Origin of the sequence: Rheinheimera sp. SA_1 (assembly GCF_001669775.1) — a bacterium.
In the GTDB taxonomy this organism is placed as follows: Bacteria; Pseudomonadota; Gammaproteobacteria; order Enterobacterales; family Alteromonadaceae; genus Pararheinheimera.
In genome coordinates this window covers 1,441,788-1,499,271 of record NZ_LXWK01000011.1, presented here as the reverse complement: position 1 = coordinate 1,499,271, position 57,484 = coordinate 1,441,788, and the positions used below count along the sequence as shown (strand labels likewise).

54 protein-coding genes (2 of these 54 only partly in view) are annotated in these 57,484 nt (G+C 50.4%); 32 read left to right on the top strand and 22 right to left on the bottom strand.

Annotation, left to right across the window (positions count from 1 at the left end; translation table 11 throughout):
- The 5 genes from A5320_RS07240 to cysW form a co-directional block, all read left to right on the top strand.
- Positions 1-847: the 3' end of a TonB-dependent receptor gene (locus tag A5320_RS07240; RefSeq protein ID WP_068063101.1), read on the top strand. The gene continues 2,129 nt to the left of window position 1, outside the view; the window shows 847 of its 2,976 coding nt (coding positions 2,130-2,976); its start codon lies beyond the left edge, outside the window; the stop codon is at positions 845-847.
- 71 nt (positions 848-918) lie between these two features.
- A complete protein-coding gene (locus A5320_RS07235) occupies positions 919-2,727 on the top strand; it encodes a cyanophycinase (RefSeq protein ID WP_068062790.1) in 1,809 nt (602 codons plus the stop codon).
- A 12-nt stretch (positions 2,728-2,739) separates the two neighbouring features.
- Complete coding sequence (gene iadA / locus A5320_RS07230) at positions 2,740-3,927, top strand: beta-aspartyl-peptidase (protein WP_068062787.1); 1,188 nt, start codon at positions 2,740-2,742, stop codon at positions 3,925-3,927.
- 364 nt (positions 3,928-4,291) lie between these two features.
- Positions 4,292-5,134, top strand: coding sequence for a sulfate ABC transporter permease subunit CysT (gene cysT / locus A5320_RS07225; RefSeq protein ID WP_231916666.1), 843 nt, complete (start codon positions 4,292-4,294; stop codon positions 5,132-5,134).
- Positions 5,131-6,036 carry a sulfate ABC transporter permease subunit CysW gene (gene cysW / locus A5320_RS07220; protein WP_082971586.1) on the top strand — a complete coding sequence of 302 codons (906 nt, stop codon included), beginning with the start codon at positions 5,131-5,133 and terminating at the stop codon, positions 6,034-6,036. The genes cysT and cysW overlap by 4 nt, the downstream gene beginning before the upstream one ends.
- Positions 6,037-6,103: 67 nt before the next feature.
- Here the strand turns inward: cysW and A5320_RS07215 are convergent, their stop codons facing one another.
- Positions 6,104-6,463: a hypothetical protein gene (locus A5320_RS07215; protein WP_068062782.1), complete on the bottom strand. Its 360-nt coding sequence runs from the start codon at positions 6,461-6,463 to the stop codon at positions 6,104-6,106.
- A 198-nt stretch (positions 6,464-6,661) separates the two neighbouring features.
- Here A5320_RS07215 and A5320_RS07210 point away from each other — a divergent pair, with 198 nt between their 5' ends.
- Together A5320_RS07210 and A5320_RS07205 are read left to right on the top strand one after the other, a co-directional pair.
- A complete protein-coding gene (locus A5320_RS07210) occupies positions 6,662-6,949 on the top strand; it encodes a hypothetical protein (protein ID WP_068062779.1) in 288 nt (95 codons plus the stop codon).
- Between the two features lie 81 nt (positions 6,950-7,030).
- Entirely contained in the window at positions 7,031-7,315 is a 285-nt protein-coding gene (locus A5320_RS07205; RefSeq protein ID WP_068062776.1) for a hypothetical protein, read from the top strand.
- A gap of 45 nt (positions 7,316-7,360) precedes the next feature.
- Here A5320_RS07205 and A5320_RS07200 read toward each other — a convergent pair whose 3' ends face one another.
- Entirely contained in the window at positions 7,361-8,275 is a 915-nt protein-coding gene (locus A5320_RS07200) for a sensor domain-containing diguanylate cyclase (RefSeq protein WP_068062775.1), read from the bottom strand.
- Between the two features lie 453 nt (positions 8,276-8,728).
- Between A5320_RS07200 and A5320_RS07195 the strand changes: the two genes are divergently transcribed.
- From A5320_RS07195 to A5320_RS07180, 4 genes are all read left to right on the top strand, one after another.
- The gene (locus tag A5320_RS07195) at positions 8,729-11,428 is read left to right on the top strand and encodes an ATP-binding protein (RefSeq protein ID WP_157605687.1); all 2,700 of its coding nucleotides are present in this window, start codon (positions 8,729-8,731) and stop codon (positions 11,426-11,428) included.
- A 181-nt stretch (positions 11,429-11,609) separates the two neighbouring features.
- Complete coding sequence (locus A5320_RS07190) at positions 11,610-12,047, top strand: putative quinol monooxygenase (RefSeq protein WP_068062769.1); 438 nt, start codon at positions 11,610-11,612, stop codon at positions 12,045-12,047.
- A gap of 31 nt (positions 12,048-12,078) precedes the next feature.
- Positions 12,079-12,846, top strand: a complete 768-nt coding sequence (locus A5320_RS07185; RefSeq protein WP_068062767.1) for a VOC family protein — start codon at positions 12,079-12,081, stop codon at positions 12,844-12,846.
- Between the two features lie 90 nt (positions 12,847-12,936).
- Positions 12,937-13,350 carry an SRPBCC family protein gene (locus A5320_RS07180; RefSeq protein ID WP_068062764.1) on the top strand — a complete coding sequence of 138 codons (414 nt, stop codon included), beginning with the start codon at positions 12,937-12,939 and terminating at the stop codon, positions 13,348-13,350.
- Between the two features lie 47 nt (positions 13,351-13,397).
- On the opposite strand, the gene A5320_RS07175 is transcribed toward A5320_RS07180, so the two are convergent.
- Entirely contained in the window at positions 13,398-14,315 is a 918-nt protein-coding gene (locus A5320_RS07175; protein ID WP_068062761.1) for a LysR substrate-binding domain-containing protein, read from the bottom strand.
- 163 nt (positions 14,316-14,478) lie between these two features.
- Here A5320_RS07175 and A5320_RS07170 point away from each other — a divergent pair, with 163 nt between their 5' ends.
- Together A5320_RS07170 and A5320_RS07165 are read left to right on the top strand one after the other, a co-directional pair.
- Positions 14,479-15,624 carry an alkene reductase gene (locus tag A5320_RS07170; RefSeq protein WP_068062755.1) on the top strand — a complete coding sequence of 382 codons (1,146 nt, stop codon included), beginning with the start codon at positions 14,479-14,481 and terminating at the stop codon, positions 15,622-15,624.
- Positions 15,625-15,704: 80 nt separating this feature from the next.
- A complete protein-coding gene (locus A5320_RS07165; protein WP_068062753.1) occupies positions 15,705-16,721 on the top strand; it encodes an aldo/keto reductase in 1,017 nt (338 codons plus the stop codon).
- A 96-nt stretch (positions 16,722-16,817) separates the two neighbouring features.
- On the opposite strand, the gene fusA is transcribed toward A5320_RS07165, so the two are convergent.
- On the bottom strand, positions 16,818-18,917 hold the full coding sequence (gene fusA, locus A5320_RS07160; RefSeq protein ID WP_068063098.1) for an elongation factor G: 2,100 nt from the start codon (positions 18,915-18,917) through the stop codon (positions 16,818-16,820).
- A 313-nt stretch (positions 18,918-19,230) separates the two neighbouring features.
- Here fusA and A5320_RS07155 point away from each other — a divergent pair, with 313 nt between their 5' ends.
- Positions 19,231-21,000, top strand: coding sequence for a GGDEF domain-containing protein (locus A5320_RS07155; RefSeq protein WP_068062751.1), 1,770 nt, complete (start codon positions 19,231-19,233; stop codon positions 20,998-21,000).
- A 74-nt stretch (positions 21,001-21,074) separates the two neighbouring features.
- On the opposite strand, the gene A5320_RS07150 is transcribed toward A5320_RS07155, so the two are convergent.
- The gene (locus A5320_RS07150) at positions 21,075-22,097 is read right to left on the bottom strand and encodes a helix-turn-helix domain-containing protein (RefSeq protein WP_231916665.1); all 1,023 of its coding nucleotides are present in this window, start codon (positions 22,095-22,097) and stop codon (positions 21,075-21,077) included.
- Complete coding sequence (locus tag A5320_RS07145) at positions 22,094-23,008, bottom strand: GGDEF domain-containing protein (RefSeq protein WP_068062748.1); 915 nt, start codon at positions 23,006-23,008, stop codon at positions 22,094-22,096. The genes A5320_RS07150 and A5320_RS07145 overlap by 4 nt, the downstream gene beginning before the upstream one ends.
- Before the next feature lie 216 nt (positions 23,009-23,224).
- Between A5320_RS07145 and A5320_RS07140 the strand changes: the two genes are divergently transcribed.
- The 4 genes from A5320_RS07140 to A5320_RS07125 all read left to right on the top strand — a co-directional run bounded on the left by A5320_RS07140 (position 23,225) and on the right by A5320_RS07125 (position 30,931).
- The gene (locus A5320_RS07140) at positions 23,225-26,062 is read left to right on the top strand and encodes a TonB-dependent receptor (RefSeq protein ID WP_082971585.1); all 2,838 of its coding nucleotides are present in this window, start codon (positions 23,225-23,227) and stop codon (positions 26,060-26,062) included.
- 9 nt (positions 26,063-26,071) lie between these two features.
- Positions 26,072-27,532, top strand: a complete 1,461-nt coding sequence (locus A5320_RS07135; RefSeq protein ID WP_082971584.1) for a purple acid phosphatase family protein — start codon at positions 26,072-26,074, stop codon at positions 27,530-27,532.
- Between the two features lie 52 nt (positions 27,533-27,584).
- The gene (locus A5320_RS07130; protein ID WP_068062745.1) at positions 27,585-29,549 is read left to right on the top strand and encodes a phytase; all 1,965 of its coding nucleotides are present in this window, start codon (positions 27,585-27,587) and stop codon (positions 29,547-29,549) included.
- A 656-nt stretch (positions 29,550-30,205) separates the two neighbouring features.
- Positions 30,206-30,931 (top strand): Crp/Fnr family transcriptional regulator, encoded by a 726-nt coding sequence (locus tag A5320_RS07125; RefSeq protein WP_068062742.1) that lies wholly within the window; start codon positions 30,206-30,208, stop codon positions 30,929-30,931.
- Positions 30,932-31,138: 207 nt separating this feature from the next.
- Here A5320_RS07125 and A5320_RS07120 read toward each other — a convergent pair whose 3' ends face one another.
- Together A5320_RS07120 and A5320_RS07115 are read right to left on the bottom strand one after the other, a co-directional pair.
- The gene (locus tag A5320_RS07120) at positions 31,139-31,507 is read right to left on the bottom strand and encodes a termination factor Rho (protein WP_068062739.1); all 369 of its coding nucleotides are present in this window, start codon (positions 31,505-31,507) and stop codon (positions 31,139-31,141) included.
- Positions 31,508-31,613: 106 nt separating this feature from the next.
- On the bottom strand, positions 31,614-32,123 hold the full coding sequence (locus A5320_RS07115; RefSeq protein WP_231916664.1) for a DUF4142 domain-containing protein: 510 nt from the start codon (positions 32,121-32,123) through the stop codon (positions 31,614-31,616).
- Positions 32,124-32,860: 737 nt separating this feature from the next.
- On the opposite strand from A5320_RS07115, the gene A5320_RS21670 reads away from it, so the two are divergent.
- Positions 32,861-33,013: a YezD family protein gene (locus tag A5320_RS21670; RefSeq protein ID WP_082971583.1), complete on the top strand. Its 153-nt coding sequence runs from the start codon at positions 32,861-32,863 to the stop codon at positions 33,011-33,013.
- A 223-nt stretch (positions 33,014-33,236) separates the two neighbouring features.
- On the opposite strand, the gene A5320_RS07110 is transcribed toward A5320_RS21670, so the two are convergent.
- Positions 33,237-34,052: a class I SAM-dependent methyltransferase gene (locus A5320_RS07110; protein WP_068062732.1), complete on the bottom strand. Its 816-nt coding sequence runs from the start codon at positions 34,050-34,052 to the stop codon at positions 33,237-33,239.
- A 426-nt stretch (positions 34,053-34,478) separates the two neighbouring features.
- On the opposite strand from A5320_RS07110, the gene A5320_RS07105 reads away from it, so the two are divergent.
- The 6 genes from A5320_RS07105 (at position 34,479) to A5320_RS07080 (ending at position 42,936) form a co-directional block, all read left to right on the top strand.
- Positions 34,479-35,798: an amino acid deaminase gene (locus tag A5320_RS07105; protein ID WP_082971582.1), complete on the top strand. Its 1,320-nt coding sequence runs from the start codon at positions 34,479-34,481 to the stop codon at positions 35,796-35,798.
- An 84-nt stretch (positions 35,799-35,882) separates the two neighbouring features.
- Complete coding sequence (locus A5320_RS07100; RefSeq protein ID WP_068062729.1) at positions 35,883-36,734, top strand: MurR/RpiR family transcriptional regulator; 852 nt, start codon at positions 35,883-35,885, stop codon at positions 36,732-36,734.
- A 5-nt stretch (positions 36,735-36,739) separates the two neighbouring features.
- Positions 36,740-38,242, top strand: coding sequence for an N-acyl-D-amino-acid deacylase family protein (locus tag A5320_RS07095; protein ID WP_197490012.1), 1,503 nt, complete (start codon positions 36,740-36,742; stop codon positions 38,240-38,242).
- Positions 38,243-38,267: 25 nt separating this feature from the next.
- Positions 38,268-38,651 carry a RidA family protein gene (locus A5320_RS07090; RefSeq protein ID WP_068062726.1) on the top strand — a complete coding sequence of 128 codons (384 nt, stop codon included), beginning with the start codon at positions 38,268-38,270 and terminating at the stop codon, positions 38,649-38,651.
- Positions 38,652-38,893: 242 nt separating this feature from the next.
- Positions 38,894-40,432, top strand: a complete 1,539-nt coding sequence (locus tag A5320_RS07085) for a sodium:solute symporter family protein (RefSeq protein WP_068062724.1) — start codon at positions 38,894-38,896, stop codon at positions 40,430-40,432.
- 71 nt (positions 40,433-40,503) lie between these two features.
- Complete coding sequence (locus A5320_RS07080; RefSeq protein ID WP_197490011.1) at positions 40,504-42,936, top strand: beta-N-acetylhexosaminidase; 2,433 nt, start codon at positions 40,504-40,506, stop codon at positions 42,934-42,936.
- 20 nt (positions 42,937-42,956) lie between these two features.
- On the opposite strand, the gene A5320_RS07075 is transcribed toward A5320_RS07080, so the two are convergent.
- Complete coding sequence (locus tag A5320_RS07075) at positions 42,957-43,499, bottom strand: cysteine hydrolase family protein (protein ID WP_068062718.1); 543 nt, start codon at positions 43,497-43,499, stop codon at positions 42,957-42,959.
- Positions 43,500-43,653: 154 nt separating this feature from the next.
- Here A5320_RS07075 and A5320_RS07070 point away from each other — a divergent pair, with 154 nt between their 5' ends.
- From A5320_RS07070 to A5320_RS07055, 4 genes are all read left to right on the top strand, one after another.
- Complete coding sequence (locus tag A5320_RS07070; RefSeq protein ID WP_068062715.1) at positions 43,654-44,088, top strand: DUF3703 domain-containing protein; 435 nt, start codon at positions 43,654-43,656, stop codon at positions 44,086-44,088.
- Entirely contained in the window at positions 44,085-44,489 is a 405-nt protein-coding gene (locus A5320_RS07065; RefSeq protein WP_082971581.1) for a DoxX family protein, read from the top strand. The genes A5320_RS07070 and A5320_RS07065 overlap by 4 nt, the downstream gene beginning before the upstream one ends.
- Positions 44,490-44,523: 34 nt before the next feature.
- The gene (locus tag A5320_RS07060) at positions 44,524-45,174 is read left to right on the top strand and encodes a flavin reductase family protein (protein WP_068062711.1); all 651 of its coding nucleotides are present in this window, start codon (positions 44,524-44,526) and stop codon (positions 45,172-45,174) included.
- A 121-nt stretch (positions 45,175-45,295) separates the two neighbouring features.
- Positions 45,296-46,075, top strand: coding sequence for a substrate-binding periplasmic protein (locus A5320_RS07055; protein ID WP_068062708.1), 780 nt, complete (start codon positions 45,296-45,298; stop codon positions 46,073-46,075).
- 472 nt (positions 46,076-46,547) lie between these two features.
- Here A5320_RS07055 and A5320_RS07045 read toward each other — a convergent pair whose 3' ends face one another.
- The 6 genes from A5320_RS07045 to A5320_RS07025 all read right to left on the bottom strand — a co-directional run bounded on the left by A5320_RS07045 (position 46,548) and on the right by A5320_RS07025 (position 50,928).
- A complete protein-coding gene (locus A5320_RS07045) occupies positions 46,548-47,465 on the bottom strand; it encodes an AraC family transcriptional regulator (protein WP_197490010.1) in 918 nt (305 codons plus the stop codon).
- 70 nt (positions 47,466-47,535) lie between these two features.
- Positions 47,536-48,411, bottom strand: a complete 876-nt coding sequence (locus tag A5320_RS07040; RefSeq protein ID WP_068062702.1) for an SDR family oxidoreductase — start codon at positions 48,409-48,411, stop codon at positions 47,536-47,538.
- A 153-nt stretch (positions 48,412-48,564) separates the two neighbouring features.
- Positions 48,565-49,629, bottom strand: a complete 1,065-nt coding sequence (locus A5320_RS07035; RefSeq protein ID WP_068062699.1) for a sulfate/molybdate ABC transporter ATP-binding protein — start codon at positions 49,627-49,629, stop codon at positions 48,565-48,567.
- Between the two features lie 47 nt (positions 49,630-49,676).
- Positions 49,677-49,817, bottom strand: a complete 141-nt coding sequence (locus A5320_RS21910; RefSeq protein ID WP_157605683.1) for a hypothetical protein — start codon at positions 49,815-49,817, stop codon at positions 49,677-49,679.
- A 137-nt stretch (positions 49,818-49,954) separates the two neighbouring features.
- Positions 49,955-50,374 carry an alternative ribosome rescue aminoacyl-tRNA hydrolase ArfB gene (gene arfB / locus A5320_RS07030; protein WP_068062696.1) on the bottom strand — a complete coding sequence of 140 codons (420 nt, stop codon included), beginning with the start codon at positions 50,372-50,374 and terminating at the stop codon, positions 49,955-49,957.
- Entirely contained in the window at positions 50,371-50,928 is a 558-nt protein-coding gene (locus A5320_RS07025) for a serine O-acetyltransferase (protein ID WP_068063085.1), read from the bottom strand. Before A5320_RS07025 ends, arfB begins: the two co-directional genes overlap by 4 nt.
- 188 nt (positions 50,929-51,116) lie before the next feature.
- Between A5320_RS07025 and A5320_RS07020 the strand changes: the two genes are divergently transcribed.
- A complete protein-coding gene (locus A5320_RS07020) occupies positions 51,117-51,458 on the top strand; it encodes a zinc ribbon domain-containing protein YjdM (RefSeq protein WP_068062693.1) in 342 nt (113 codons plus the stop codon).
- Between the two features lie 90 nt (positions 51,459-51,548).
- Here the strand turns inward: A5320_RS07020 and A5320_RS07015 are convergent, their stop codons facing one another.
- The gene (locus tag A5320_RS07015) at positions 51,549-51,776 is read right to left on the bottom strand and encodes a hypothetical protein (RefSeq protein WP_068062691.1); all 228 of its coding nucleotides are present in this window, start codon (positions 51,774-51,776) and stop codon (positions 51,549-51,551) included.
- Between the two features lie 274 nt (positions 51,777-52,050).
- On the opposite strand from A5320_RS07015, the gene A5320_RS07010 reads away from it, so the two are divergent.
- Positions 52,051-52,713 carry a hypothetical protein gene (locus A5320_RS07010; protein WP_068062688.1) on the top strand — a complete coding sequence of 221 codons (663 nt, stop codon included), beginning with the start codon at positions 52,051-52,053 and terminating at the stop codon, positions 52,711-52,713.
- A gap of 18 nt (positions 52,714-52,731) precedes the next feature.
- On the opposite strand, the gene A5320_RS07005 is transcribed toward A5320_RS07010, so the two are convergent.
- The 5 genes from A5320_RS07005 to pdxR form a co-directional block, all read right to left on the bottom strand.
- Positions 52,732-53,145 (bottom strand): ExbD/TolR family protein, encoded by a 414-nt coding sequence (locus A5320_RS07005; protein ID WP_068062685.1) that lies wholly within the window; start codon positions 53,143-53,145, stop codon positions 52,732-52,734.
- A 1-nt stretch (position 53,146) separates the two neighbouring features.
- Positions 53,147-53,875: a MotA/TolQ/ExbB proton channel family protein gene (locus A5320_RS07000; RefSeq protein WP_068062682.1), complete on the bottom strand. Its 729-nt coding sequence runs from the start codon at positions 53,873-53,875 to the stop codon at positions 53,147-53,149.
- A 79-nt stretch (positions 53,876-53,954) separates the two neighbouring features.
- Positions 53,955-54,614 (bottom strand): energy transducer TonB, encoded by a 660-nt coding sequence (locus A5320_RS06995; protein ID WP_068062680.1) that lies wholly within the window; start codon positions 54,612-54,614, stop codon positions 53,955-53,957.
- 206 nt (positions 54,615-54,820) lie between these two features.
- Positions 54,821-55,777: a hypothetical protein gene (locus A5320_RS06990; protein ID WP_068062677.1), complete on the bottom strand. Its 957-nt coding sequence runs from the start codon at positions 55,775-55,777 to the stop codon at positions 54,821-54,823.
- Between the two features lie 103 nt (positions 55,778-55,880).
- Complete coding sequence (gene pdxR, locus A5320_RS06985; protein ID WP_082971578.1) at positions 55,881-57,353, bottom strand: MocR-like pyridoxine biosynthesis transcription factor PdxR; 1,473 nt, start codon at positions 57,351-57,353, stop codon at positions 55,881-55,883.
- A 116-nt stretch (positions 57,354-57,469) separates the two neighbouring features.
- Here pdxR and A5320_RS06980 point away from each other — a divergent pair, with 116 nt between their 5' ends.
- On the top strand, positions 57,470-57,484 hold the 5' portion of the coding sequence (locus tag A5320_RS06980) for a GNAT family N-acetyltransferase (RefSeq protein WP_231916663.1). It continues 462 nt past the right edge of the window; the window shows 15 of its 477 coding nt (coding positions 1-15); its start codon is at positions 57,470-57,472; the stop codon falls past the right edge of the window.

Below are 57,484 nucleotides of genomic sequence, written 5' to 3'. Positions count from 1 at the left end.
CCGCCAGGCCTTTATCGAATTTGCCGAAGATCAGGGTTACAACGATTTTGACCCGGATACGCTGGCCAGCTGCATTATTTTAAACCCAGGCCGCGACTTACAAATGGATATGGACGTGGCCGCCGATGGCGTGCTGAAACGCGTGACAGTGCCGAACAGCTATCTGCAACTGGATGAATACAAACGGACTTATCAGGCACTGGAGTTTTTCTGGGAAAGGTCACGTCAGGATGGTTGGTTTGTACAGGGCAGTTATGTCTATGCCAAAAGCAAAGGCAACAGCGAAGGCCTGGTGAACAGCTGGCTGGAAGCAGAATCGCCTGGTTTAACCAACGATTTTGACCATAAGGTGTTTGTCGATGGCACTGACGGATATCTGTCGAATGACCGGCGTCATACGCTGAAATTGTTTGGTGGTTATGAAGTGACGGACGAACTGGAACTGTCGGCGAATTTCCTGCTGCAATCGGGCCGGCCATTGAACTGTTTTGGTTATACACCGTTTGATGTTGACGATCCGGAGTATGAAGTGTTTGAACGTTACGCCGCATCCAGCCTGTATTGCCGCAATGAAGCCGGTGAGCAAGTGTTGACGCACCGTGGCCAGTTTGGCCGTACGCCATGGACCTACAGTGTAGATGCCGGGGTGTCGTATAACCCGCAGTGGGCGCAAGGTCTGTTGCTGCAACTAAAAGTGTTCAACCTGCTCAATACGCAGCGTGTCACAGAATTTGACGAACAAGGTGATTTGTCGCTGGAAGATGAAGGTCAGAACCCGAATTTCCTGCACGACCTGAATTACCAGACCGGTCGTTCAGTGCGGTTGACGGCGCGTTATTCGTTCTAAAATTTCTGCCTGCCGGTGGTTCGATGCTTGTCCTAGTGTCGTTCTACCGGCTTTTTTTCAGGATGTTTCTGATGAAATTGCGATATGTAACCTGCGTGCTGCTGGTGGTGGCGACTGGTCCTTTGCTCGTGGCAAACAACTTGCGCGCGGCCGATGATGCAGTGCCTAAAGCGCCAATTGCAGCCAATAACCCTTCACCTGCAAAAAATATCGGCGTTGGCAAAGAGCTTTGGTTGTTTGGTGGCGGCGAACCGATTTGTTCCAGCGTGGAGCCGCAATATTGTGAGGCGTCACAGCGAGCGGCTGCGGAGCGTCATTTTAAAGTGACTCAGGCCTTTCGCGAAAAAAGCTTTTTGTTAACTGCTTCAACCATCGAAGCGCTGCAGGCATTGCCCGGCTGGCCAGCTGCGGTTGAGCGTAAAGCTGCGGTAATGGATAAACTTCACCAGTTGCTCGCGGCGACCCCTGAGAAAAGCTGGCCGGAAGCGGCCTGGCTCATCGAATTTGCAGTGCTGGATTTAGCCGACGACGAACAAAATCTGCTGGATGACTGGTTTGAACAACGACCCACCCTTGCCGATGGCAGCACAGCGCCGATGCAGCTGTTTTACCCGGGCATAGCGCCTTATGTGCGTGAGATGTTTGAAGCTTTTGTCGCTTCAGCAAAAAGCCGCGGCGTGGCGCAAGGCAAATTTAGCGCAGACGGTAAACCAAAGCTGGTGTTGCTTACGGCTTCGTCCAATGATCCGCTGCAGTGGGTTGATTACTATCTACAGCTATTTACAGCTGCGGGCGCTGATGCGGTGTGGCTGCCACTTGAACCTGCGTTCACCGAAATCTCCGCCCAGGCAGATCCAACAATGCGGCAACAGCAATGCGCCGACATCAATCAGCAGCGGTTTATTCATAATGGCCAATACAACCGCAACGCCCGTTATCCGGAGCTGGCGGCTTATCAGCTGCAGTTGTGTCTGGCTCCGGAAAAAATGGCCGCTATGCTGCAAAACGCTGATGCGGTCTTTATTAACGGTGGCGATCAGTCGCTGACGATGCGCAGTCTGCAATTTTCCGCAGGTTCTCAAGCCGGTGAATTCACCGCGCTTGGCAAATTGTTACAGCAAAAAATTGCTGCAGGCATGCCGCTGGCGGGTTCCAGCGCCGGTACTGCGGTGCAGTCTGGCCGCATAACAGCAATCCCAGGCAAACCGGCGATTCCGATGCTCAGTGGCGGCCGTACCAGCAAAGCCCTGCAATTTGGCGCTATTGCCGACGTGCCGGATGCGCCATTGTGCCAGTTGCTTCAACGTTGTACCGCCAAAGCCGCTGCCGGCTACCTCACCTATAAAGCGGATGGTGGACTGCGCAGTTTCAGCCTCGGCGTGGCAGACACCCATTTTCGCGAGCGGGAACGCGAAGGGCGGTTAAGCCGATTATTACTGGACACTGATACCGATTTTGGTTTTGGTGTCGATGAAGCAACCGTGCTACGGGCCAATTTTTTTGCCGACGATGGCGCGGAGTTGCAGGTGATGGGTCAGGGCGGGGTGTGGATTTTAGATGCCAGTAAAGCCAGCGCTGTTGCAAAACCAAATCCAGCCTTGCACTGGCAGGCGACAGGTTTAGTCGCCAGCCGGTTGTTAGCTGGCGACACTATGAGTTTTTCGCAAGGCGTAACACAGGCGCGGCTGCGCTGTGTTCCAGAGCAACCAAAGCTGCCCGGCACGCAGGTTGACCCCGAGACTTATGCGCCGGTTGATCAGCGTCGTTGGCTGGCGGAAGCAACGCCAGTGATCGCTTGTCAGCGCCAGGATGGCCGTTGGCGTTATCTGCAATTACCGTTGACGCTTCAGGTGTTACCGGCAGCTCCTGATGATTTGTAAGGAATAAAACCGATGATTACGCTGATCCGGAACGCTGAAATTTATGCCCCCGCCGAACTTGGTAGCCAACAACTGCTGGTAGCGGGCAACCGTATTGCGGCCATCGCGTCGGATATCAGCCTGCAGGGTGAAGCTGTGCAGGTGCTGGACGCCAGCGGCTGCTTGCTGGTGCCGGGTTTTGTCGACAGTCTGGCGCATATTATTGGCGGCGGTGGTGAAGGTGGTTTTGGCACCCGCACCAGCGAACTGAACCCAGCCGACGCGATGCGTGCTGGCGTCACGACGCTGGTGGGCGTGCTTGGCACCGATGCGATTACCCGCACCCTCACTAATTTATTGGCCAAAGCGGCGGCGCTGAACGAAGCGGGTTTAAGTTGTTATTGTTACACCGGATCTTATCAAATTCCGGCCCGCACTTTATTTGCCGATGCGCTGGAAGATTTGGTGCTGATCGACAAATTTATTGGCGTCGGTGAAGTAGCGATAGCAGATCACCGCTCGTCCCAGCCCACGGTACAGGAACTGGCGCGGCTGGCATCACAGGCACGGGTTGGTGGCATGCTGGCGGGCAAAGCGGGCGTGGTCAGTGTACATGTGGGTTCAGCCCCGGCCGGTTTGACGTTGTTACATCAAGTGGCCGCGACCACCGATATTCCGCTGGCGCAGTTTTATCCAACCCATATCAATCGTAATCCAGCGCTACTGGCGCAGGGTTTTGCTTTTGCCAAAGCCGGTGGCTGTATCGATTTTACTACCAGCACCACGGCACAGGATCTGGCGCAAGGTGAAGTGCAATGCGCGTTGGCGTTACAGCAAGCCTTAGCCGCCGGCGTGCCACTGTCGCAGATCACTTTTTCTTCCGATGCTAATGCCTCGTTGCCGGAATTTGACAGTGATAATAACTTTATCAGTCTGGGCGAAGGGCGGATTGCCAGCTTGTTTGAAGAAGTGGTTGCCGCGATTCAACTCGGTGTGCCCATTGCCACTGCACTTTCCGTCATCACCGAAAATCCAGCGCGGGTGTTAAAACTGCCACAAAAAGGCCGCTTAAAAGTTGGCGGCGATGCCGATCTGGTGTTGTTGGATCGCGATTCCTTGCAGATCCGCGCCGTGATGGCGCAGGGTAAATGGTTGTATAGCGATGGCACTTTGCCGATTGTTGGCGCCAAAGTTGGGCCTGTAGTGGCCCAGAGTCTTTGACGTTGTCTGGCAATATACCCAAAATCATTGACGTTGTAGAGGCCACGGTGGAACCGCGGCAAGTGAGTGAAGCCCCATGAGCATAGCTGTCTATGCGATGGGCCGGGCTGGCGCTCCAGTGAATGAGCGCGGCCAACAACCCTACAACGTCAAGGATGACGGGTATATATGTCTTTTTGTTATACCGAAGCACTTTTTGATTCTTTTTATCCCTGCCAATTTGCATTAGTCTGACACCTATATAACTGGGTGTTCAGACGTCTGAATATCTGAAAGTGAAAGATCGCCTTGACCGGTTTCGTTAGTTGCGGAATGTCCGAGCGTCCCACTACACCAGAGCACAACCAACTGCATGGGGTTCATTTTGGCCTTTTTTTCGAAACGTAAAAAATCGGTATTACCGGGTTTTGGCCTGTCGATGGGCTTTAGTATTTTTTACTTAAGCCTGATCGTATTTTTACCGCTGTCAGCGCTGGTATTAAAAACCTTTGAGCTGAGCCTGGACGAGTTCTGGCAGGTGGTGGCGAGTGAGCGGGCGATTGCCAGCTATCGCTTAACCTTTGGTGCTTCTTTTGTCGCGGCCTCGATTAATTTAGTCTTTGGTTTGCTGGTGGCCTGGGTGCTGGTGCGATACAGCTTTCCGGGCAAAAAAGTCATCGATGCGCTGGTCGATTTACCTTTTGCCTTACCGACCGCTGTTGCCGGTATTGCATTGACGGCCTTGTATGCGCCGAATGGCTGGATTGGCCAATTCTTCCATGCCGCCGGGATTAAAGTGGCGTATTCAGCTTTTGGGGTGACGTTGGCGCTGGTGTTTATCGGCCTGCCTTTTGTGGTGCGGACGGTGCAGCCGGTGCTGGAAGATGTTGAAAAAGAATTGGAAGAAGCTGCAGCCAGCCTTGGTGCCAGTCGTTTGCAAACCTTCGCCCGGGTGATATTCCCGGCATTGCTGCCTTCATTATTAACTGGTTTTGCGCTGGCCTTTGCCCGCGCCATTGGCGAATACGGTTCGGTGGTGTTTATCAGCGGCAATATGCCGTTTAAAACCGAGATCACACCGCTATTAATCATGACCCGGCTTGAGCAGTTCGATTACGCTGGTGCCGCGGCGCTTGGCACGGTGATGCTGTTAATTTCATTCTTATTATTGCTACTGATCAACCTGTTGCAACACTGGAGCAACCATCGGCACGGAGGTGCAAAATGAGTTCAGCTGTTGCAGATCAAACCAATACCCGCATTGGTACTCGCATAACAATCCGCCAGGCCACCGCCGAGCCGTTGTGGCTAAAGGTGCTGTTGACGACCCTGGCTTTAGGTTTTCTCACGCTGTTTTTGTTATTACCGCTGGTGATTGTTTTTGGTGAAGCTTTTGCCAAAGGCTGGCAGGTTTATGTAGCTTCTATTACCGAACCGGCTGCTGCGCATGCGATCAAACTTACCTTGCTGGCAGCAGCTATTGCCGTGCCTTGTAATGTGATTTTCGGTTTGGGAGCCAGCTGGGCTATCGCTAAGTTCCAGTTTCGTGGCAAACAGCTATTGATCACGCTGATTGATTTACCGATTGCGGTGTCGCCGGTGATCGCCGGTTTATGTTTTATGTTGTTGTTTGGCGCCCGCGGCTGGTGGGGCGAATGGCTGAATGATCACGATTTTGCAGTGATGTTTGCCGTACCTGGCATCGTGCTGGCTACTATTTTTATCACCTTTCCTTTTGTGGCGCGCGAGCTTATTCCACTAATGCAGGAGCAAGGCCGCGAGCAAGAGGAAGCCGCGCTGACGCTTGGTGCCAGTGGCTGGCAGACCTTCCGGCTGGTGACTTTACCTTCGATAAAATGGGCGCTGTTATACGGCATCATTTTGTGTAATGCCCGTGCCATGGGCGAGTTTGGCGCGGTGTCGGTGGTGTCGGGGAAAATCCGTGAACAAACCAACACCATGCCGCTGCATATTGAAATTCTATACAACGAATATCAGTTTGCTGCCGCTTTTGCCGTGTCGTCCTTGTTAGCCTTACTGGCGCTGCTGACCTTGGTACTGAAAAGCACGCTGCAATGGCGTGCCGCCAAAGACTACGAAGAAGCCGCTAAATTGCGGGCAGTGGAATAATGTTAACATCGGGGTCAGAGTCAATTGTTAACAGAAAATTATTAACAATTGACTCTGACCCCAAATGTTACAAATCGGATTTTTGCTGGCGGTTCTGCTTTTTCAATTTGACGATTTGATAAATCACCAGTAGATAACTGATTAAAAATAATAGATTAAAGCTGCCAACAGCGGTGGTGGTAAAGGCTTGTTCGCTTGGCAGCAATACCATTTTAACCAGCGGCAATAACATCGTGGCAAACATCACGGCCTGAACAGTACTGCTTTGCACAAATTTCACTAACAACGCCAGACCCAGACTCGCCAGCGCATACTGTAAATGCCATTGTCCCTGATACAGGCTTTGGCTGGTCAACGCAACATACGCCAGCACCAGCAAATAACTCAGCACAAAAAAATACCCCAGATAACGCACGGCGTTTTGCATTTGTTTCTCCTTGGAAGTGTTTTGGCGGCAGTATGCCTGAGTGGTTGTGAATCACCAATAACCAATGTGGATACGCGGTTGAATCTAAGGTTAAAAGCAGATAGTTTGAATTATCACAGAGGATGAAAACAACATTCTTGTGGGTGCTTTGGCTTTTGAGAAAAACTGGTTTTGGGGGCTATGATTAAGTATCACACAATGACAATAGCCGTTTATGCCGGTATCGCAGCAGTAGTGATTGGCTTGGTTGCTTTTACGCTTAGTTGGAATCTTTGGGATTACTGGGGCGGTCCGATGCCGGGTTTTCAGGTGCTACTGTTTCCGGGTAATTTGACGCTTGTTTACATCTGGCATCCGTTGTTTACCGAAGAAATAAACTTTTGGCCAAAACTGATTTTGTTGCTATTCGGGCAATTTGTTGTCGTGTTTTGCATCGTTGGATTGTTCACTTATCTGGTTAAAAAGTTGCGAACTCATGCCTCTTAATAATGACCAGCTCAGTTACCACAGTCGCAATTCAAACATTCAGGTACACTGATCTTCAGCCATCCCACCACAGGAAAAAACATGAATCTGGATAAAGCTAAAAAACGTATCGCGAAACAAGTGAAAAAGGGTTTTGATGGTTATCCTCTGATTTCATTGGCTTATTTTGGCGCTACTGCCGATTGTGCCACCGAAGTGGATGTGACTTTTCTGGCGGAAGCTGGTGCTGAAGCGCAAGTGCAAAAATTTAGTGGTAGCAGCGATGTGCGGGAAGATGAGACGATCCAATCGGTGCTGGTGAAAATTATCGAACGGGCAGAACCAAAAACGGTAACTGAAATTGCCGGTGTGGCGGTTCGTACTTAGTCCAGTTGAGTTAAGTGCAGACCACCGTAAAGCCGAATTCCTGAGTCAGATAATTTCTATTCTATTTCGGCCATTTGCTTTCGCTTTGTAAAGTGCAACATCAGCGTTTTTCAAAAGTACCCTGTGGCTATCCAGCATCGGTGTGGTGGAAACACCAGCGGAGAAAGTACAAAGCGGGATGGTCATTTCTGCTAAAAACTTCTGTTGATAAGACGCCTTTGCAGACTCAATTTCAACGATGACAGCTTTGACATCGTTACCTGGATAAAGGGCTGAAAACTCTTCTCCACCATTACGGGCAACAACAATGGCTCCAGGAAGTTTTTGCAAAAAATGCTGCGCAAAAAAGAACAACACTGTATCTCCGACATCGTGGCCAAAACTGTCATTCACTTTTTTAAAGTGGTCCAGGTCAAACAGGCATAAGGTGACTGCTTGACCTGCGTTGTGCTCAAGATGATGTTGAAATCCACGGCGATTGGCGATTTTGGTGAGTTCGTCTGAATGGACTTGATGTTGCAGCGCTTGTTCATTGAGTACCCGGGTCGTGACATCTCTTAAAAATGCGTAAATCCATAATTTTCTGTTAGCGTCGGTCATCGACGAAATACTCAATTCGACATAAAACGGCTTGTGCGTTAGTTTACGAATGGCCGGTAGTGTGACTGTCTTACCAACCATACCGGTATTTGCTGTGCCAGCACTTTGAATAAATCGCAGTATTGATTTTTTTGCCTGATCCCGCAGATGTTCCGGGCAAATGAGATCGTGAAAGTCTTTGCCAATCGCATCTTGCACATCATATTCAAACATACGGCAAGCTGCTTTGTTCCAAAACCGTACCAGCCCGGATTGGTCGGTGATAATGACCACATCATGTGATTCTTGCACTACTGAATAAAAAACGCTCATCGCATCCTGGCCTAAATCGGGCGTGGTCAAATGAATATCTATTTCCACCTAATGGCTCCTGCAGCAGTCTTGAACCCAATGTACAAAATAGCGTTTAGAAATTTATGCATTTGATATTAATTCAATTGCTTAGCTAGGGTTGTTCAGCATTGTTTGATAAATTTTGCTGTTAATCAGACCCTGTCCAATCACTTATTGGCTTTAGTATAGCTAGCTTCTCTTTCTGTGATGACCGCACTGCAAATCCATAGGCAAACTCATGGCAGAACTTGCCAGCAACCGGCGATGATATGCGATTAGAAAAGGCAGATTGCGCTAGTTGCAACCACAAGATTTTGGGTCAGTGGCGACAATTATCTGAATGTTTATGAGGTTGTTTTCACTTTTGGCTAGTGCATTGACGATGTCGAAAAGTATTAACTAAACTGCTGATATGAAAAGAAAGGTTGATTAACCTTTTGCCGGCTCAGTGTGTTAACCGAAGTGCCAGATGAGGACTTCATGACAAACGCCTTCCAGTTTGGTGCCTTTTTGTTGTGCCCCAGTGCCAGGATTTTGCAATACAACGGCTGCAATATCCGGATGGGGAGTCGCGCTTTTGATATTCTGGCGGCATTGGTGAGTGCGCAAGGTGATGTGCTGACATTGCGGGAACTTACACAGGTAGCCTGGCCGCATTCCATTGTTGAAGAAAGTAATGTGCGGGTACAAGTGGCGAACATCCGGCGGGTACTGGAAAACTGCTGTGCTGATAAACGCTACATCGCCAGTGTGGCTGGGCGGGGTTACAGTTTTGTGGAGTCAGTGGTGCTGGTTTCACCGCAGCCGGTTTCGGCATTAATGCAAATACCGATGCCGCAGCAGGAGATCGTCGGCAGGCAGCAATGTATCTCAGAGCTTTCCGAACTGGTATTGCAGCATCGCCTGGTGACTCTGGTTGGCGCAGCTGGCGCTGGTAAAACAACGTTGGCCTTAAGGGTTGCACACGAACTGTCGCAAAAACTGAACGAAGCAGCATTTTTTGTCGATTTGAGTACCGTGAATTGCGCCGAGACTGCCGAAGTTGCTTTGGCGTTAGCGTTTGGCTTCAAAACTTCTGGTGCAGATCTGTTGCCGGGACTGCTGGAATTTCTGGCAACCAAAAAAGCACTGGTCCTGCTGGATAATTGCGAACATTTGCTTGCTGAAATCACCTGCATCTGTGCGCAGATTATGGAAAAAACCACAGCGATTAGGATACTCGTGACCAGCCGTGAGGCTTTTAGAGCCCAGCATGAGTTTGTTTATCTGGTGCGCCCTTTATTAACACCACCCCAAACTGCCGTACTGACGGCACAACAAGCCTTGCTTTGGCCGGCAATTCAGCTCTTTATGCTTAGGGCAAATGAAGGCGGCGCTCAATACCATCTGAATGACGTGGATGCACCTGATGTTGCTGAACTTTGTCAGCGACTCGATGGCAACCCACACGCAATTGGTTTGGTAGCTAGCCGGGTTGCGACTTATGGCATCAAAGGTTTAGCAGAATTACTGTCAAATCAGTTCGCTTTGCACTGGCAAGGGCGTCGTGACGTATGCCCACGACAGCAAACGGTAGAGGCGATGATTGGCTGGAGCCATAACTTGTTGGCGGAGCGAGACCAGCAGGTCTTGTACCGACTGGCCATTTTTAATGGAGAATTCTCGATAGACGCCGCCGTTGCCGTTGTGTCAGATGTCCAGAATGACACTTTCGCCGTGAACGAGGCTATTGCTAACCTTGCTGATAAATTTCTAGTTACTGTTAGTTTTTCTCATGATCAAACGCAGATCCGACTGTTTGAAACGACCAAAGCATTTGCATTGGTCCGGCTATCACGCCATCCCGACAAAGATCAAATTGCCTATCGGCACGCGCTTTATTATGCCGGACAACTGCGGCAGTTTGTTGGCGAACAGTCGATAAGCAATCAACACGACATTAGGGCAAAGCAGATCCCGGAAATTGGCAACATCAGAGCCGCACTAAAATGGTCATATACAACGGGGCTGGATTTAGGTCTCGCATCCGAAATCAGCTGTATGGCCGCTCCATTATTTTTGGAGCTGAGTTTACTGCGGGAGAGTAAAAGCTGCTGTGAAAGGGCATTAAGTCTGCTGCCAGCGTCACACCAGGCCACCGATACTGAACTCAGTTTGCTGGCATCGTTAGCAATTACCTATTACTCAGCGGGTGATTACGACGGCGAGATGACGAATGTCGTGGAGCGGGGCCTGCAACTTGCTCGTTTGTTGCAGGACATGCCGTCAATATTTCATTTTATGGCTGGGCTCCATCTGGCAATGATGGCCAATGGCAGGTTTGAAGATTCATTGCTGGTAGCGAAACAATATGCCAATGAAGCGCTAAAGTGTGGCGATCAGCATGAAACCGTCATCATGCACTGGATGCTTGGCTCATCCGAACATTTCCTTGGTCAACAGGCGGTTGCGGCTGAGCATTTTGCAACAGCACAAGCATTGGTGAATCGGCAGCCATTGCGGTATTTCGAAGCAAAGGAACGGATTGTGGCAAATCTTGCGACAGCCCGAGCTAGTTGGATGATGGGGCAAGCAGATATCGCGGTGCAGCAAGCGCTTGCCGCTATCGACGATAGCAGATACCACCCGGATTCTTTTTATTTATGTGCAACTTTGTGTTTTCCAATTTTGCTAAGTAATAAGTTGTATGCATTGAGTGAACATCTGATCCAGGAGATGGATAATGCGGCAAGTGACTATAAAATGGCCGTTCGTCATCTGGTCATTCATTTTTTGCAAGGGTTGCTGTCGCACAGCAAAGGGGAGATGACTGCCGCGCAATTTCATCTGCAGCACACCGTTGATATGTTAGTGCCACCGAAGATGAGTGTTGTCAGAGTGGATGCTTTGCAAGCTCTGGCCGAAGCGCTTTGCAGTAATGACCTTCAGCAGCAGGCACTGTGTACCATCGATGAAGCCATCAATTTGGCGGAAAAAACCGGCGGTATTTATAACCTGGCCGATTTGTTCAGAACAAAAGTTGAAGTCATCATGAGCATGCATGAACCTGATCAGGCGGCTGTGGATGAGCTTCTGCGGCAGGCATTAACCTGTGCACAGCATCAAGCGGCGACTGGCTGGGAGCAAAAAATCAGATTTACCATGTTCCGGCTACACATTCCAATGAAGCATTCCGGCTAAGCAGATCAAGCAAGTTGGAACCCTGCCAATTACTGCGAAATCAGCCATCGTTTTGTTGCCCAAGACTTCACTGAATTTAACATCTCTTAACTTCCTCAGTTTCGTGATAGCCCCTACATTTATAGCCTGATTAGCTCGAGTCACGTCACAACAAGCGGAACATCTGAAGAGGAGGCTCATCATGATGATCAGGTTAAAACTAGCCGGCTTTGTTCTTGTTGGTATCGCTTTGCTGCTGAATGGAGCAGGCAATATTGCAGTTGCGGCGGAGAAATCGCTAAGCCAAAACAAGCCTGCATCAACCTATGTGGTGATGGCGACCATTACGGTCAAGCCACAGCATTTTGCACAGTTCGTACAAGAAACACTGCCGTTAATCGAAAAAAGTCGGGCCGAAGCCGGGCTGAAGATTTATCAGCTGCATCAGTCGCACCAAAATCCGCTGCAGTTTATGTGGTACGAACACTTTGATGATAAAGCGGCGTTCGACTTTCATGTGCAGTCATCTCATGTTTCAGCATGGGCGAAAATTGTCGGAGAGTTGGCCTCAGTGCAGTTGGTGGCCACACCATTTCATTTTGTTGAGTCTGGTGTGGATATAGTCGCACCTCAAAATTAACAAAGCCGGTTTACTTCGGAGGCGCGCGAAAATGAAAGCACCATATGTCACGCTGGTTCTTGTGTCGTGCAGTATCACACCTTACTTCGCCGAGGCTGCAAGCTCAGTTGCAGCCCGGATGGATGGTGTACAACATTTTGGGATTACGGTTAAAAATATTGACCGGGCCCACAAGTTCTATACCCAGGTTTTAGGGGGAACTGAAGTGATGCGGGATGGCGATTTTCAAGGCGATCAAATTCATAACACCTTGATGCAGATTGATGATTTAAATGCAAAAGCGCGAGGTGTAAACCCTCGTGCTATTGGTGTCCCCAATTTACGCAGTGGCGACCAGCGACTTGATGTGGTGTTTATTCAGTTTAAAAATGTTGTGGTCGAACTGCTGCAATATCGTGATGCGGTGCAGCAACCCTGGACTGAAGGAACCTTTGCGCCCGGCCACGAAAATACCGCCCCCTCCTTTCCGACCAATATGCATGTGTCGTTTCAAATTAAAGAGGATGCGGATTTTGATCAATTTATCGCTGATTTGGAAAAAGAAGCAAAAGCACTGGGGATGAACAATGTTCGTTGCAATCGCAATGTATTGGCCACGTCTGAAAACGAGCGACTCAAGGCGCCAGTCGAAGGCAACGCCTTAGAAATTACCGAAGGCAAATCCAATGGCTGGGCTTTGGCTTATTGCAAAGGGCCGGAAGGCGAGCAGCTCGAATTTAATCAGGTGAAAGCACCTGTGAAGCAATTATTTGAACAAGCCAAACAAGCTCATGATCAAAAATACCAGAACATCAAATAGCAATTTATTTAGGTTTAGGGGTTATTTTACAACAAGCCAGCTATGCCAACCGGGTTGCTGGTGTTGGGTTGGTAAACACGGGGAAGTCCAGTGCTAACAGCATTCGCGTTTGTCGATATTCCTGCCCCAGCAGCCAGCGTCTGGCAGTTGCTTGGCGGTTTTAATTCGTTGCCACAGTGGCTGCCTTACGTTTCACATTCAGCTCTGGAAGGTGGTGGGCGGCTTCGCCGCCTTCAGACCATTGTTGGCGGAATTATCGTCGAACAACTGTTAACTTTTGACGAAAAAGCGATGACTTTTAGTTACCAAATTCTGGAGACACCTTTTCCGGTGGCGAACTATGTATCGGCGATGCAGGTTAAATCAGTTTCGGATAACGTCCGGGTGGAATGGTCAGGCGAATTTAACGCCATGGGTATTCCGGACGAAGATGCCATCGAATTGATCCAGGGTATTTACGAGGGAGGTCTGGATGCATTGCGACAGCATTTCTGTGAAAAATGAAGGGGGAGCCTATTGCAGTTAGCGGCTGTTTTGGCTGTAGTTTTTTGTTAAAGCGCGGCTACACTTGCCGCAGTGTTAGTCGCTATTTCAGTAATAAGCGTACGCAACCATCGATGCGCTGGATCGTGCCGGTAGCGCACGTGCCAGGCCATTTCGACCGGGAAGGTGCCTAAATCAACCGGGGCTGGTAACACTTTTAACCGCGGATCTGACGCTAGCCGTAAACAGATTTGGCGGGGGATCGTGGCGCAGTAATCGGTGACGGCAATAATTTCCGGAATGGCCAGAAAATGTGTCACTGAAACCACCACTTCGCGTTTTAAGCCTTTGCGCTCCAGCAGCTGAAATAAACCCGCTTTTAACCGCCCCGGCGGTAACATATTGACATGCTTCAGGTGCTCGTACTGAGCGACCGAAATCTGATCGGAGATGGTGGGGTGATCCGCGCGCACCACACAAGCAAGACCATCATCCATCAGATGTTGCACCACCAGATTATCCGGTGGTTCGGTGATACGGCCAATCACCATGGTCGTTGATCCTGAAATTACCCCTGTTTCGGCTAAATCCGTGCCAAAGGGCGTCAGCCGCAGTCGGATCCCTGGCGCTCTGTCGCGTAGCTGCGCCACGATGGCCGGCATCAGCACAAACTCGACATAGCTGTTTGGGGCAATGGTGACGAGTTGTTTGGTGTTCGCCGGATCGAAGTCTTGCTGGCCAAGAATAACGTCGTCCATGCTGGCCAAAGCTGCGGCAATGATCGGTGCCAATTCTTCCGCTTTTTGTGTCGGCTGCATGCCATAACGCTCGCGGATAAACAGCGGATCTTTGAGTAGTGTGCGGAGCCTGGTCAGCGCATTGGACAGGGCAGGTTGGGTCATCCCAAGCCGCTCGGCAGCACGGGTGACGTTTCGTTCTTCCATCATTGCGAGGAAAACCGGGAATAAATTCAGATCGTATTTCATCCAGATATACTGTCAGCAACATATCTTAAATTCAATAAATAAATTAGTTGAATATCTGGGTTGGGCGCATGCTTGGTTTCATCAAAGGGGCGCAGTGTGAACAGGCTCCCGCAGAACCAACACCGATGTTTAACCAATTTTTGAATTGAATGAGGATCCCAACATGAACAACGCAGCAGCAACGCAAACCGCAGAACAAGCATTATTTTCGCCCGTGCAAATTGGCCGTTTCACCCTGCCAAACAGAATTTTTATGGCGCCTTTGACCCGTTCCCGCTCGAATGCCGCAGGGCACACCCAAACGCCGTTACATGCTTTGTATTATGCGCAGCGTGCCAGTGCCGGGCTGATTATTTCAGAGGCCACGCAAATCAGTCAGCAAGGTCAGGGGTATGCCTGGACACCGGGGATCTACACTGAAGAACAAGTGGAAAGCTGGAAGCTGGTGACCGACGCCGTACACAATATGGGCGGTCGGATTTTTAATCAGTTATGGCATGTCGGTGGTGTGTCACATCAGGTGTTTCAGCCAGGCAACCAGACGCCTGTTTCTGCCAGCGCCTGGACGCCAACCGGTATGGCCTTTGTCGGCGATTATCATCCGGACGGTCCGGTATTGCCGCACCCGGAGGCTCGCGAGCTGACCAAAGCAGAAATTAAGCAGATCGTAAAAGACTATCAGCATGCAGCGGTGATGGCAGCCAAGGCAAATTTCGATGGTGTTGAGTTTCATGCCGCCAATGGCTACCTGATTGACCAGTTCCTGCGTGATTCAGTGAACAAAAGATCAGATGAATACGGTGGCTCTATTGAAAACCGCATCCGCTTATTAACAGAGGTCGTAGATGCTCTGCTTGAAGTACTACCTGCTTCCCGTATCGGTGTACGTTTAACGCCAATTGACGGTGTTGGCGGTAGTTATGACAGCGATCCCAATGCGTTGTATACCGCAGCGGCAAAAGCTTTGGCAGGAAAAGGACTAGCCTATTTACATGTAGTGCGGCCGAATTCTCATGTCAGCAGTGAAGAAAATGTGGGCACCGGCGCTGCGATAGTGCAGAACATGCGTAAAGCTTTTGATGGCCCTTTTATCGTCAATGGTGAGTTCTCGCCGGAAGAGGCTGAGGCCTGGGTGAAAGCTGGCAAGGCCGATGCTGTTAGTTTTGGCCGACCTTTTGTTGCAAACCCGGACTTACCGGCCCGGATCGCCCAAAACGGTCCTTACAATGCAGGCGATAGAACAACTTTTTTTGGGGGTAATCATCTTGGTTATACCGATTACGAAACCCTGCATAAAAGCAAAATTTAAGTAAATAGCAATTTTTGCAATTAAATCAGCGCGATAACCCGGAGAGACATCGTCTCTCCCAAAAACCTGAGGAGCACATCATGGCACTAAAAGATCTTCTTCCTGGCAAGCTGGGTTTTGGTACCGCCCCGCTTGGTAATATGTTCCGCGATATTCCAGAGCAGGAAGCCCGCGCGACCGTCGATGCCGCATGGAATGACGGCATCCGTTATTTCGACAACGCGCCTTTTTATGGCGCAGGTTTGGCCGAAATCCGCATGGGCGAAGCGCTAGCAGGGAGGCCGCGACAAGATTATGTGATCAGCACCAAAGTAGGCCGGCTGGTACTGGACGAAATTGAAGAAGTCAGCGCCCGTGATTTGGGTGAAAAGGGCGAGGTGTTTAAATACGGCCGTTCAAATAAAATCGTCAACGACTACTCCGCCGATGCAACGTTACGGTCGATTGAAGACAGTTTAAAACGACTGAAAACCGACCAGATTGAAATTGTCTGGGTGCATGACATCGCACAGGATTTCTATGGCGACGAATGGCTCAGCATGTTTGAAAGCGCCCGCAAAGGTGCTTTTAAAGTGTTAGACAGGCTACGCGATGAAGGCGTGATCAAAGCTTGGGGCTTAGGCGTCAATCGGGTTGAACCTATTGAATTATTGTTGGATCTGGCTGAACCACAACCGGATGGATTCCTGCTGGCTGGCCGTTATACGCTGCTGGATCATCAACATGCTTTGCAACGGGTCATGCCAAAAGTGCAGCAACAAGGGTTAGGGATCGTGGTTGGTGGCCCTTATAGTTCCGGCGCCTTGGTTGGCGGGCCGAATTTTGAATATGCGCCGGCTCCTGCGGCGATCATCCAAAAAGTCGCAAAAATTAAAGCACTGGCTGACCAATACGGCATCAATATCAAAGCTGCTGGTTTGCAGTTTGCGCTGGCAAACCCCGCAGTGGTGGCGGTGATCCCTGGCGCCAGCAAACCAGGGCGGATTGCGGAAGACAGTGCCGCGCTAAAAACTGTGGTGCCGGCTGACTTCTGGCATCAATTACGCCATGAACAGCTGGTACATCCGGACGCACCTTTGCCCGTTGACCAGCGTTAACAGGCAGATCACAGTGCTGCAGCACGATCAGTTTTAAACCATAAAAAAAGCCCCGCGGTGTGCACCAGCGGGGCTTTTTTATCAGCTAACGGCTAATTAGTTCTTAGCAGCGGCAGCTTTCTTTTCTTTTTCTTTCTGGATCACAGCATCAGCCACGTTTTGTGGACATGGAGCATAGTGAGAGAATTCCATCGAGAACTGACCACGACCAGAAGTCATAGTACGCAGTGTAGAGATATAACCGAACATCTCAGACAGTGGTACGTCACCTTTGATCCGAACGCCAGTTACGCCAGCTTCCTGACCAGAGATCATGCCACGACGACGGTTTAAGTCGCCGATCACATCACCTACGTGATCTTCTGGGGTGAACACGTCAACTTTCATGATTGGCTCAAGCAGTTGTGCGCCAGCTTTTGGAATTGACTGACGGAAAGCGCCTTTCGCAGCGATTTCGAACGCGATAGCTGATGAGTCAACTGCGTGGAAACCACCGTCGAATACTTCAACTTCAACGTCTAATACCGGGAAGCCCGCTAAAGTACCTGTGCTCATCATTGAAGCAAAACCCTTCTCGATGGCTGGCATAAATTCTTTTGGAACGCTACCACCAACAGTGGCAGAGATGAACTTGAAGCCTGAACCTTGCTCGCCCGGACGAATGCGGTAGTCGATTTTACCGTATTGACCTGAACCACCAGATTGTTTCTTGTGGGTGTAGCTGTCTTCAACTTCACGGGTGATGGTTTCGCGGTAAGCAACCTGTGGTTGACCAACGACTAATTCAACACCGTAAGTACGTTTCAGGATGTCTACTTTGATATCTAAGTGCAGTTCACCCATGCCTTTCAGAATCGTTTCGCCTGAATCAACATCAGTCTCTACGCGGAAAGTTGGATCTTCTGACACCATCTTACCGATGGCGATACTCATTTTCTCAACAGAACCTTTATCTTTTGGTGTTACAGAGATAGAGATTACTGGCTCTGGGAAGATCATCGGTTCTAAAGTACATTCGTGTTTTGGATCACACAGAGTGTGACCAGTTTGCGTGTTGTTCTTCAGACCCACTAACGCAATGATGTCACCAGCCTGAGCGGACGTCAGGTCAGTACGGTCGTTTGCGTTCATCTCAACCATCCGGCCGATACGCTCGGTTTTACCGGTGAAAGAGTTCAGTAAGGTATCACCCTTGTTCAGAACACCAGAGTAAATCCGGATAAAGGTCAGGGCGCCGAAACGGTCATCCATGATTTTGAATGCTAAAGCGCGGAATGGCTCGTCAGCAGATACGATTGCGTATTGGCCATTTGGAGCACCTTCTTCGTCAGTCAGTGGCTGTGGGTTTACTTCAGTTGGTGATGGTAAATAATCAACAACTGCGTCCAGTACTAACTGCATACCTTTGTTTTTGAAGGCAGAACCACAGTAAGTTGGGAAGAATGCCAATTCACGGGTACCTTTACGGATACAGGCTTTGATCTGTTCAACAGTCGGTTGTTCACCTTCCATATAAGCCATCAACAGGTCATCGTCTTGTTCCACGGCAGTTTCAACTAACTGGTCACGGTACATCGCAACGTCATCTGCCATATCCGCTGGGATATCCAATATTTCGTAGTTTTCTGGCTTGCCAGAATCATCCCACACGTAAGCTTTTTCAGTTAACAGGTCAACCACGCCAACGAAAGTGTCTTCACGGCCGATTGGTAAAGTCATGATCAGTGGCTGAGCGCCCAGGACGTTTTTAACTTGTTCTGTCACGCGGATGAAGTCAGCACCGATACGGTCTAACTTGTTAACGAAGATCAGACGCGATACTTTCGCATCGTTGGCATAACGCCAGTTGGTTTCTGACTGAGGTTCAACACCGCCTGAACCACAGAATACACCGATACCACCGTCTAATACTTTCAGAGAACGGTAAACTTCAACGGTGAAGTCAACGTGGCCTGGGGTATCGATAACGTTGAAACGGTGACCTTTCCAGAAACAAGTTACAGCTGCTGACTGGATCGTAATACCGCGCTCAGCTTCTTGTACCATGAAGTCAGTGGTAGATTCACCTTCGTGAACTTCACCTATCTTATGGATTTTACCGGTCAGTTTCAGGATACGCTCGGTAGTAGTAGTTTTGCCGGCATCAACGTGGGCGAAGATACCAATGTTTCTGTATAAGGATAAATCTGCTGACATAGTCATCTCGATAAGCTAGGGTTTGAAAATAGTGCGACAATATACAGGAAATTATTCGGTTTTGCCCGAAAAAAAAGCAGCAAGGATCGCAAAATTGATCCTGTTGCTGTCAATTGTGTTTTGCAGCCGCAATAAAGCATCGCAAGTTATTGTTTCAGCTTGATGATCCAACAGATCCTTTCGTCTGCTTTTAACCAGAATTCAGCGCCGGACATCAGCCGACCATCTGATTATCATAAAAGTGTCATACCCCAATGGTACATAGCTAAGCTCGTGGTACTGCCAGCCTTGCTGGTGCTAAAAAGGGTTCGTCATGCCGTTAAATGATCATCTGGCCGAGTTGCAGCATATTCTGGATCAGCAGCTGCTAACACCGTTGTTTCAGCCGATTTTATCTTTAACCAGCGGTGAGCTGGTGGGCTATGAAGCCTTGATCCGCGGGCCTTCCGATAGTCCTTTGCATTCGCCGTTATTATTATTCAAAAGCGCCATGACTTTTGGTTTGCTGGAGCGGCTGGAAATGCTTTGCCGTAAAATCAGTATCAGCGCTTTTGCCGCGGCGAAAGTTGAAGGTTTACTGTTTTTGAACGTCAACCCACTGTTATTACTCACTTCCGATCACCCAACCGGCCTCACCAAACAACTTATTCAGCAGTCCGGTCTCGATCCATCCCGGGTGGTGATTGAGTTATCTGAGCAATATCAGGTGGATGACGCCAATTTATTGCTGACCGCGGTTTGTCATTACCGCGAGTTAGGCTTTTTAATTGCGATTGATGATTTAGGCAGTGGTTTTTCCGGGCTTAAACTCTGGTCGGAATTGAAACCCGAGATCGTCAAAATTGATCGTTATTTTATCGACGAAGTGCATCGCGACCCGACCAAAAAAGCCTTTGTGAAAAACATCATTGCGCTGGCCAAAGCCACCGGCTCTAAAGTAGTGGCTGAAGGCATTGAAACCAGCGAAGAGTTGTTATTATGCCGCGAGTTGGGCGCTGATTTGGGCCAGGGCTATTTACTCGGCCGTCCCGCCGCCGGTTTTCTAAAACATCCACAACATCATCTGTTACTGAGCCAAGCCAGTAGCAGTGTCAGTTATGCCGACTCGATTTTACCTTTGGTGATGGATCAAATGGCCATCTCAGCCCAAACGCCAAGCAGCCAGGTATTTGAAATATTTCAAAAACGACCTGAGCTGCATTGTCTGGCGGTGCTGGAAGGTGAAAAACCGGTTGGCCTGATTAGCAAAGTGGCGTTGTACGAGAAATTCTCTCAGCCTTATGGCCGCTCGTTATTTGAGAAAAAACCGGTGCGTGATGGTATGGATGCCAATCCGATTATCGTCGATGAACAAGCTTCTTTGGATGAAGTGAGCCAGTTGGTGTCGGCCTCGGCGGATGACGACCAAAGCTGGTTCTTTATTGTTACCCGTGATGGCAATTATTTGGGCGTCAGTTCAATCCGACAGTTACTGAAGCGGGTCAGCGATAACAAAGTACAGCTAGCGCGTTATGCCAATCCGCTGACCATGCTGCCGGGCAACGTACCGATTTATCGCCATATCGATCAGCTGCTGGCGAGTACGCAGCCATTTTCGGTGGCTTATCTGGATTTAAATCACTTTAAACCTTACAACGACTTTTATGGTTACAGCAAAGGTGATTTGGTGATCCAATTGCTGGCTGATGTGATCCAGCAAGAAGTAAATAGTCATTGTGATTTTGTCGGCCATATTGGTGGCGACGATTTTATTATTGTGTTCCCGGAGGATGAAGATAATCCTGGCGCAACGGCATGTTGCAGCCGGATTGTCAGCCAATTTCAGCAGCGGATTATGTTCTATTACGAACCCGAACATCTGGCCGCTAAAGGGTTTGCCGCCAATGATCGCAGTGGCGGTCAGCATTTTTATCCGCTACTGAGTTTAGCGGTTGGGCTGGTTTCACCAGACCCACAGCAATGCCGCAGTCATCATGACGTCTCTGCGCTGGTCACTGCGGCAAAACAACAAGCAAAGAAAATTGCCGAAGGCGGCATTTTTGTCTCGCGTCGGCGGCAGCCGTTGTTAGTCGTACAAGCCTGATTGTTAACTGCGGGGTCAGAGTCAATTGTTAACAGAAATCTGTTAACAATTGACTCTGACCCCGCAGTTAACATTTATACCCGAAATAGGCTTGGAATTAGCCCAGTCCAGCGTTTAAAGGCACGGCGAAAATTATGCTCGTCGGAATAACCTAACCGCTCAGCCAGTTGTTTGTTGGAAAGTTCATGCTGCGTCAACAACGATACTGCCAGTTGATTGCGAACTTCATCCAACAGTTGGCTGTAGCTGGTGTGATGTTGCGCCAGTAAACGTTTTAAGGCGCTGGGGCTAAGCGCCATCGTTTCCGCCAGTTGCTCTGGTGATAACAATTGCGGCAAAGCCCGTAGTAGCGCTTTGCCCGCAAATTCCAGCACGCCAGGCCGTTTTGGCAATAACCGTTGTTGCTGGCGGCAAATCCGCCGGGCATTTTGAAAAGCTTCGGCATTTGGTCGTAAAAAAGGTTGTCGCCATAGGTGGTTGGCGATTTCAATGCCATTAAATGTTTGCTGATAACGCACTTCGGTTTGCCATAATGTCTGATCAGCGGCGGCGGTTTTGCTGGCCGGACACCGCAGATAAATCACCGTGCCTGCAGTGCTACCAAGCTGCTGCCGGATCAATTGCAACATCAATGACAACCAGATTTTCGCGATAAACTGTTGCTGCGAACCCAGACCAATGCCCGGCCGTAATTCGATGCGGGTGCTGTGATGGCCGCTTTGTAACTGCACATACAAAAACGGCACCAGTTGCTGCCGAAAATATAGTAGTTGCGCCAATGCCTGGCGTAAATTATCGGATGTGTTGATCAGCTGACATAACGCCAGATAAGGGTTCTGCAATAACGCGCTGGCGGTCAGAAAGGGTAATTCCGGACTTGGCAATTGCTGGCAGTTGCCGACCAGTTTCAGCCAGGCGGCTGCATCAATCCGGTACTGAGGTTTTTGGCAATCGGGTTCAAATAGTCGGGTACCGCTCAGTAGCTGTGCGCTGTTGGCGCCACGCCTTTTCGCCATGTCCAGCAAATCAGGGACCTGATGCCGCATCAGCAGCACCTTGTCCTGATAACTAAAATAGGGCGGCGCTGTTGCTGTCACACTGTCACAACCTGCAACGTTGCCGCCGTGGCTTTGGTTTTGGTCAGTTCTTTGCTGGCTAGCTGTAATGCAGCTTCGGCGTTTTGGATCAGTTGGTGATGTTTAATGCTGAATTCCAGCACCACACCGGTCAACGCGATACCATGCTCTGGCAACAATTGACGTAATTGTTGCTGTAAGTGACGGTTTAACACTTGTGCGGTGGTTGCTTCGGTTTGTGGCAGCAGCGCGACAAAACAGTCACCGGCGTACCGGCAAATCAAATCACGCTGGCGCAGTTGATGGGTGAGGAGTTCACTGAATTGCGTCAGTAAATGGTCGCCAGCGGCGATGCCAAAACGCCGGTTATAGTCAGAAAAGCCGCTGATATCGAGCATCAATAACGACAACGGTTGTTGCTGTTGCCGGTGCAGTTCCAGCTCGCGGTCCAGCACGGCCTGTAAATACAGCGGGCCGTACAGCTGGGTCAGCGGATCCAGCAGCTGATGGTCGCGTAAAAACAGCTCCCTTACCTGTAACTGCCGGTTGATGGCTAATTGCTCGCGATGCCAGCCAAGTAAGCCAAAAGTCAGCAATACCATGCCCACAGGCGCCGGAAAGGACTCCAGCCAGCTCATCAGCCGGATGGTATCGGGGTAGCTTAGTACTTCATCAAGTACATCCAGGCTATAAGAAAATACCAGTAAGAAACTTCCGGCAAACAACCAGTTGGTCACAGGCCCGCGCGGTCTGCTGCAGACAATCAGACACAACCAACTGGCAGCAACGACTAAAGTTGTGATTTCGCCAAGACTGTCCCACCAATCGACCCGGCCATCGGCTTTCAGGTCGCCGATTTGAAAAGCTAACAAAATTGCCAGCAGCAACAGCAGCAGACTGCCGCAAAGTTTATCCAGATGTTGACGCCACATGCGGTTCGTCCTTGGAAATCAAAACAAAGCTTCATCTTCAGCGATCCGGATGACGTCCGCGTGACCATTACATGACCAAAATATGACCAAAACACCAGTGGCTGCGCTGCAAAGACCCGGGTCAGCAGGGCGCAGACAGTTGTATTCCTGATGGCTGTTTTGTCATACAGATTTTTGACAATAGTCGCAGTCACTTAATGATTCCGGCAGGATGTTATGAACAATTCCAAAGCTTTGAATAAATCCAACTCGCAATGCAACTCTCAGTACCAATCCAAATTTCAACTGGCAGCAACCAGCATCGCCTGTGCATTTGCCTTAGGCCTGGCCGTCCCGGCACTGGCAGATGCACCGGTCAGCGGTCGGGTGGTTGATAACCGTCAACAACTGCTGGCGGGTGCTGAAGTTAGCATTGTTGAACTGCAGCTCAAACGCACAACTGCCGCTGATGGCCGGTTTCTATTTCCGAAGTTACCGGCAGGTAGTTACACCCTGCGGGTAGATTATTTGGGGGCCGCCATCAGCACGTTGAACTTTCAGGTGGCCGATGCGCCGCTGGTACTGGCGGATCTGAAGCTCTCTTCAAAGCTTTCAGCAAAAGCAGCCGCAAACTCCACAGCGGGTACCGGTGCGCTGGAACATATCGAAGTCACCGGGCAGTCCGGCGCCATGAGTAAAGCACTGAACCGGCAACGCAATGCCGGTGGCATTGTCACTGTTGCCAGCACTGATGAGCTGGGGCAGTTCCCGGATAGCAACGTTAGCGAAGCTTTGCAGCGCCTGGCTGGTTTATCGGTAGAACGCGACCAGGGCGAAGGTCGCTTTGTGCGGGTACGGGGTTTGGCACCGGATTACAATGCTGTGACCTACAACGGCACGCAGCTGGCAGCACCGGAAGCTGGGCGTCGCGCCGTGGCGCTGGATGTGATCCCATCCGATTTACTGGAATCGGTGGAAGTGAATAAAACCCTGTCGCCGGATATGCCGGCCGGTTCATTAGGTGGCACCGTTGAAATTAAAAGTTTGTCGGCCTTTGATCGCAGCAGCGACTTTTATTCGCTAACCGCCGAAAACGGCTATAACCAGTTGGTCAGCGCCCATAGCCCGAAGGTTTCCGGTGTGTACAGCACTATTCTGGATGCGGCCGGTGAAACCGATGCTTTTGGTATTGCGCTGGCCGGCAGTTATGCCAAACGTAAATTTGGTTCTGACAACGTTGAAACCGGCGGCAGCTGGGATTTTGAAGAAGGTTTAGAAGAATTTGAACTGCGCGATTATCAAATCAGCCGCGAACGGATTGGTTTGGCGCTGAATCTGGATTATCGCCCGGGCAACAATAGCGAATATTACCTGCGCAGTTTATACAGCCGTTTTACTGATTCCGAACAGCGTCAGGGTTTAATTGTGGAACTTGCCGATCCGCTGCCGGCCGGTCAAACCGGTGAAGCAACGCTGATCCGTTCCTTAAAACAACGGGATGAAGCACAAAGTATCAGCGCACTGGTGCTGGGCACCAAACAGCTGGTCGGCAACTGGGAATGGCTGCTGGAAGCCGGTACCAGCAAAGCCGATGAAGATACGCCGTTTAATATTGCCGCTGCCAATTTTGAGCAGGACTTTGATGAAGGCGTGGGTTTTTCCGGGCAGCAACAAATTAAGTTAACTGCGCCAACGGACGCTTATCTGGCGGAAGGTTATGAGCTGGATGAAGTGGAAATGGGCGATACCTTCACTAAAGAAACCGAACGTAATGCGAAGTTTGATTTGAGCCGCGAAATTATTCAGCCCAATGGCGCGTTGCAGTTAAAAACCGGTTTTAAAGTCAGTCAGCGTGAAAAAACGGCGGACGAACAAGTCTGGGCTTTTGGCGATCTGGATGAAGAGGGCGTCAGCAAACTTGGCTTGACCGATTATGCCGCTGGCACCGTTGACTACGGTTTGGGGCAAATGGGGCAGGCCATTGATCCGGCAAAAATTTACGCGCTGGTTAACTCCTTGGATCGCAGCGATTTTGTTGACGAAGTCGAGTCGCAAATTAATAACTATCAGGTGGACGAGGATTTATCCGCTGCTTATCTGATGGCGCAGTGGGAACGCGAGCAGTGGCAGCTGATTGGCGGTGTGCGTTACGAGCACGAACAGCGTGATGCCCGTGGTGTGCGTTACGACGATACGACTGAGACCTTTAGCCAGAATCAGCTGAAAACCAGCGAAGGCTATTGGCTACCGGCGCTGATCGGCCGTTACAACTTGTCTGAGCAAAGTATTGTGCGGGCGGCGGTCAGTACCGGTTTGGTCCGGCCGAACTTTCAGCAACTGGCTCCGGCTTATTTGCTGGAAGAGGATGACGGCGATTTGGAAGCCAGTTTTGGTAATCCGGCATTAAAAGCGCTGCGCTCCACCAACTATGATTTAGGTTTTGAGCATTATGCTGACGATTTGGGCGTGTTGTCCGGCATGTTGTTTTACAAACAAATCAGTAATTTTATCTACGAAGCCGACCTCGCCGGTCAGCCTGGCTATGAAGAATTCGCCAAAGCAGAAACCTTTATCAACGGCGACGATGCCACGTTATATGGCCTGGAACTCAATGCTGTGCATCAGGTGTCGGGTTATGGTAACTGGCTGGATCACTTGCTGATTTCCACCAACCTGACCATCACAGGTTCAGATGCTGAGCTGGATTGGTTGGATGACGGTGACTGGCAACAACGTAGCACTTCACTGCCGAGTCAGTCCGATCGAACCGCCAACCTGGCGCTGGGTTATGAAAGTGACAAGCTTAGCTTACGCCTCGCGGCCAACTACAAATCAGCGTATCTGGCCGAAGTCGGTGATATTACCGACAGCGCTTATGACGTTTACGCCGATGATCACTTGCAGCTCGATTTTAGCAGCAAATACAAAATTAACAGCGGCATCCAGCTGTACTTTAATGTGGTCAATCTGAACGACGAGCCATACTACGCCTACACCGGTCGTCAGGCTTACAACTTCCAGTATGAAACTTATGGCCGCACTTTTGTGCTGGGCTTGCAGATCACCAACTGGTAAGGGGCAGCAATGCGAACATTTATTGGCTTGAAAACACCGATGTTGCTGCTGAGTTTGGTGAGTCTGGCGAGCTTGCTGAGTGTAGAAAGTGTCGCAGCAGAGGCGGTAAAGGAAGCGGATCCGCAGGGCAATACGCTGGTGCCTGCTGGTGTCAGCCGATATCAACCGACGATATTTCCGGATCGGATTATTCTGATCCCAACGGCGACCCCGGCATTGTCGCAAACCGTGAACTGGCGGACTCAGCTGTTGCAGGCGCCGCTGGTCGCTGAAATTGCACCAGCCGGTGATGGCCCGGCATTGCATCTTGCGGCAAAACGCTTTACTGCCAATAGCCGGCAAATTCAGACTGACAATGGTCCAAGTGCACACCATCAGCTGACTTTTAGTGATCTGCAGCCCGATACGCTTTATGCCTATCGGGTGCAGGGCCTCGGCACCTGGAGTGAATGGCTGCAGTTTCGCACCGCCAAAACCAACTTCGCGCCGTTTCGCGCCATCTATTTTGGTGATGCGCAAAATTCCCTGAAGTCGCATTTTTCCCGAGTGGCCCGCGCTGCTTTGTTAAAAGCGCCGGATGCAGCTTTGATGATCCACGCCGGTGATTTGGTCAACTCGCGGTATGGTGTGCTCGATAACGAGTGGGGCGAATGGTTTGATGCAGCGGGCTGGCAGGCAGGTATGGTGAATCAGTTGATCGTGGCTGGTAATCATGAATATCTGAAGCTCAATGAAGATACGCCGCAGGAACGCAGAGTGCTATCGCCACAGTTCAGCGCCCAGTTTGGGGTTGTGCAAAATGGCCCGCAGCCGCTACGCGACACCGTTTACTTTACCGATTACCAAGGTGTGCGTTTTATTGCGCTCAATTCCACCGAAGCGCTGGAAAATGAAGCGATGGCGAAACTGCAGGCAGAGTGGCTGGAGCAGGTGCTTTCGAATAATCCGCAGCGCTGGACCGTCGTCAGTTACCACCATCCGATGTTTTCGGTGTCGCAGGGCCGCGATAACCCAAGGCTACGGCAATATTGGCAGCCGTTGTTTGCAAAATATGGCGTCGATTTAGCGCTGCAAGGGCACGACCATGTGTATGGCCGCAATGTTGCCAGCGGCGTCAGTCAGGCGCATGCCGGCACTGTCTATTTGGTGTCGGTGGCGGGGCCAAAAATGTATCTGGTGGCCGATCCGGCGCGCCGGGCGATGCAAAAAGTGGCGGAAGATACCCAATTGTTTCAGCTGCTGGATTTTGAGCAGGATGTGCTGCGATATCAGTCAATGACGGTCAGCGGCCAGCAGTACGACAGTTTTGAACTGCAGCGCCAGCCCGATGGCAGCAAACGTTTGCTGGAAACTGCACCAAGCAAACTGTTACCGCAGCGACGTTGTGGTAATCCGGACACGACCACCCTTGCCAATAAAAAATGTTGGGAAGGCGATGATTTTGGTTTGGCGTCAAAGGCTAACCGCTGATGTGGTTAACGGCTGAAAATCAGCCCGGTCATTACGAATTTGGAATAAAAAAATGAAAAAACTCATGTTAACTGCAGCCATCACCAGCCTGTTATTGGGTTGTGGTACGCAGCAATCTTATGCCATTGGCACCGCTGCGGCGAAGACGGATATCGCTAAAGAATCAGTTAAAAACACAGCGCCGCAAACCTTATTGCGCACTGCTGCCCATCATTATGTGCAGGCTGAAGTGGCCGGGCAATCATTGCAGTTCGTGTTAGATCAACAAGGATTAAAAGTGCTGGCTGCTGCCAATCAACAGCCACTGGCAACGGCTGCCGGCAATTTCGTTCGGCTCACCAGTCAGCTGCTTGCTGATGGCAGTTTGCTGCTGGCGGCGATGGAAGCGGACACCCAAAGTCTGCATCTGTGGTTGTGGCAGCAGGGCCAACTGCAGCCGCAGTTGCAACAGGTGATTAATAGCCGGGTGGTGGAAGATTTATGTTTCTACCAAAGTGCGTCGAATCAGCAATTGTCGTTATTTTTACTTGGTGGCCGTGGCGGCGCTGATCAGCTATTGTTGCAACAAGCGGGCAAATGGCTGGCAACACCTGTGGTGATCCGCGAATTAGCGGTTCCTTACGACAGCAAAGCCTGTGCTGTGGATGCCAATTCCGCTACTTTGTATGTCAGTGAACCCAATGCCATCTGGCGTTATCAAGCCGAGCCCGAAGCAGATGAAGGCCGCGAATTATTGCAGGTAAAGCAGCCGTTTGGTGCGATCAACGCTGAGATTGTCGCACTGTCGGTATTGCCGGATGGCAGCGTATTGGCGCTGGAAGAACAACCGGCGCGGTTGTTGCGGATTGTTGCTGACAGCAATACAGCCCACACCAATAGCTCCATACAAAGCTGGTCGCTTGGTGATGATGCTGTGGCAGCGATGTCGGTGGCGTCAGCGTCAGCGTCAACACGAACCGATGTTTTTGTCACCACAGAAGAGCAGTCACCGGTGCAACAATGGACATTACCATTAGCCCCAGCGCAAACAGCGACACCAGTAAAATCAATCAGGCAAGTACAGCCCACTGCCGAAAGTCATGCCGCTTCACAACGTGGTGATGTGATTGACGACCCGGCGATTTGGCACCATCCAACCAAACCTCAAATTAGCCGTATTCTCGCCACCGACAAAAGAAATGGCCTGGAGGTGTATGACATGGCTGGCAAACGATTGCAGCAGTTGGCGGTAGGCCGTTTAAATAATGTGGATCTGCGTTATAACCTGCGCTGGCAGGGCAAGCCGCATGACGTAGCCGTGGCAAGCCTTCGCAATAACAATAGCTTGCAGCTGTTTGCCATTGCGGCAGATGGTACCGTTAAAGTCGCCGGGCAAATTCCAACGACAATGCAGGAGATTTATGGCCTTTGTCTGTTTCAACCAACACCAGCGCAAATCTATGTATTTGTGAACGATAAATCCGGCTTGGTTGAGCAATATCAGCTGCACAGCGATGGCCAAAGCTGGACCGGGCAAAAAGTGCGCAGTTTACAGGTCAAAGGTCAGCCGGAAGGTTGTGTCGCGGATGACCAGCGTCAGCAGCTTTATGTGGGTGAAGAAGATACCGGTATCTGGCGCTTTGACGCTGCTGCCGATGCGGCTGTGACCGGCGAGCAAATTATTCTGGTTGATGGCGTGGAGCTGGTCGATGACGTCGAAGGTTTAGCTTTCGCTCCGGGTGAAACGCCGTATTTACTGGCGTCCAGTCAGGGCGACGACAGTTATGTGCTGTATCAGGGAGTGGCGCCATACCGGCAATTACTGAAGTTTCGCGTCACCACCAATCCACAGCTTGGCATTGATGGCAGTTCTGAAACCGATGGTCTGGATTTAACTGTCCGCTCGTTAGGTCCTGGTTTTGAACAAGGCGCGCTGCTTGTGCAAGATGGTCGCAACCGGATGCCAGAGCAAGGTCAGAATCTGAAATATGTGCCCTGGCAGGCAGTGCTGGATTTATTACAAAGCAACACCAAATAGCTTGGTTACAGGATAAATTTGGCGGCAGCGCGCATACGCTGCCCCAACTCGTCTACCGCAATGTTTGATATTCAACCCGGCGCTGCCTTTGATGCGGATCGCCTTTTAACTGCTGCTGTTTAAACCCTTCGATTTGATACTGTTCGCAAAGGTACTGTTCTCAAAGGTACTGTTCTCAAAGGTACTGTTCTCAAAGGTACTGTTGTCATAGATCAGGTTGTCACCAACACCAAAGTTAGAAATTTAATTCTAGGTTAATTTATTTGTTTGGTGCGGCGTCCCACATACACCGACTTTCAGTTGTTATAACTTCGATACTCACGCTGAAATAAGCGGCCGTTTTTAACGCCCATGCCCCGGCTCTGCAAGCAGTTATTCAGTGGTTGTTAATGGGGAAGGGTATAAAGGTATAAAGGTATTGAACATTAAAACCCATGGCAAAGAATGCTCTTTGTTCTGGTCTGTAGCTTAATTCTTAGGACGTTATCGGCTATAGGTAAGAAAAAACTCAGGAATGACAAAGACTTAAATCTGTAAACCTCAGATGAATGTCATTTGAAATTAATCCTGTGTTCGATGCCCACGTACTTCAAAGCAGGAACTATACGTCCTGCGGCTGATCGGTATTGAGCGCAAATGTAGACATGGAGTTTAAAATGCCTCACTTAACGAACTTACAGCAAAATCAAATGTTAGCTATTTTGCCGACCGACGTGCAGGATCGATTGTGTCCCCATATGGACTTAATTGAGTTACCGCTAGGCAAAGTCTTGTATGAATCCGGTGATACCCAACGATATGTCTACTTTCCAACCGACTCCATCGTGTCATTATTGCAAGTGACGGAGAGTGGCGCTGGCACCGAAATTTCGGTAGTTGGTAATGAAGGGCTGGTCGGCGTGCCACTGATTATGGGGGGCGGCAGTACCACCAGCAGAGCCTTTGTGCAAAGTTCTGGTCACGCCTATCGTTTGTTAGGGCATCGGTTAAAAGATGAATTTAATCGTCATGGTGCTTTACTGCAAACCGTCCTGCGTTACACCCAAACCTTAATCACCCAAATGTCACAAACTGCAGCCTGCAATCGCCATCACACCATTGATCAACAACTGTGTCGGTTGTTGTTAGTGTCGCTGGACCGATTAGAAGGCAATGAGCTGGTGATGACACATGAACTTATTGCCACTATGTTAGGCGTACGTCGTGAGGGCGTGACCGAAGCTGCGGGTCGTTTGCAGCGTATGGGCGTGATTGAATACCGCCGCGGTCGTATTCAGATACTCGACCGCACTGAACTTGAGCATTTAAGTTGTGAGTGCTACGCCATAGTGCGAAAAGAATCAGAACGCTTGTTGCCATGGATCAACAATGTAAATAGTTAAATACTGGCTGGAATTGGTCATGCTGCCGGTTTGGTCGGGCATAGTTGTTTTGCCCTTTCGCTAGTGCGGCAGCAGCTAAATTCGCAGAACTATACCCGCATCATTAAGGATGACGGGTCACCGACTGAGTTTGCAGGGTGCCCGCCATACAAATGTGGGCACTCTAAAGTTACAATCGGCAGCGTTCAACATAACAGAGGGGGCAAATCAGCCACTTCTTAAGGCATGAATAAGTTCAAACTGGGTCATGGATGCACTGCCGCTAATATGCTTTTTGCGGGCTCTTTTTCGCAATACATCCAGCGGCTGGTGTTCCAAGGCATCGGGTTCTGCCTGGGCTTGCTTGGCTTTGACAGCATTTCTGGTTGAATCTCTGCGTGCTATAGCCTTTTCCCATTCAGGAATGGCGGCACCGGAGCCATCGAGTTCGCTACCACCCGAATGTATATTCACGGTAGCCCAGGCGATGTGCTCGGCTTTTGTTGGTGAAACACCTTTTTCTTCATAACTATCCTGAATGAATTTGGCTTTTCTTCTTTGTTCTTTGGTGTACTTTTCTTTGCCGCCGACTGCCATATCGATACCCTCAGATCTGTGTGAACAGTGCAAATATTTATCCGGTTTTTTTATCGGCCTATCCTGACCTGCCAGCAGTGCATGCTGCTGGCAGGAACGGCAGGATTTATTTTTTGTCGTATGTTGCTGCCAACTCTTTTGCCATTTTTAAATGATGCTGCAGCGTAGGTAAGGTTTTTGTCGCGAAGGCGGCAATCTCAACATCATCAGAGATAGTGGCCCGCTGGAATAACTCGATGGTGTCTTCGTGCGCAGCTACCTGGTTTTTGGCATAGGCTTTATCGAAGGATTCACCGTCACGCTGTTCCAACACGAATTTTTTTGCTTTGTTGGCCATTTCCGCTTCGTCGGAAACTTCGAGATTTTTCCGGGTGGCAATCACAGCGAGCTCTGCGTTGGCGGCCGTATGATCAGTAATCATGGTTTGGGCAAAAGCTTTGATATCAGTAGAGGAAGATTTCTGTTGCGCTAATTTTGCACTTTCTACTTCCGCAATACCCTTGGCAGAGACTTCTTCAACGAAGTCGTCGGCGTCAATTTTGTCTGCTGCATAGGCGAGGCTGGATGCTGCACCAAACAGGCAGATCAGCGCGCCATTGGCTAAAACTCTCTTCATGTTCATCATTGCATACCTCGTTTAATGGATAATTGAATGAAGGCGGGTCTATCACAGATTTACCTACCTTAGGCCTATCTTGGCGCATAAAATTGGGCAGGTCAGTCTGGTATCCAACACAGGCAGCAAATAACGGCCACGGTCAGAATTAAGTGTTAGTAGTTGTTTTGTATGGTTATTTTAAAAATCGCACAGGTGTGGCGCCAAAAAATGTTACTGAAGAAGGTTTGAATGGATGCATTTAACAAAGAGCGGAAATGTAACAATGTCGAATGATAGGGCCAGCATGCTTAAGCGACCTGCCAACTGCTTTGGGCTAATGCCGGATTTTTACGATAAAAAAGCCCGGCTTATTCAGCCGGGCAAACATATGTCAACGAGGGTGGACATAACAGCATCACAAGACAGGACGAGGAATGCATGGCACAACTGTTCATCCCTGAACACCATGACGACGGCAACCTTACCTTTGGGTTCACAGCACAGAAGGTCATTCGTGACTGCTGGAATTACCTTAATAGACTCAAAAGTAATTTTAAATTAGTTTTATATTCCATAAATGAATATCATATTTAGGGAACAGCAGGCGCTGAAGTGAACTTTTATATATCAAAAATGAATATATAAAGTGATATTTTTTGTTTTTAGTTATTTTTGATATCTGCTTTAATAGCATTCTTTAGAGTGACATTCAGCAGAGACGGTGCTGCGCACGCACCGTTAGCAGGAGAGGGAATATGAGCAATCCGCAACAACAGGCGGCGGTAAAAATTCTGCTTGAACAGCTCATTGTACTGGTAGGACCGATAGAATTCGGGACCGTCGAGCTGGTGTTTCACCAGGGCAAATTAGTCCATCTGGCTAAAAACGAAAAACTGCGGGTAGAGTGAGTAGGGCATCGTCGAGTACCCTCGAAAATCAGCGATTGAACCATCGTTTTTGGATCTAACATTCAATGAAAATGCAACGCCGAACTCACCGCTGGTGGTCCGTTATGCATCAGAACTAAAAATCGAATTATGGCGTACTGCCGCTGCCGCGGCGAGTAGCGCCCTACAGTTTTGTTTTTAAACAATATGTTACGCATGTTTTGTTGCAACGGCCACCTTCAGCCTAGTTGCGCGGTTTTCTGAATTTCAGCACCATCTGGGTGACTTCACCGATAGCGCGGTACTTTGCTTTGTCTTTTTCATCGACGGCTAATGACGGCGGCAACGACCAAATCCCCGACGGATGATCGGCCGTATCTTTTGGATTGATTAGCAGGTCATTGCTGGCTTCAAAATCAAAACCCGTTTCTTTGGCCAGTTTTAACCATAACTGTTGCGGCACATAACCGGTTTTTTTCCAATCACTTGTCAGCAGCTGGTCGGGCAAGCGCGGGGCGACGACACCTAATACACCACCCGGTTTCAGTGCCTGATAAAAGTTGGCCAAGGCATGTTTAAGCGAGTTTTCACCATCAAACATATACAGCTGATTGCGGATCGATAGCACCACGTCGGCGCTGGCCGCTGGTGCTATCGCGATACCTGCCAAAGGGGCAAACTCAGTCACGGTGACGTTTTTGTAGACCGGGTGCGACGCCAGTTTTGTCTGGAAGGCTGTGCGGCCTTTTTGCATATAGTCCGCTGGCAACAGCGTGAACTTGTCGGAAAAATGGGCGGCGTATAGTTTGCCTTTGTCTGCTAATAACGGTGCCAGAATTTCGGTATACCAGCCCGAGCCCGGCCACACTTCAACCACAGTACTTTGTGGTGTGACGTCAAAAAAACTGAGCGTCTGCAAAGGTTTGCGCGCGTCGTCCCGCACTTTATTCTCAGCTGTACGAACTTCATGTAACAAAGCCTGGTTGATGTCGGCGGAGGTGGTGAAGCTGGCGTGGCTTGCCAGCAGCAACAGACTTACGCGGAAGAATTTAGTGAGCATAATCAGATCCTTTTGTTGATTATTTGTACCCTAAAACTGGTCAAAAGATAACCTGAATCGTTGGTGTTGAATAGTGCATTCACAACTAACGAACGAGTCATTTGCAACAATTGCCAACACCTATTCGGTTTGCAGGCTAAGCAAAGTTAAATTTTGTTGAGCCAACATTGTAAAAAAGAGGGGTACCGAAGTACCCCAAAAACTACATCGCACTTGATAACACCAGTCGACTCCGGAACCATCACCAACTCAAAGTGAGTCAGCAGTCCGTTACGACGGCTTGCAGTTGACTAAAGTTGCCTGTTACTAAGTAACTTTAATTAATTTGCTTGCCTGTTATCTTTTAACACGATATTTTAGTGAAGTTCAATGATTATTTTTCAAGCAAACCGATGCTGGATTCGGATTGCGGAGAACTCTCAAAAGATGCGGATCACCAAAGGCCTGGCTGGGCAGAATGAGTTGCTGTCGACTTCCTCATTAACGATTGCGGCTGCGCCAAATGACACCACTGGCGAATTTTCCAGTGCAGCACGCAGTTTACTTCAGGGCGAACTGACGTTGCCATTGGCAGTATTGGATCAGCAGAAGTTAACCAACAATATCCGTTGGATGCAGCAGTTTGCTGATCTCGCCGGGGTGCAGCTGGCGCCGCATGGTAAAACCGGTATGCTGCCAGCGCTGTTTTTGCAGCAAATTGCCCAAGGTGCCTGGGGCATGACGCTGGCGACTGTGCCGCAGGCAATGGTGGCCGCTGCGCATGGCGTGAAAAGAATTTTACTTGCGAATCAGCTGGTTGGCCGCGCTGAAATGCAGCAGGCCGCAACGATGCTGCAAAACGGCATCGAATTTTATTGTCTGCTTGATTCACAGGACAACCTGACCCAACTCGACAACTTTTTCAGTGAGCAGGGCTTAACTTTAAAGGTGTTGCTGGAAATTGGCGTTGCTGGCGGGCGTAGTGGTGTGCGCAGTTTCACCGCCGGGCTGGAGCTAGCGCAGCAGGTAAAACAAAGTAAAGCGCTGCAACTGGCCGGGGTGGAGTTTTACGAAGGAGTGATTAAAGCGCCGGATCAAGCCGCAGCCATTCGCCAGTTTGTGCAAAGTTGCATTGATTTTAGTCTCGAGCTTCAGCAACAGCAGTTATTCGCTACGCCGCAAATTTTACTCAGCGGCGCTGGATCGGCCTTTTATGATCTGGTAGCCGGTGCCTTTGGCGCAGCTACTTTGCCAGACAATTTTATGCCACTCATTCGCCCCGGCTGTTATTTGTTTTTTGATTTGGGTATTTATCAGCAAGCGCAGCAGGACTTGTTAAAGCGCAGCGCGCTGGCTTGTCAGGTGGAGGGTGAACTTCACAATGCACTGGAGGTCTGGGCTTATGTGCTGTCGCGGCCGGAACCGCAGCTGGCGATTATTGGTCTGGGCAAACGGGATATGGCATTTGATGCCGGGTTGCCGTTGGTTAGTCAGCACTTTCGGCCAGTGACTAAATCAGCACAAAAGCAGCCCTTACAAGCTCAGCCAACACAACGCCAGCCCAAAGCGGCCGACACCCGGATGTACATCAGTAAAATCATGGATCAGCATGCGCTATTACAGCTTCCGCCCGACAGTGATTTAGCCGTTGGCGATATGCTGAGCTTTGCTGGTTCGCACCCTTGTCTGACGCTCGACAAGTGGCGGTATTTAGCGGTGCTGGATGAGGATTATCAGGTCCGGCGCTGGTATGAAACGTTTTTCTAGAAAATTTCGGGTTTAACCCAGGCTGCTGATTTTGCGTGTTTTTTTAAAATTAGCACAGCAACCAAAGCTTAAAGGAAACCTCAGGTGGATATAGTTTCACGAATTCATGAATGTCTGGCCCATTTACGGCCATCCGAGCAAAAAGTAGCGCGGTTGATTTTAACCGACCTTAACTACGCCGCCAGCGCCAGTATTGGTGAACTGGCGGACAAGGCGCAAGTGAGTCACGCCAGTATCACCCGGTTAGCACGCGCACTGCAGTGCAGCAATGTGCGGGATCTGAAGCTAAAACTGGCGCAGTCAGTGGCGGTTGGTGAGCGGTTTATCAGTGATTCAACGGTCGAGAAAAAAGATATTCCGGCGATTTATGCTGCGATTAATGAAATTCTGCAGCTCAATACCGGACTGATCACCCAGGAGATGATCGACAAAGCCAGCGACTTGATGATCCAGGCACCGAAAGTGCTGATTTATGGCGTCGGCGGTGGCAGTTCGATTATGGCGCAGGAATGTCATCACCGTTTGTTCCGGCTTTGTGTGCAAAGCAATGCTTATTCCGACCCTCTGCTGATGCGGATGACTGCAGCCAGCGTCGACAAAGGGGATGTGGTGTTGTGTTTGTCGCTCAGTGGTTATAGTCCGGAAGTGGAAGCTGCGGTGCAAATTGCCAAGGATTATGGCAGTAAAGTGATTGCCATTTGCCCGGACAGTCGCTTATCGAAACTGGCGGATATTCATCTGCCGATCCTGACCCAGGAATCCGATTTTATCTATAAACCAAGCGCGTCACGTTATGTGATGCTGGCGGCGATTGACATTCTGGTCAGCCAGATTGCGGTGCTAAACCAGCGTAAATCGCGGGAAAAATTACGTCGGATCAAACACGAACTGGATGAACACCGGCACGGCCCGGAACGTCTGCCGTTGGGGGATTAACGTTGTTGGCCGCAGCAACACAGGTTGCAAAGACGCTGACGAACACTGATGCTGAAATGAACCCGGTGCTTTATGACCGGATTTTCTTCGGCGCCAGCGTCATTGATGGCACCGGCGCCGCCGCTATTGTCGCCGATGTGGCGTTGCTGGCGGATCGGATTGCGGCCATTGGCACCTTAACGCCCGGCACTGGCCGCGTCGAAATTGCCGCCCAAGGTTTAGTGCTGGCGCCCGGTTTTATTGATGTACATACCCACGACGATCTGGAGCTCATCCGCAATCCGGCGATGCTAGCCAAGCTCAGCCAGGGCGTGACGACCGTGATTACCGGCAATTGTGGCATTAGCGCGGCACCGGCCGACCTGAATGCGCCACCACCGGATCCAATGAATTTATTAGGTCAGCAGGCCGAATTTGCTTATCGCAGCTTTGCTGAATATGCCAAGGCGCTGCAGCAAGCCAAACCGGGGGTAAATACCGCAGCGCTGGTTGGCCATACGACTTTGCGTCATGCGGTGATGACCGATTTATCCAAAGCCGCGACGCCTAAGCAGCAACTGAAGATGCAGCAGCAGCTGCGCCAGTCGCTCGAGCAGGGCGCGCTGGGTTTAAGTTCGGGACTGGCGTATCACAATGCGATTGCAGCTCCCTCAGCCGAACTTGCAGTAGTCGGTGCACCGCTGGCTGAATTTGACGCGATTTACACCAGCCATTTACGCAGTGAATTTGCAGCCATTATTCCGGCTTTGGCCGAAGCGGCTGATTTAGGCTTACACCTCAAAGTACCGGTGGTGATTTCACATCTGAAATGCGCGGGTATGGCGAACTGGGGCCGAGCCGGGGAAGTGCTGGAATTTATTGGGAAGCGGGCAGCAAAGCAGCATTTTTGTTGTGATTGTTACCCTTATTCCGCCAGTTCCAGCACGCTGGATTTAAAACAGGTCACTGCCGATTTTGAGATTTTTATTACCTGGTCCGAGCCATATCCGGCCATGGCAGGACAGACCCTGGCGCAAATTGCCGCCAGCTGGCAGTTGCCGTTACTGGAAACTGCAGCGCGTCTGATGCCAGCAGGCGCTGTCTATCACGGCATGTCGGAAACTGACGTGCAGCAATTTTTAAGTTATCCGCCGACTATGATTGGCTCGGACGGTTTGCCTTGTGATCCGCATCCGCACCCCAGGCTGTGGGGAGCCTTCCCCCGGGTGCTCGGCCACTACAGCCGCGACTTACAGCTGTTTAGCCTGAGCCAAGCAATCCATAAAATGACCGGGTTATCGGCGCAGAATTTTAAATTGGCGCAGCGCGGTAGCATTAAAGTCGGCAACTTCGCCGATCTGGTACTGTTTGACGCCGAAAAAATAAAAGACAACGCCGATTTTGTGCAACCTTTTGCGCAAGCCGAAGGCATTGTGCAAGTGTATGTCAACGGCGGTTTGGCCTTTGACGGTGGGATGGCATGCCCTGATCGGCATGGTCGGTTTTTAGCGCATCAGCCGCAGCGTTAACACAGTTTTCTGACAGGAGGATCTAATGATTAAACGATTCGGCGCCGAAGGTGGCGTAGGGACCGGCGGGCAACATTTGCCGTTTTCGCGCGCAGTACAAGCCGGTGGTTTTCTGTATGTGTCGGGCCAAACGCCGATGCGTGATGGTGAAGTGGTCGAGGGCGGTATTGTTGAGCAGTCGCGCATTGCCATCGAAAACTGCATCCAAATTATGCAGGAAGCCGGTTATGGCCTGGAGCACGTGGTGCATGTCACCGTAATTCTCACCGACGCCCGCTATTTCAGCTCTTTTAATAAAGTGTTCCGCGAATTTTTTGCCGCCCATCCACCGGCACGAATTTGTGCAGTGGCTGACTTGGTGGTGGACTGCAAAGTGGAAGTGGATGTGACTTGTTATAAACAACCCTAGGTCCGGATTCTGAATTGAATTTTATAAAAAAAGTAGTCGGCCAATGTCGCAGACTGCAGCTGTTTATACCCAAAATCATTGAAGATTCGGGTAGGCGGTAACTGAACGAATCTGGAACGCCAGTCCGACCCGGAGCATAGTTGTCCTATGTGACTGGGTCGGACTGACGCTTCAGTGAGTGAAGGCTGCCAACAACCCCGAATCTTCAAGGATGACGGGTATATACCAACATGGGGAACAATATGACCGATCAGGCGGTGTTTTTAGTCGGATTTTTGCTGTATTTAGCGCTGATGATTGCCATCGGTTGGTGGGCGGCTAACCGGCAAAAAGCGTCGAATGTGCTGCAAGGCAAAAGTGGTGCGGCCCAAGCCGGTGAAGACTTTTTGCTTGGTGGTCGCAGTCTGCCGTTTTGGCTCACGCTCGGCACCACTGTGGCGACCATGGTTGGCACCGGTTCTTCGATGGGCGCAGTTGGTTACGCCTATCACCACGGCTGGGCTGGTACTTTATATGGTGTTGGCGGCGCCTTAGGGATTTTGCTGCTGGCCTGGTTGTTCGCGCCGCTGCGCCAATTGCGTTTTATGACGATGTCAGAAGAGCTGAGTTATTACGTTGGTGCTGATGCGCTGGTGAAAAACCTGGTGGCGCTGATTATTTTTGTCGCCTGTATTGGCTGGCTCGGCGCGCATATTCTCGGCGGCAGCATGTATCTGGCCTGGCTGACCGGTATTGACCAAAGCCAGGCCAAGTTGTTGATTGCTTTTGGGTTTGCCATTTATGTGGTGATTGGCGGATATACCGCCGTGGTTTGGACTGACGCCATTCAGGCGCTGATTTTATTTGCTGGTTTTATCTTAATGGCATTGTTTGCACTGCACGCAGTGGGTGGTTGGGACGTGCTGCAGCAGTCGATCAGCGATCATCAAATTGCCACGCCAAAACTCCTGCCGTCGATATCTTTGGCAGTGGCTATTCTGGTCGGTGTGCTCGCCACCCCTTCATTCCGGCAGCGGATTTATTCCGGTTTAAACGTCTCGACGGTGCGCCGCTCTTTTGTTTGGTCTGGTGCGTTGTATTTAGGTTTCTCGCTGATCCCGGCGTTGCTGGGCGCTGTCGCCTGGTTACTGATCCCAACCTTAGAAAATCCTTCTTATGCTTTTCCTTATCTGGCGCTGGAACTGTTGCCGGTCGGCCTTGGCGTGTTAGTGCTGCTGGCCGGTATTTCTGCCACCATGTCGAGCGCCAGTTCCGATGCTATAGCCGCGGTATCGGTATTACTGCGGGATATTTATGCGTTGTTGTTCCGGCGCACACCCAAGGCCGAACATGTGGTGCGCTGGTCGCGTTTTGGGCTGGTTGGCGTAGTAGGGTTAGCGCTGCTGTTTGCGCTGCTCGCCGACAATATCATCAGTTATATCACCAGCATGATTGCCATGTTGTTGTCGGGCATGTGTGTGTTGGCTTTGCTGGGTCGTTGTTGGCAGCGCTTTAACCGTTATGGTGCGCTGGCAGCATTGCTCGTGGCGCCTGTGGTGTCGGCTGCTATTTTGCTGCAACCGGATTGGTTAGCTTATTGGGGCAATCCAGTGTTGCCGGCGGTTGCCCTTAGCACGGTGGCGGCGGTGCTGGTGACGTTATTGACGCCGCAGAATCGGCTCAGCCGTGCAGAGGCGTTGGCGGTGTTGACGGCGCAGCGAGCGCAGATGGAGCATTCGACTGAAGTTTCAGCTGTTGCAACTACCTCCAGTGACAATGCTTTAAAAGCGGAGCTTTCATGATGTTGCGGCGCTGCTTTTTCAGGTTGGGATTGCTTTGGGGATGTTTGCTTGCTGCGCAGCCACTGTTTGCTGTGGACGATCTACCATTAATGCCTTATCCGCTCAAGCTGGAACGTCAATCCGGCGCTTTGTTGCTGGCGGGTGATCAAACAGAGCTGCGTCTTAGCTTTGAACTGAAGCTGGCGGATGCTAGACAAAACGCCACAACTGACAGCCAATATTTAATTCAACATCTGCAACAACGCTTAACCGCCCAAGCGGGTCGGCCGGTATTACTGCAATCGGTGACTGCGGACTTAAAACCAACATTGCGGCTTGAGATTGGGAAACTGCTCACAATCCCAAAACCGGGTGATGATGAAAGTTACCAGTTACAGGTTACGCCACAGCAAATCTACTTAAAGGCCAAAACCAGTACCGGCGTTTTATATGGGCTGGAGACGTTAAGTCAGTTGCTGGATTGCCCGGCACTGCCAACAACTACTGCCTCAACAACTGCAACGCGCTGTCAGTGGCCAGCCGTCACAATTAAAGACCAACCAAGGTTTCCATGGCGTGGCCTGCTCATCGACAGCGCCCGCCGTTTTGTGCCACTGGCTGATTTAAAACGCCAGCTGCAGGGCATGGCTTCAGCCAAACTCAATGTATTGCACTGGCATTTAACCGATGATCAAGGCTGGCGCTTTCAAAGTTTAAGTTACCCGAAACTGACCCAATTCGCGGACGGCGAATTTTATACGCAAGCACAAATGCGCGAAGTGGTGAATTACGCCGCCAAGCTTGGTATCCGTGTAGTACCGGAAATTGATTTACCCGGCCACGCCAGTGCCATCGGCCGGGCTTATCCGCAGTTATTGGCAGAGCCGGGTTCTGCGGGCAATGCTGAGCGGCGTTTTGGTGTGTTTGCACCAGTGCTGGATGTCAGCTCGCCTGCAGTGACCACTTTTGCGGCGGCCTTATTAAAAGAAGTGGCAACAATTTTCCCTGATCCTTATTTGCATATTGGCGGCGACGAAGTCAAACCGGAGCAGTGGCTGCAAAACCGGGCGATTCAACAGTTTATGCAGCAGCAACAACTAGCCGATGCCGGTGAGTTACATGCCGATTTTAACAGACGCTTGGCGCTGCAACTGAAACAGCTTAATCGCACCATGATTGGCTGGGACGAAGTGCTGCATAAAGATTTGCCCAAGGATGTGCTGGTGCAGTCGTGGCAAGGGCAAAACGCCGTGGCCGACAGTGTCCGTGCTGGCCATCCGACGATTTTGTCGGCGGGTTATTATTTGGACCAGCCGATGCCGACTTCTTTTCACTACCGAAATGATCCGGTGGGCGTGGCACTGTCGTTACCGCCTTTACTCGCGACCAGCAAACCAATAGTGCTGGATTTTCAGCTGCAGCGTTTTAATCACAAGCCGGTGACAGGCCAGTTTGTGTTGCAGCCAGCAGGCTTGTCGTCAAGCGCCCAACTACGAATGCAGGTGCCCGCCCGTGGTGAATTGGCGCCACGCTGGTTGCAACAACAAAGCAACGCCGATGGTAGCAGCGACTGGTTATTTGCCATCGACAGTTGGTTGGGCCCGGCCGAAATTCAGCTGCCGCGAAGCCGCGATGGTAACTGGCAAGCCAGTGCGATGCTGGGAAACACCCGTTATCCATTGCAGGTAAAACCTGCGGCGAAAACCGATAGTCAGCAGCAAACATCATTGCCCACCTTAACTGCAGCCCAACAACAACTGATTTTAGGTGGTGAAGCTGCACTCTGGGCCGAACTGGTTCCATCGACTGTGCTGGATTTAAAGTTGTGGCCGCGGTTATACGCGGTCGCCGAACGGCTCTGGTCGCCCGCTGACATGCGTGATGAAAGCTCGATGTATCAGCGTTTACAGATGATGGACGGCTACGGCAGTCGGATTGGCTTATTGCATCAACAACAACAGCGCCAGGCCCTGGCGACACTCGCCAGTAATGACGCCGAAGCAGCAGCCTTATTGGTGCTGAGCGAAACCGTCGAACAAAGCCAGTATTACAGCCGCCATCACCTGAAAACCGTGCGCGGCCAATATCATTTGGACGCGCCACTGGATCGGTTCGCCGACGCCTTGCCTGCGGAAAGCTTGACTCTGGTGGCACTGCGGCGGCAACTGGCGCTGATTGGTTGTGGGGCAGACTTTGGCAATAGTGGCAATCAAACGGTAGTCAGCAAAGCGATGTCGTCGCAAGAAATCAGCAGCGCACTTAATGACTTACAGCAGCAATTTCAGCGCTGGCAACAAACTGCGGTGCAACTAAAGAACTATCAGGGAAAGCAACAACCCAGAATTAAACACCTTGCTGCTCAACTCGCTATCACCAGCGATATCGCGCTGCAATGGCTGGCGGAGCAACAACGGCTAAAAACCTGGGATCGGCAGCACCAACAGCTACAAATCATCATCAACGAAGTCGACGAAGAGCTGCTGGCGCTGGCGCAACCGGTGAAGCAGATGTTGGAGTGTCGTTAAGTTGAAGTCACTGCAGTATCCTAGCAATTCCGACCTAACAACTCCGCCGTAGCAACCGCCTGGATCTTCACCCCAAAGCTACTAATCGCTGGCAAGGTAGCGTTGTGATGGGCGCTAATAGCGGCGGCGCTGGCGTGGGTTTTGTCGTGAGTGGTGTGGGCGTCGGCGACCAGCATGACGGGGTAACCGAGGGCAGCGGCTTTGCGCACTGTGGTGTCGACACAAAATTCGCTGGCGTAACCGCAGATGATCAATTGGTCGACCGCCAGGCTTTGTAATAAAGGCTGTAGTTCAGTGCGTAAAAAGGCGTCCGGGGTGGTTTTTCGACTTATAAGGTCGCCCGGTTGCTGCTGGATAGCTGCGGGCAATTGCCAGCCGGTACTTTGGTAAGCGAGCACCGAGTCGGGCTTTTCGTGCATCACAAAAATCACCGGCAGTTGTTGCGTCCGCGCCCAGCTACTCAGCAGATTGATATTGTTGATCACCATCGGGGCCTGCGCTGGTGGTGGTTCAGTGGCAAATAAGCCTTGCTGTACATCAATAATCAATAGTGCGGTGGTCATCAGCTTTGGTCTCAAAGGTTGTTTTTGCGGGCTGCACCATTGTAAGCTGGGTGTTAGGTTTTTTTACAGTGCAATTTCCAGCAGAATCTGTTTTGGACGCTTATGTATAACCGAAATCAAGCATGCTCAGAGTGCTTATAAGGAACAGAGATTTATGCATCAAATCCAACAACAAGCCTACGATCAGGCCATTCAGCAGGCACAGCGAGCGATGGCGCAGCAGCAATGGCATCCAGCGATGGAGCAGTTAAAGCGGGCACATGTGCTGGGGCAATTGGCAGTGCAGCCGCATGTCTACACGCATTGGCTGATGCTGTTGGTAGAGTGGCGCCGCCGTCGTTTTGGCGCTGTGGTCGGGCAGTTCATTCGAATGGTGTTAGGCGTTATTGGGTCGGCGGTCGGCAAAGTACCGACCGGCAATACCGGCGATAGCGAGATCAGTATGTTTTTGTCGTTGCCGATTGCGCCGGAGCTGCAGCAGATTATTGATGGCAAAGCGGCGGATAGTACTAAGCTCAGCGCCAGCACCGGTTTAACTGACGATCAATTTACGACAAGCAACAATAACAACAAGGACTCCTCAGCATGACCGAACAATCTCGAAATAAACTGGCATGGCTGATCCTGCGTATTACCTTGGCGGGTCTGATCGCAGCCCACGGCTGGTTCCGGCTGTTAAATGGTGGGGTTGAACCATTTGGCAGCTGGCTGCAGGGGCAGGGCATTCCATTTGGTTTTTGGGTGGCAGCTGCTATTACCGCGGTGGAGATCCTCGGGTCGGCACTGCTGGCTTTCCGGCGCCTGGTGCGGCCGCTCTGTGGCTTGTTTGCGGCGCTTTATGCGATGGGCATCCTGATGCTACATGCCGGTGAAGGCTGGTTTGTGGTTGGCGCCGGGCGGAATGGCGCTGAATATAGCGTGCTGCTGATTGTAGCTTTGCTTTGTGTTGGCTTGCAGCACAGCACCAAAAAAGCCAATTATCTGGATTAAACAGCACGCCAGCCAGCCTTAAGCGGAGAGATAGATGATTTTTGATTGCAGTACCTTAAGTGCTTCGACGCTTTATCCATTGCTGGCAGGCACCGTGGTACCAAGGCCAATCGCCTGGGTCAGCACGATAGATGTGGCCGGGCGCAGCAATCTGGCGCCTTTTAGTTTTTTTCAGCTGGTTAGCGACGCGCCACCAACACTGATGATTTCGGTGAACCGCAAAGCCGATGGCGAGGCCAAGGATACCAGCGTTAATGTTCAGGCAACGCAGCAGCTGATTGTGCATCTGATCAGCCCGTCGCAGCTGGCGTTGATGAATGCCAGCGCCGCCAATTTTGCCGCCGGCGCCAGTGAAATCGACGCGCTGCAGATACCCACTGTGGCGGCGACTATGGTCAAGCCACCCAGATTGGCCGACAGTTTGGTCAGTTTTGAATGTGAATTAGTGAGCCTGACACCTTACCCGGCGGACGCGCCAAGTTGCGATATCATTCTGGCAAAAGTGCTGTGCCTGCATATTGATGACAATTTATTAGGCCCGGATCACCGCTTAAAACATGATCAAATCGACTGGCTGTCGCGACTTGGTGGGCAATGGTATGGTCATAGCCAGCAGCCGGATAATTTTCAGCTGGCAAGGCCTGCCAGTGCCGAAGCGGCCATCGCAACTTTGGCTAAGTCATGAGATAGATCAATTAAAACTCTGTTTTGAATCAAAGCTGGCAGCCACTGATGGCGGTATCCGCCAATGTTTCATATATTGTCTGGAGTGGTTGAAGTTCAGCGCTGGCTTAAGGTGTGTTCTATTGCAGCAGTACAAGGTTTATCTTGGGGTCGTCTGGCTTGTTTTATGGTGGATGCATGCCGCGAATGCAGTCCCCGCAACATCTGCTGCGCAAGAAAAAATCATCACCATTGCAGCTGAAGATAACTGGCCACCTTTTTCTGATGAAAAGGGCCGGGGGTTGTCTTACACCCTGGTGCAGGCCGCTTTGCGACAATCCGGATATCAGTTAAAAACCGTGGTGGTGCCTTACGCCAGAGCCTTGTATTACACCGAACACAATATGGTCGACGGCTGCTGGAACGTCACTAAACAACAAAGCACCAGCAGCCGGTTTTTACTGCATCAGGTACCGCTATTTCGCGCCAGCTCGTCCTTTTATTACTACAAAAAAGCCAAAACCTTCACCTCAGTTGCCACGATCCCGGACCGCACCGTGGTCGGCGTTATTCTCGGTTATGAATACGGTGATGCTTTTGAAAAGCATAAACAGCGGTTTAATCTGGTGGAAGTCAGTACGCACGAGCAACTCGTCAAGTTGTTACAAGCGGATAAACTCGATGTGGCGTTGTTTTTTGATGATGTGCTGAGCTTTTATCTGAAGCAATGGCAGTTGACCGACCCTTTGATTATTCGCGGTGAGGAAAATTTTGTCAGTGAGCTTTTTATCGCTTTTGATAAAAACAACGAGCAAAGCCAACAAAAAGCCGATGCGCTGGATCAGGGGCTATTGCAGCTCCAGCAGTCCGGTATCTACCAGCGGTTGATGGACGAGTTTCAGGCGGGGATGTTGGCGCAGTAAATGCTGCGCCAATATTCACTGTCAATTTTTCGCAGTACTTTCGCAACTTGCGATGCCACTTCTGCGCTGGCGATAAACTTTCCAGACCCGCCAGCAATGTTTCAGCATATGAAATGGCTGATACCAGAAAAAAATTATGCAAATAAAGATGTTCTGATATACCGCTTTATAGCTGTCAGCAGCTAACTTTTTGAAAATCAGTGCCATAACTGCTGTAGAAACCAAGGTATACAGCAGAATCGCATGAGCTAATTCGGTTGTATTAATATTCATAAATCCCTTTAATTCTATCAATGTCCGCGAAAAATGCTGCTAAACAGTAACGGTTAAATTCGAGCCTTAAATGGTTACTGTGTATAACAAGACATTAAAGCAAGCAATCCACTTTAACATCAGTTGTTGTTTGATAAATATTCGATATTTATCTACTTTTAGACTTTTTGTAGTTCAAGTGGTGCGCTGGGCCAAAAGGTTATTGCAGAAACAGCAAAATATCGGTTTGTGCCACGTGCGCCGGTACTTCCGGAAAAAACACTTTTCGTTGTAGAACTATTGGAAAATCAGCCGCTTGCTCGCCATTTTGTGCCAGCCAGTTTTGATATAAATAGTCTACCAACATCCCAAGTTGTTGATCATCGCCGGTATGCTGAATGCGTGCGCAGCGTCCGGCGGGGATTTCGCTGAAGCTGATTTCTGGCCAGTCACTGACAGCTGCCGCCAGTTCGAAATGTTGCGGGATGGCAGCTGCCAGACCAAATTGATAGTCATCCGGTGTTGTCAGACGTGGGTCGTCATACAACAAATTAAAAGTGGCGCTGCGGCTTGGCGGCAGCAGCTGCTGTTTTCGAAACTCAATAAAACTCCGGATACTAGCCCCTAACAGAGCCGGGCTGCCGAGGTGCAGCATCAGCGCAATTGGCGTTTGCTCAAAGTCGATAATGTCGACGATCGGTGGATGTTGCTGCATTAAAGACCTCACAGTTGCTAAATATTCAAGTTGCTGTTGCCACTGTAGCCAGTCCGGATTGTCGCGAAATGCCATCGGTGCCTGCTGCAGTAAACGACGAAAAGCGCGGCTGAACGATTCACTGTGCTCGTATCCGCTGGCCGCGGCGATATGGGTCAGACTGGTTTCCCGGAAACTTAACTGGCTGGCGGCCCGCAGCAGTCTGAGTAGCCGCAGATAGCTTTGGACACTCAGCCCGCATTGACTAAAAAATTGTCGTTGAAAGTGAAACTTCGACCAGTGCGCGACTTCGCTCAGGCGTTGAATGCTAAAGCGATTCTCGTTTGGTTCGGTGCTCTGCGCCGCAACGGGCACAGCGATTTCTGCAGCAAGCTGCTGATCGATATACAGCAGCACTCGCTGCAAATGGGGTGACAAAGACATAAGTTGCTCGCCAGGCATTCAATACCACAAGCTTACCGCTATCGCCTGGGTCTGTCCTGACCGAAAATGCTCAGTTATCGGTTTTTGGCGGAAATGGTTCTGGCGCCATACTGCCCGCCGCTGGCAACAAAAACTGGCGGCGTAACACCCAATCCAACAGCACTGTGGGTAAACAGTGTGCCAGCAACGGCAAGGCAAAACTGCCATATCCGGCGCGGATCAACCGTGGCGTGTTGGTTTGCAGCAGTTGGGTCACCACTTGTTTGGCAAATACCTGCGTTGGCGTTGGCTTATTTTGCGAGGCTTTGGCGCGGCGACGAATACCTTCACGCAGTGGCCACCAGATCGATCGTTCGCTAAGATTTTGTTCGGCTTGCTGACTGGCGGTGGCGCCAAATTCTGAAGCGATAGCACCGGGTTGTACTTCCACCACTGTGATACCAAAAGGCGCCAGTTCTAAGCGTAGCGCGGTATTAATCGCATGCACCGCTGCTTTAGATGCACAATAAATCCCGGCGTAGGGCGTGACAAAATCGGCCGAGACACTGCCGATATTCACCACGATGCCGCGGCTTTGCAGTAATAATGGCAACAGGCTGCGGGTGACATGCACCAGGCTGAACACATTGGTTTGAAATTGCAGCTGTAGCTGAGCAGGGGGGCAATCCAGCACCGGTCCCATCGCGCCAAATCCGGCATTATTAATGAGTAAATCCAGTCGGTTATGTTGCTTAGTGATGGTTTGCACAGCCTGGTCGATGGCGGTTTGGTCGTTCACATCCAGCTGCAGCGCCTGAAATCCGGCGGCAGTTAAGGTCGTTAGATCGGCGGTTTTACGCGCAGTGGCGTAGACCAGAAACCCACGTTGCTGTAATTGATTTGCCAGTGCGCGGCCGATGCCACTGGATGCACCGGTGACCAGCGCGATTTTGTCAGGAGTTGTCATCAAGATCAGCAATTTTGGGAGAAAATTAGCCCATCATGCAGTGCTGGAGGGTGCTTGTCTATGCGGTTGGCTTTGCGGGTGCAGATCTAGATAGTTACGACGAAGCCGCCCGTTATCGGAACGGCTTTAAAACGAACGTAGTTAAAACCGTGGTTAAATACCTTCGCCCAAAAACACCCGGCTATACCGAGGTTTTAAATACACTTGTTGTGCGACGGTGAGGCCCAGCTTTTTGAATTGCTCTTTGCTGAGTTCAACATGGACCACGCGGTCCGACACTTCGGTTTGCAGCTCCAGCCGCACTGTCGGGCCAACCACCGTCACCAGTTCCAGTTTGGCAGCGATGGCTTCTTCTTCAGCCTGATGCATTACATCAATTTCGTGCGGCCGCACGTAGGCAAAACCTGGTAAAGCTACTTCGTCAGCGCTGGCCGGTTTGTCTTGGGTGTCGGCATTGATCAGTGTATCGCCATGCCGCACTCTGGCGTGAAACAGGTTAACCGTACCTAAAAATTCGTAAACAAACGGGTTGGCCGGGTTGTCATATACTTCTTCCGGCGTGCCGTCTTGCTCAATCCGGCCTTTGTTCATCACCACGATGCGATCCGCCACTTCTAAGGCTTCTTCCTGATCATGGGTGACGAACACGCTGGTGACATGAATTTCGTCATGCAAACGGCGTAACCAACGGCGCAGTTCGGCCCGTACCTTGGCATCCAACGCACCAAACGGCTCGTCCAACAACAGCACTTTGGGTTCAACCGCCAGAGCGCGCGCCAGTGCAATCCGCTGGCGCTGACCACCGGAAAGCTGCGATGGATAACGATCGGCAGTCCAGTCCAGTTGCACTAATTGCAGCAGGCGATCCACCCGTTTTTTAATTTCGGCAGCATTGGGGCGGAATTTGCGTGGTTTAACGGTCAGACCAAACGCGACGTTTTCAAACACCGTCATGTTTTTAAATAAGGCGTAATGCTGAAACACAAAACCAACACCACGTTCGCTGACGTGCTGGTGGCTGATGTCTTCGCCGTGGAAAATAATCCGGCCGGAATCGGTTTGTTCCAGACCAGCAATCAGCCGCAACAAGGTGGTTTTACCTGAACCGGACGGGCCAAGCAAAGCGGTCAATTCGCCGCTATTAATCGATAAGTTGACGTTATCGACGGCGACAAAATCACCAAAGTTTTTCCGAACCTGTTCGACCTGAATACTCATACTTACCTCGTGGCGGTGTCACTGTTTGCAGCGACATCCCGTCAACATTACTCATCCAATGCTTGCAAAGATGTCTGCGAAGAAGCTGGCAGTTGCGCAATAGCGGAGCCGAATTCGGCCTGAATCATCCAGCATTCAAACTTATCCAGTAATTGGTCAAGGAAGCTTTGGACGTTTGTGGTTGCCATGCTGTTTTCTCCGTTTAGACATCTATATGCCTGACGTGCATTACAACAGAGGCTATTAATAACTTAAAATACTTTTTAGTAGCAAGGTTATAACTGAAAGTGATTAGGAGGCTGGAAGAGTGAAAGGGCAATGAGTTCTAATCATGCCCTAGTTTTTGCTGGCGCAGGCTTTTGGTGCCGCTGCGTTGTTTTTTGCTGTCGAGCCGTCGTTGCTGGCTGCCATAAGTTGGTTTGGTGGCGTGGCGTTTTTTCGGGATAATGCCGGCAGATTTAATCAGCTCAATCAGTTGCTGCAATGCAGTTTCGCGATTCATTTCCTGGCTGCGGCTTTGTTGGCTTTTAATCACAATTTTGCCGGAAGCGGTGATACGGTGATCCGATTTTTGCAACAAAGCGGTTTTGTAATGTTCCGGCAACGACGATTGGTTGATATCAAACATCAGCTGCATCGCGGTCGAAGTTTTATTGACATGCTGGCCGCCGGGGCCGCTGGCGCGAATGGCTTGCCAGTCCAGTTCGGCGTCGTCGATGCTGATTGAAGCAGTAATTTGAATCATGAAGATTGATTTCCGAAACGATGAGTCACAAATCGACCAGGCTCTTTGGTGGAAATAACCCGCGCCGGATTACCTGCCACTGTGACGTCAGCCGCTACGTCTTTAATCACCACCGCCCCTGCGCCAATAGTTGCATTGTCGCCAATATTTACTTGTTCAATGATGCATGAGTTAGGCCCGATATACACGTTATCGCCGATAATTGCCGATTTTCCGCTATTTGAGCCAATGGTGACAAAATGGCTTAAATTACAGTTTTTGCCGATAACTGCTGCTTCGTTGACAATAATTGCCGTGCCATGACCAAGATACAAGCCAGGTCCAATACGGGTATGTGGTGGGATTTGAATTTGGTAGCGGGTCGATAACCGCCGATGCATCAGCTTCGCGAGTATGCGAATTATCGGATTGCCGCTGTTACATAACCGCAGCCAAAAGGAATAACGAAAACCGCGGTTGGCATTGAGCATGTTTTTGCACAGCAGTCCAAAGCTGTAGTGGCCATAATAACGATACAAATCAGCTTTGATTAACTCACGCACTGAATAATTCATGATCAAAATACCGGCCTCCAAATCTGAAAAACTGCTGTATTGTACTGACTTTTATCAGGGGTTGGTGTGCTTAAATTTGCTCATTACCATGCTGATTCGACATATCACGCGCTAATTGCCGTGTAAAAAGGCCTGAAAAATGTATAATGCCACACTTTTTTTAAGGGTATCACCCAAAGGATCCTCAGATGTCGCAGTTACCTCCTTGTCCACAATGTAATTCCGCTTACACTTATGAAGATGGCAGCCAGTTGATATGCCCTGAGTGTGGCCATGAATGGCAGCCGGGCGCTGCGGTTGAAGCTGCTGAAGGTGACAAAGTGATCCGCGATGCTGCAGGCAATGTGCTGCAGGATGGCGATACCGTGACCGTCATCAAAGACTTAAAAGTAAAAGGTTCGTCGCTGGTGGTGAAAATAGGTACCAAAGTGAAAGGGATCCGACTAGTCGATGGCGACCATGATATCGACTGTAAAATTGATGGTTTTGGGGCGATGAAACTCAAATCTGAGTTTGTGAAGAAGGTCTGATGTCCTACGCGGCCCTGGCCGCGGTTAAAGCGACGTTATATCCTAAAGCTGTCGACAAAAAGGGTGCTATTACCAGCACCCTTTTTTACGCTAATACCGACGATTAGTATAAGTAGCGGCATCAATAATGCCCCACAAGTGGATCAGCGCAGCGATAATACCCGGCACAATCAGCCACCATAAAAAGTAACCCACGCCACACATCACAAAAAACAAAATCGCTGGTAATAACCTTCCCTGTACGAGCTGCCCCAGACCCGGGAGAAAAAAACTGCATAAAGCCGCGATGACATTACCGCCTGAACCTTGTTCCGCCATGTTGAGTCTCCTGTGACTTTGGCTGCGTATACCCTTCATCCTTGCAGATGCAGGGTTGTTGGCCGCCTTCGCTCACCCCAGTCACGTAGGACAACTATGCTCCTTGGGATTCGTTCAGTTGCCGCCTACCTACATCGACAATGATTTTGGGTCTAGATAATAAGAGGTTATCGCAATTTTTAGCTTAGGGCAGCATAAATCTGTAACAGGCTATGTACAACACTGCTGCGCTAACGGCATGATAATCCCGTTAAATTTGTTAATGGAGTTTCGGATGTTCAGTTTTTTGCGTAAATACCTGATTTTGCCACAGCGCTTTCGTAGTTTGTTAGCCGAGCTAGCAGTGGTGTTTATCGGTGTTTTTGCAGCATTTTTACTGTCGGATTATCAGCAACAACAAACCAAAGCGCAGCAACAAATTGAAATCGTCAAAGCAGTTCGCGCTGATTTAACTGCTTACATCGACAACGGCAGTGATCCAAAAGCCGGCTTTATCAGTTTTTTCCGCAATATAAACACCAAGATGCAGCAGCAGATTACCAAAGGCGCTTTAACCCAAATCCCGGGCATAATCATTGGCGATTATTGGTATTTGGAAGCGTTACATCCGATGATCACTTCCGGCAAATTAAATGATATTCAGCTGGATTTGTATCGTGATCTGGCACGCTTTAACACCTTGCATCAAAACTTTATCCAGATGATTGAAGACTTTAACCGCTATCAGCTGGATGTCATTTACCCCCATTTGGCGCAAGTGCCACAACCGTATTTTTTGTCACCGGGTAACCGGTTGAGCCCGGCTTACCAGCCGCTGCAAACCTACAGCTACAATCTACAAAACTTTGCCGAAGTTTCGGTGCAGCATGCCAAAACGATGGTTGAAGCAATCGACCGGCATTATCCGCAACTGGCGTTACCGACACCGAAAGAATAACAACTGAACCTACGTCAGCTAAGACGCCGGTTCCGTCACAAAACCCAGCTTTAAAATGCCGGCACTTTGTACCGCAGCCATGGTTTTGACCACATGCTCATAAGCGACGGTGCGATCGCCGCGCAGATGAATTTCCGGCTGCGGATTGGTGGCAGCAGCGGCGCTAAGTTTTGCCGCAAGTTCAGCCGGTGTCACTTTTGTTTCGTTCCAGAACACGTCACCTGTGGCATCAACAGCCAGCTGTACTGTGGTCGGTTTTAACTCGTTTGGCACATTACTGGCGCGGGGTAATTCAATTTCCACCGAATGGGTCAGCACCGGCACTGTGATGATAAAAATAATCAGCAGCACTAACATCACGTCCACTAACGGCGTCATGTTAATTTCGCTCATCACTTCGTCGTTGTTGTCAAAATCGCCACCAAACGCCATGTTAGCCTCCGCTGCGCAAGGTTTTCACCTGGGCTGATTTAGGTGCTGCGCCCGTCAGAAAATAAGCATGCAGCTGAAAGGCAAAACGATTCAGTTTGCTGATAATGCCTTTATTGGCGCGGCTTAGCGCGTTATATGCCAGCACCGCCGGAATGGCTACCGCCAACCCAAAAGCCGTCATGATTAATGCTTCACCGACCGGGCCGGCCACTTTATCAATACTGGCCTGACCGCTGGCACCAATGCCAACCAGTGCGTGGTAAATACCCCAAACCGTGCCAAAGAGTCCGACAAAAGGCGCGGTCGAGCCAACCGACGCCAAAATCGCCAGGCCCTTTTGCATTTGCTCCGAGCTTTGTTCAATGGCGCCTTTTAACGTCGAGGTCAGCCAATCGGACAACGGTAAACGGCCGTGTAAATCGTCCTGATGGCTGCTGTGATGATCTAGCGCGGCCTGACCTTCATCGGCCAGAAACCGGAACGGATTACCGCGGCTGTCGTACTGTTGATTGGTCGCAGATAAAATCTGCAGGCCCTGGGCAAAACTTTGCGCATGCCAGAAATCGCGGCTGGCGTGCGCCACTTTTTGCAGTTGCCACAGATGAAAAGCGCGGATCAGGATCACGCACCAGGATGCGACGGACATGATCAATAAAATCAGTGCCACGCCTTTAATCACACCATCACTTTGTGCCCAAAGCGACGCAATACCGTATGGATTGTCTTGCATGTTTTTTCTCCTGTCGCTCAGCTGACCTTAGCGCAGCGGCGATTAACTACCTGATTTAAATAGGATACAGCCGTTCCAGTTAGCCTTGATTTAACCGGAATTTCAGCGGTAATTCGTACCAAAAGTCGATGGGCTGGCCTTCTTTTAGCGCCGGCTGAAACTGCCAGCGCTTCACTGCCTGTTTGGCGGCCTGATCCAGTCGGGTAAAACCGCTGCTGGTTTTCAGTTTAATCTCGCCGACAGTACCGTCGGCTTTCACCAAAATCAGCAGTAATACGGTGCCTTGTTCTTTTTTCTTGCGCGAAAGCTGCGGGTACAGCGGCGCTTTATTGTTTAACCCTTGCGCCTCGGCCGATGGCGGTTGAATGGTAGGAGCAGCTGGTGCGGCTTTGGCTGGCGCTGCTTTGGCTTTTCTGACCGGCGGTGGTGGTGGTTCAACCGGTGGCGCACTGACCGCTTTTTCCGATGGCGGCGCTTTTGGCAAAGGCTTGGGCAATGGTTTAGGTAAAGGCTTTGGCTTTTGCTTGGGCTGTGGTTTAGGTTCCGGCAACGGCTTGGGTTTCGGCTGCGGAGGTGCTACCGGCGGCGGCAACATGATGCCGACAATAGTCGGTGGTGTGACAACTTCTGGTTCAGGCGCTGGCTCGTTGCTGTCCGCCAACGTCAGCGCGAGCGCCGCCAGATGACAGCCCAGCACCAAACACAATATTCCCGCTTGTTGACGCCAACCGCTTCGCATCTTCGACCCATCGACAAATATTCAATTTGTGTGACAGAGGCACTGTCAGTACAAAGTGCAATTGATAATGATTCGTATTATATAGATTTTCAGGGCAGGATGCCAGTGGCTTTTAAGAGTTGCAAATTGTTAACATCGGGGTCAGAGTCAATTGTTAACATAAATTTGTTAACAATTACTCTGACCCCGATGTTAACACATGTAGCTTAAGCCACTTGTTTCTCAGCCAGATGCAGTTCCATGGTGGCTTTGAGTAAACGGAATAAACGGATAGAAGCGTCGATTTCTTCGCGGCGGTTGGTCAGGCTTTCGACGTTCAGACCGAGCGGAATGTCTAAACCGGCGCAGTGCAGCAGAATTTGCTGCAGGTTGTCGCGGCAAATTTTAATCGACTCATTCAGTGGATTGGCTGCATCCAGAATGCGGTATTTGCTGGCTTGTGGCACTGAAATGCCCAGCCAGTGCATAAATTCCAACGTTTGTTCGCCACCACATGGCGTGAAGGTCAAAATGATCCGTTGTGGTGTCAGGTTCTGCTGTTTGCAGCTGCGGACATAACTGGTGATTAAATCGATAGTGGCCTGGGCGTTATACACTGCTTGTGAGATAAAAAACTGGCAACCCTGGCGTGATTTTTCAATCAACCGCTCGTGTTCGTTGCCTTTGCTGGCATGGCGTTCGGCAATCGCCACACCACCTAAATAAAACCTGGCCTGGTGTTCGGCTAGTTGCTGATAAGCGTCCGGCAGGCTTAATTTAATGGTGCCATTGGACGAAGGGCTGCCGACTAACACCAGATTATCCAGCTGGAAATCTTCTTTGGTTTCGCTCAGCCACTGGTTAAATTCACTGGCGTCGCGCTGCGCCACACTCTTGTAAGTGATCACGTCACGTTTGGCTTGCTGGCGTAAAATCTGTCCGTAAACCCTTGGATCTAAAGTGCTTTGAAATGGGAAAGGCCGGTCTTCGCTGACGCGGCTGCTTTCATCCTGAATGTCATAAACCACCAGGCCGTCATATTCCACTTCGTTTAGCCGTGCCAGCAGTTTTTTGGCGATCCGCACGGTTTTATCGATAGCCGTGTCCGCTTTTGGCGGCGTGGTGCCAATCAGATAAACCCCTTGATTTGGATCGGTAATTTTTTGCTGTAACGACAACGCCATGATCTGTACACCTGTAACCTTGATACGGCTAAGTATACAGATGTTTGGATGGCTGGCCATCCATATTTAAATGAATTTTTTCGATAAGCCCGATAAAAATCTTTCAACTGGAATGCTGAAAGGCTGCAATCAGCTGCAAGCCACGCTCCAGCTCGGCGTGACTCAGATTAGCGATGCCGATCACCAAACCCGCCTGCTGTTCGCCATTAAACTGATATTTCGACAACGGCGCTGGTGCATAACCTTGCGCTGCCAGTTGCTGTAGCAGGCGCGGGCCATCGAAATCTGGCAGCATTGTTTCAGGGCAAAGCAGCACCAGATGCAACCCGGCGTGCATCGCGCTTAAGCGCCAATCGGGCAAATACTGCGCCGCCAATTGCTGCGCTAACTGTTGTTTGTGCTGATACAGTTTGCGCATTTTTCGCAGGTGCCGGCTGAAATGACCTTCGCTGATAAAATCGGCCAGTGCAGCCTGTGTTAACAGCGGCACGTCGCCGTGAATTGCCTGCACTATCTCGGCGGCACGCCGGATCAAAGCTACCGGCGCCACCAGATAGCCGAGCCGCAGCGCCGGTTGCATGGTTTTACTGAAACTGCCGACAAAAATCACCCCTTCGCCCTGAGCCAAGCCTTGCAAGCTGGCGATCGGCCGGTGTTTAAACTGGAATTCGCTGTCGTAATCATCTTCCACCAACCAGCATCCTTGTTGGCGCGCCCACTGTAAAATCGCTAGCCGCTGTGGCAACGGCATAATGCCACCCATCGGATATTGATGGCCCGGCGTTAGAAACAATGCTTTGCAGTCGTGGTAATTTGTCAGTGCTTCGGCCGAAATACCTTCGGCGCCGCTGGCATCCAGATACTCGATCTGTAAATCCTGCAACTGCAGTGCCTGGCGCAACCGGCCATAACCGGGCGATTCCATCAGCACTTGGTCGCCGCGTGCTGCCACCAACATTGCCGCAACATACAATCCTTGCTGCGCGCCAGCGGTGATTAGAATTTGTTGTTCGTTGCAGTGCACTTGCCTTGATTGCTGCAAATATAGGCTCAGTGCCTGACGAAGCGGCAAGTAACCCAGCACATCACTACCGACGCCGAGCTTGGGGCGGTCGGCATGGCGCTGTAATAAGCGTTGCCAGATGCGATAGGGAAATGCTGCCAAATCCGGGACGCCGGGTTCGAGTAAACCGGTTTTATGCGGAGTTGCTGGCTGAATCGGGATGCTGGTGTTGGCTACAGTTTGCTTGTTGTTTGACGTGGAAAATCGGTGGCTGTCCTGAAATGCATGCGCTTGAAAACCATGTGCTTGAAAAAAATGATCCGGCAGTTGGGTGATGATGCAATAACCCCGGCCGGGTTGGCCTTGCAAATACCCTTCGGCCACCAGCTGCGCCAATGCTGCATTTACCGTATTACGACTTAACCCCAGTTCGCTCGCCAACACCCGGCTGGACGGCAGCAAAGCGCCGCTGGGCCAGAGTCCGCTGAGTAATGGCTGGCGTAGCGCCTGATACAGCTGCCGCTGCAAACTGCCTTCGCCGCTTAAGATGATGCTGTCTGGTTCTATTTTCATAACTGGATCCATAAATTTGACAAAACTGGTGCTTTTTATAGAACCAATTGCCTTTTAAGCTGTATTTGAACAGTCATTCAGCGCCAGCGCAAGAGCTGGCTTTGCAGGAGATTTTTATGGAAAGTTTTACC

Excerpts from the sequence above, each read along its gene's own strand:
- A5320_RS07145 (WP_068062748.1), bottom strand. The coding sequence starts at position 23,008 with ATGTGGCGTCAACATCTGGATAAACTTTGCGGCAGTCTGCTGCTGTTG.
- A5320_RS07040 (WP_068062702.1), bottom strand. The coding sequence starts at position 48,411 with ATGACAACTCCTGACAAAATCGCGCTGGTCACCGGTGCATCCAGTGGC.
- A5320_RS07085 (WP_068062724.1), top strand. The coding sequence starts at position 38,894 with ATGACCGATCAGGCGGTGTTTTTAGTCGGATTTTTGCTGTATTTAGCG.
- A5320_RS07005 (WP_068062685.1), bottom strand. The coding sequence starts at position 53,145 with ATGGCGTTTGGTGGCGATTTTGACAACAACGACGAAGTGATGAGCGAA.
- A5320_RS07075 (WP_068062718.1), bottom strand. The coding sequence starts at position 43,499 with ATGACCACCGCACTATTGATTATTGATGTACAGCAAGGCTTATTTGCC.
- A5320_RS07120 (WP_068062739.1), bottom strand. The coding sequence starts at position 31,507 with ATGGCAGTCGGCGGCAAAGAAAAGTACACCAAAGAACAAAGAAGAAAA.
- A5320_RS07235 (WP_068062790.1), top strand. The coding sequence starts at position 919 with ATGAAATTGCGATATGTAACCTGCGTGCTGCTGGTGGTGGCGACTGGT.
- A5320_RS21910 (WP_157605683.1), bottom strand. The coding sequence starts at position 49,817 with ATGGCAACCACAAACGTCCAAAGCTTCCTTGACCAATTACTGGATAAG.
- arfB (WP_068062696.1), bottom strand. The coding sequence starts at position 50,374 with ATGATTCAAATTACTGCTTCAATCAGCATCGACGACGCCGAACTGGAC.
- A5320_RS07065 (WP_082971581.1), top strand. The coding sequence starts at position 44,085 with ATGACCGAACAATCTCGAAATAAACTGGCATGGCTGATCCTGCGTATT.
- A5320_RS07130 (WP_068062745.1), top strand. The coding sequence starts at position 27,585 with ATGAAAAAACTCATGTTAACTGCAGCCATCACCAGCCTGTTATTGGGT.
- A5320_RS07205 (WP_068062776.1), top strand. The coding sequence starts at position 7,031 with ATGAATCTGGATAAAGCTAAAAAACGTATCGCGAAACAAGTGAAAAAG.
- iadA (WP_068062787.1), top strand. The coding sequence starts at position 2,740 with ATGATTACGCTGATCCGGAACGCTGAAATTTATGCCCCCGCCGAACTT.
- A5320_RS07060 (WP_068062711.1), top strand. The coding sequence starts at position 44,524 with ATGATTTTTGATTGCAGTACCTTAAGTGCTTCGACGCTTTATCCATTG.
- A5320_RS06995 (WP_068062680.1), bottom strand. The coding sequence starts at position 54,614 with ATGCGAAGCGGTTGGCGTCAACAAGCGGGAATATTGTGTTTGGTGCTG.
- cysW (WP_082971586.1), top strand. The coding sequence starts at position 5,131 with ATGAGTTCAGCTGTTGCAGATCAAACCAATACCCGCATTGGTACTCGC.
- A5320_RS07140 (WP_082971585.1), top strand. The coding sequence starts at position 23,225 with ATGAACAATTCCAAAGCTTTGAATAAATCCAACTCGCAATGCAACTCT.
- A5320_RS07070 (WP_068062715.1), top strand. The coding sequence starts at position 43,654 with ATGCATCAAATCCAACAACAAGCCTACGATCAGGCCATTCAGCAGGCA.
- A5320_RS07115 (WP_231916664.1), bottom strand. The coding sequence starts at position 32,123 with ATGAAGAGAGTTTTAGCCAATGGCGCGCTGATCTGCCTGTTTGGTGCA.
- A5320_RS07175 (WP_068062761.1), bottom strand. The coding sequence starts at position 14,315 with ATGAAATACGATCTGAATTTATTCCCGGTTTTCCTCGCAATGATGGAA.
- A5320_RS07105 (WP_082971582.1), top strand. The coding sequence starts at position 34,479 with ATGCGGATCACCAAAGGCCTGGCTGGGCAGAATGAGTTGCTGTCGACT.
- A5320_RS07015 (WP_068062691.1), bottom strand. The coding sequence starts at position 51,776 with ATGGCGGAACAAGGTTCAGGCGGTAATGTCATCGCGGCTTTATGCAGT.
- pdxR (WP_082971578.1), bottom strand. The coding sequence starts at position 57,353 with ATGAAAATAGAACCAGACAGCATCATCTTAAGCGGCGAAGGCAGTTTG.
- A5320_RS07210 (WP_068062779.1), top strand. The coding sequence starts at position 6,662 with ATGACAATAGCCGTTTATGCCGGTATCGCAGCAGTAGTGATTGGCTTG.
- A5320_RS07155 (WP_068062751.1), top strand. The coding sequence starts at position 19,231 with ATGCCGTTAAATGATCATCTGGCCGAGTTGCAGCATATTCTGGATCAG.
- A5320_RS07170 (WP_068062755.1), top strand. The coding sequence starts at position 14,479 with ATGAACAACGCAGCAGCAACGCAAACCGCAGAACAAGCATTATTTTCG.
- A5320_RS07090 (WP_068062726.1), top strand. The coding sequence starts at position 38,268 with ATGATTAAACGATTCGGCGCCGAAGGTGGCGTAGGGACCGGCGGGCAA.
- A5320_RS07185 (WP_068062767.1), top strand. The coding sequence starts at position 12,079 with ATGAAAGCACCATATGTCACGCTGGTTCTTGTGTCGTGCAGTATCACA.
- A5320_RS06990 (WP_068062677.1), bottom strand. The coding sequence starts at position 55,777 with ATGGCGTTGTCGTTACAGCAAAAAATTACCGATCCAAATCAAGGGGTT.
- A5320_RS07215 (WP_068062782.1), bottom strand. The coding sequence starts at position 6,463 with ATGCAAAACGCCGTGCGTTATCTGGGGTATTTTTTTGTGCTGAGTTAT.
- A5320_RS07010 (WP_068062688.1), top strand. The coding sequence starts at position 52,051 with ATGTTCAGTTTTTTGCGTAAATACCTGATTTTGCCACAGCGCTTTCGT.
- A5320_RS07110 (WP_068062732.1), bottom strand. The coding sequence starts at position 34,052 with ATGCTCACTAAATTCTTCCGCGTAAGTCTGTTGCTGCTGGCAAGCCAC.
- A5320_RS07190 (WP_068062769.1), top strand. The coding sequence starts at position 11,610 with ATGATGATCAGGTTAAAACTAGCCGGCTTTGTTCTTGTTGGTATCGCT.
- A5320_RS07000 (WP_068062682.1), bottom strand. The coding sequence starts at position 53,875 with ATGCAAGACAATCCATACGGTATTGCGTCGCTTTGGGCACAAAGTGAT.
- A5320_RS07125 (WP_068062742.1), top strand. The coding sequence starts at position 30,206 with ATGCCTCACTTAACGAACTTACAGCAAAATCAAATGTTAGCTATTTTG.
- A5320_RS07020 (WP_068062693.1), top strand. The coding sequence starts at position 51,117 with ATGTCGCAGTTACCTCCTTGTCCACAATGTAATTCCGCTTACACTTAT.
- A5320_RS07195 (WP_157605687.1), top strand. The coding sequence starts at position 8,729 with ATGACAAACGCCTTCCAGTTTGGTGCCTTTTTGTTGTGCCCCAGTGCC.
- fusA (WP_068063098.1), bottom strand. The coding sequence starts at position 18,917 with ATGTCAGCAGATTTATCCTTATACAGAAACATTGGTATCTTCGCCCAC.
- A5320_RS07035 (WP_068062699.1), bottom strand. The coding sequence starts at position 49,629 with ATGAGTATTCAGGTCGAACAGGTTCGGAAAAACTTTGGTGATTTTGTC.
- A5320_RS07025 (WP_068063085.1), bottom strand. The coding sequence starts at position 50,928 with ATGAATTATTCAGTGCGTGAGTTAATCAAAGCTGATTTGTATCGTTAT.
- A5320_RS21670 (WP_082971583.1), top strand. The coding sequence starts at position 32,861 with ATGAGCAATCCGCAACAACAGGCGGCGGTAAAAATTCTGCTTGAACAG.
- A5320_RS07045 (WP_197490010.1), bottom strand. The coding sequence starts at position 47,465 with ATGTCTTTGTCACCCCATTTGCAGCGAGTGCTGCTGTATATCGATCAG.
- A5320_RS07135 (WP_082971584.1), top strand. The coding sequence starts at position 26,072 with ATGCGAACATTTATTGGCTTGAAAACACCGATGTTGCTGCTGAGTTTG.
- A5320_RS07165 (WP_068062753.1), top strand. The coding sequence starts at position 15,705 with ATGGCACTAAAAGATCTTCTTCCTGGCAAGCTGGGTTTTGGTACCGCC.